General features: G+C 39.5%; 54 protein-coding genes (2 of these 54 only partly in view). 23 read left to right on the plus strand and 31 right to left on the minus strand.

What is annotated here, in order from left to right:
* Together ACHWSC_RS02980 and ACHWSC_RS02985 are read left to right on the plus strand one after the other, a co-directional pair.
* A protein-coding gene (locus ACHWSC_RS02980) for an efflux transporter outer membrane subunit (protein WP_394675744.1) crosses the window boundary here: on the plus strand, positions 1-28 show its 3' end. 1,439 nt of this gene lie to the left of the window's left edge; 28 of the gene's 1,467 nt are visible here — the last part of the coding sequence; its start codon lies off the left edge, out of view; it ends in the stop codon at positions 26-28.
* Positions 29-53: 25 nt separating this feature from the next.
* On the plus strand, positions 54-266 hold the full coding sequence (locus tag ACHWSC_RS02985) for a DUF6965 family protein (protein WP_120332699.1): 213 nt from the start codon (positions 54-56) through the stop codon (positions 264-266).
* A gap of 29 nt (positions 267-295) precedes the next feature.
* Here the strand turns inward: ACHWSC_RS02985 and ACHWSC_RS02990 are convergent, their stop codons facing one another.
* The 7 genes from ACHWSC_RS02990 to dinB all read right to left on the minus strand — a co-directional run bounded on the left by ACHWSC_RS02990 (position 296) and on the right by dinB (position 8,242).
* Complete coding sequence (locus ACHWSC_RS02990; RefSeq protein ID WP_088162127.1) at positions 296-673, minus strand: response regulator; 378 nt, start codon at positions 671-673, stop codon at positions 296-298.
* Between the two features lie 251 nt (positions 674-924).
* A complete protein-coding gene (locus ACHWSC_RS02995; RefSeq protein WP_046674525.1) occupies positions 925-1,128 on the minus strand; it encodes a YwbE family protein in 204 nt (67 codons plus the stop codon).
* Between the two features lie 270 nt (positions 1,129-1,398).
* The gene (rseP, locus tag ACHWSC_RS03000; protein WP_394675745.1) at positions 1,399-2,724 is read right to left on the minus strand and encodes an RIP metalloprotease RseP; all 1,326 of its coding nucleotides are present in this window, start codon (positions 2,722-2,724) and stop codon (positions 1,399-1,401) included.
* A gap of 16 nt (positions 2,725-2,740) precedes the next feature.
* Entirely contained in the window at positions 2,741-3,898 is a 1,158-nt protein-coding gene (locus ACHWSC_RS03005) for a 1-deoxy-D-xylulose-5-phosphate reductoisomerase (RefSeq protein ID WP_120332696.1), read from the minus strand.
* A 15-nt stretch (positions 3,899-3,913) separates the two neighbouring features.
* Positions 3,914-4,720 (minus strand): beta-carotene 15,15'-monooxygenase, encoded by an 807-nt coding sequence (locus ACHWSC_RS03010; RefSeq protein ID WP_120332695.1) that lies wholly within the window; start codon positions 4,718-4,720, stop codon positions 3,914-3,916.
* A gap of 153 nt (positions 4,721-4,873) precedes the next feature.
* Positions 4,874-7,000, minus strand: a complete 2,127-nt coding sequence (locus ACHWSC_RS03015; protein ID WP_333625461.1) for a DPP IV N-terminal domain-containing protein — start codon at positions 6,998-7,000, stop codon at positions 4,874-4,876.
* A 144-nt stretch (positions 7,001-7,144) separates the two neighbouring features.
* Positions 7,145-8,242 (minus strand): DNA polymerase IV, encoded by a 1,098-nt coding sequence (gene dinB / locus ACHWSC_RS03020; RefSeq protein ID WP_394675746.1) that lies wholly within the window; start codon positions 8,240-8,242, stop codon positions 7,145-7,147.
* Between the two features lie 238 nt (positions 8,243-8,480).
* Between dinB and ACHWSC_RS03025 the strand changes: the two genes are divergently transcribed.
* Positions 8,481-8,888 carry a hypothetical protein gene (locus tag ACHWSC_RS03025; RefSeq protein WP_120332692.1) on the plus strand — a complete coding sequence of 136 codons (408 nt, stop codon included), beginning with the start codon at positions 8,481-8,483 and terminating at the stop codon, positions 8,886-8,888.
* Between the two features lie 44 nt (positions 8,889-8,932).
* Here the strand turns inward: ACHWSC_RS03025 and ACHWSC_RS03030 are convergent, their stop codons facing one another.
* The 4 genes from ACHWSC_RS03030 to ACHWSC_RS03045 are packed head-to-tail and all read right to left on the minus strand — an operon-like array spanning position 8,933 to position 12,454.
* On the minus strand, positions 8,933-9,889 hold the full coding sequence (locus tag ACHWSC_RS03030; RefSeq protein WP_394675747.1) for an exonuclease: 957 nt from the start codon (positions 9,887-9,889) through the stop codon (positions 8,933-8,935).
* Between the two features lies 1 nt (position 9,890).
* Positions 9,891-10,466, minus strand: coding sequence for a dephospho-CoA kinase (coaE, locus tag ACHWSC_RS03035; RefSeq protein WP_201667840.1), 576 nt, complete (start codon positions 10,464-10,466; stop codon positions 9,891-9,893).
* A 10-nt stretch (positions 10,467-10,476) separates the two neighbouring features.
* Positions 10,477-11,427, minus strand: a complete 951-nt coding sequence (locus ACHWSC_RS03040; RefSeq protein ID WP_120332691.1) for a hypothetical protein — start codon at positions 11,425-11,427, stop codon at positions 10,477-10,479.
* A gap of 49 nt (positions 11,428-11,476) precedes the next feature.
* Entirely contained in the window at positions 11,477-12,454 is a 978-nt protein-coding gene (locus ACHWSC_RS03045) for a BtrH N-terminal domain-containing protein (RefSeq protein ID WP_120332690.1), read from the minus strand.
* Positions 12,455-12,771: 317 nt separating this feature from the next.
* Between ACHWSC_RS03045 and ACHWSC_RS03050 the strand changes: the two genes are divergently transcribed.
* A complete protein-coding gene (locus ACHWSC_RS03050) occupies positions 12,772-13,407 on the plus strand; it encodes a hypothetical protein (RefSeq protein ID WP_120332689.1) in 636 nt (211 codons plus the stop codon).
* A gap of 112 nt (positions 13,408-13,519) precedes the next feature.
* On the opposite strand, the gene yajC is transcribed toward ACHWSC_RS03050, so the two are convergent.
* Genes yajC through ACHWSC_RS03070 form a run of 4 tightly spaced genes read right to left on the minus strand, consistent with a single transcriptional unit; the run spans position 13,520 to position 16,440 of the window.
* Positions 13,520-13,837, minus strand: coding sequence for a preprotein translocase subunit YajC (gene yajC, locus ACHWSC_RS03055; protein ID WP_120332688.1), 318 nt, complete (start codon positions 13,835-13,837; stop codon positions 13,520-13,522).
* Positions 13,838-13,863: 26 nt separating this feature from the next.
* Positions 13,864-14,325, minus strand: a complete 462-nt coding sequence (locus tag ACHWSC_RS03060) for a DUF1573 domain-containing protein (RefSeq protein WP_120332687.1) — start codon at positions 14,323-14,325, stop codon at positions 13,864-13,866.
* Between the two features lie 27 nt (positions 14,326-14,352).
* Positions 14,353-15,300: a transcription antitermination factor NusB gene (gene nusB / locus ACHWSC_RS03065; protein ID WP_394675748.1), complete on the minus strand. Its 948-nt coding sequence runs from the start codon at positions 15,298-15,300 to the stop codon at positions 14,353-14,355.
* 60 nt (positions 15,301-15,360) lie between these two features.
* Positions 15,361-16,440 (minus strand): Glu/Leu/Phe/Val dehydrogenase, encoded by a 1,080-nt coding sequence (locus ACHWSC_RS03070; RefSeq protein WP_088162143.1) that lies wholly within the window; start codon positions 16,438-16,440, stop codon positions 15,361-15,363.
* Positions 16,441-16,621: 181 nt separating this feature from the next.
* Here ACHWSC_RS03070 and ACHWSC_RS03075 point away from each other — a divergent pair, with 181 nt between their 5' ends.
* Both ACHWSC_RS03075 and ACHWSC_RS03080 read left to right on the plus strand, forming a co-directional pair.
* The gene (locus ACHWSC_RS03075) at positions 16,622-18,403 is read left to right on the plus strand and encodes an ABC transporter ATP-binding protein (protein ID WP_120332686.1); all 1,782 of its coding nucleotides are present in this window, start codon (positions 16,622-16,624) and stop codon (positions 18,401-18,403) included.
* Between the two features lie 94 nt (positions 18,404-18,497).
* Positions 18,498-18,842: a hypothetical protein gene (locus ACHWSC_RS03080; RefSeq protein WP_088162145.1), complete on the plus strand. Its 345-nt coding sequence runs from the start codon at positions 18,498-18,500 to the stop codon at positions 18,840-18,842.
* A 96-nt stretch (positions 18,843-18,938) separates the two neighbouring features.
* Here ACHWSC_RS03080 and ACHWSC_RS03085 read toward each other — a convergent pair whose 3' ends face one another.
* The 6 genes from ACHWSC_RS03085 to ACHWSC_RS03110 form a co-directional block, all read right to left on the minus strand.
* Positions 18,939-20,180 (minus strand): MFS transporter, encoded by a 1,242-nt coding sequence (locus ACHWSC_RS03085; RefSeq protein WP_120332685.1) that lies wholly within the window; start codon positions 20,178-20,180, stop codon positions 18,939-18,941.
* 139 nt (positions 20,181-20,319) lie between these two features.
* Positions 20,320-21,414, minus strand: coding sequence for a dipeptidase (locus ACHWSC_RS03090; protein WP_240199752.1), 1,095 nt, complete (start codon positions 21,412-21,414; stop codon positions 20,320-20,322).
* A 1-nt stretch (position 21,415) separates the two neighbouring features.
* Positions 21,416-22,522 (minus strand): D-TA family PLP-dependent enzyme, encoded by a 1,107-nt coding sequence (locus tag ACHWSC_RS03095; protein WP_394675749.1) that lies wholly within the window; start codon positions 22,520-22,522, stop codon positions 21,416-21,418.
* Positions 22,523-22,532: 10 nt separating this feature from the next.
* Positions 22,533-22,997 (minus strand): RidA family protein, encoded by a 465-nt coding sequence (locus ACHWSC_RS03100; protein ID WP_075993294.1) that lies wholly within the window; start codon positions 22,995-22,997, stop codon positions 22,533-22,535.
* A 30-nt stretch (positions 22,998-23,027) separates the two neighbouring features.
* Complete coding sequence (locus ACHWSC_RS03105) at positions 23,028-24,356, minus strand: gluconate:H+ symporter (RefSeq protein ID WP_394675750.1); 1,329 nt, start codon at positions 24,354-24,356, stop codon at positions 23,028-23,030.
* A 234-nt stretch (positions 24,357-24,590) separates the two neighbouring features.
* Positions 24,591-26,048: an aminoacyl-histidine dipeptidase gene (locus ACHWSC_RS03110; RefSeq protein WP_394675751.1), complete on the minus strand. Its 1,458-nt coding sequence runs from the start codon at positions 26,046-26,048 to the stop codon at positions 24,591-24,593.
* A 128-nt stretch (positions 26,049-26,176) separates the two neighbouring features.
* Here ACHWSC_RS03110 and ACHWSC_RS03115 point away from each other — a divergent pair, with 128 nt between their 5' ends.
* Complete coding sequence (locus tag ACHWSC_RS03115; protein ID WP_394675752.1) at positions 26,177-27,661, plus strand: glycoside hydrolase family 130 protein; 1,485 nt, start codon at positions 26,177-26,179, stop codon at positions 27,659-27,661.
* Here the strand turns inward: ACHWSC_RS03115 and ACHWSC_RS03120 are convergent.
* A complete protein-coding gene (locus tag ACHWSC_RS03120) occupies positions 27,633-29,846 on the minus strand; it encodes a glycosyltransferase family 4 protein (protein ID WP_394675753.1) in 2,214 nt (737 codons plus the stop codon). The genes ACHWSC_RS03115 and ACHWSC_RS03120 overlap by 29 nt on opposite strands.
* Before the next feature lie 360 nt (positions 29,847-30,206).
* On the opposite strand from ACHWSC_RS03120, the gene ACHWSC_RS03125 reads away from it, so the two are divergent.
* Positions 30,207-30,797, plus strand: a complete 591-nt coding sequence (locus tag ACHWSC_RS03125; protein WP_088162152.1) for a sugar O-acetyltransferase — start codon at positions 30,207-30,209, stop codon at positions 30,795-30,797.
* 70 nt (positions 30,798-30,867) lie between these two features.
* Here the strand turns inward: ACHWSC_RS03125 and ACHWSC_RS03130 are convergent, their stop codons facing one another.
* The 3 genes from ACHWSC_RS03130 to ACHWSC_RS03140 all read right to left on the minus strand — a co-directional run bounded on the left by ACHWSC_RS03130 (position 30,868) and on the right by ACHWSC_RS03140 (position 36,392).
* Entirely contained in the window at positions 30,868-31,284 is a 417-nt protein-coding gene (locus ACHWSC_RS03130; protein ID WP_394675754.1) for a GNAT family N-acetyltransferase, read from the minus strand.
* The gene (locus ACHWSC_RS03135) at positions 31,281-32,789 is read right to left on the minus strand and encodes an NAD(P)H-hydrate dehydratase (protein ID WP_394675755.1); all 1,509 of its coding nucleotides are present in this window, start codon (positions 32,787-32,789) and stop codon (positions 31,281-31,283) included. Before ACHWSC_RS03135 ends, ACHWSC_RS03130 begins: the two co-directional genes overlap by 4 nt.
* Positions 32,790-32,969: 180 nt before the next feature.
* On the minus strand, positions 32,970-36,392 hold the full coding sequence (locus tag ACHWSC_RS03140; protein ID WP_394675756.1) for a glycosyltransferase: 3,423 nt from the start codon (positions 36,390-36,392) through the stop codon (positions 32,970-32,972).
* A 165-nt stretch (positions 36,393-36,557) separates the two neighbouring features.
* Between ACHWSC_RS03140 and ACHWSC_RS03145 the strand changes: the two genes are divergently transcribed.
* The 4 genes from ACHWSC_RS03145 to ACHWSC_RS03160 all read left to right on the plus strand — a co-directional run bounded on the left by ACHWSC_RS03145 (position 36,558) and on the right by ACHWSC_RS03160 (position 41,486).
* A complete protein-coding gene (locus ACHWSC_RS03145) occupies positions 36,558-37,397 on the plus strand; it encodes a DUF4846 domain-containing protein (protein WP_394675757.1) in 840 nt (279 codons plus the stop codon).
* A gap of 255 nt (positions 37,398-37,652) precedes the next feature.
* On the plus strand, positions 37,653-38,855 hold the full coding sequence (hmpA, locus tag ACHWSC_RS03150) for an NO-inducible flavohemoprotein (RefSeq protein ID WP_394675758.1): 1,203 nt from the start codon (positions 37,653-37,655) through the stop codon (positions 38,853-38,855).
* Between the two features lie 97 nt (positions 38,856-38,952).
* Positions 38,953-39,432: an RrF2 family transcriptional regulator gene (locus tag ACHWSC_RS03155; RefSeq protein WP_394675759.1), complete on the plus strand. Its 480-nt coding sequence runs from the start codon at positions 38,953-38,955 to the stop codon at positions 39,430-39,432.
* Positions 39,433-40,865: 1,433 nt separating this feature from the next.
* Entirely contained in the window at positions 40,866-41,486 is a 621-nt protein-coding gene (locus tag ACHWSC_RS03160) for a hypothetical protein (RefSeq protein WP_394675760.1), read from the plus strand.
* A gap of 160 nt (positions 41,487-41,646) precedes the next feature.
* Here ACHWSC_RS03160 and ACHWSC_RS03165 read toward each other — a convergent pair whose 3' ends face one another.
* Positions 41,647-42,126 carry a cell division protein gene (locus ACHWSC_RS03165; RefSeq protein ID WP_394675761.1) on the minus strand — a complete coding sequence of 160 codons (480 nt, stop codon included), beginning with the start codon at positions 42,124-42,126 and terminating at the stop codon, positions 41,647-41,649.
* Positions 42,127-42,241: 115 nt separating this feature from the next.
* Here ACHWSC_RS03165 and ACHWSC_RS03170 point away from each other — a divergent pair, with 115 nt between their 5' ends.
* Positions 42,242-42,742, plus strand: a complete 501-nt coding sequence (locus ACHWSC_RS03170) for a GNAT family N-acetyltransferase (RefSeq protein WP_394675762.1) — start codon at positions 42,242-42,244, stop codon at positions 42,740-42,742.
* A 57-nt stretch (positions 42,743-42,799) separates the two neighbouring features.
* Positions 42,800-43,600: a metallophosphoesterase gene (locus ACHWSC_RS03175; RefSeq protein ID WP_394675763.1), complete on the plus strand. Its 801-nt coding sequence runs from the start codon at positions 42,800-42,802 to the stop codon at positions 43,598-43,600.
* A gap of 31 nt (positions 43,601-43,631) precedes the next feature.
* Here the strand turns inward: ACHWSC_RS03175 and ACHWSC_RS03180 are convergent, their stop codons facing one another.
* Entirely contained in the window at positions 43,632-44,213 is a 582-nt protein-coding gene (locus tag ACHWSC_RS03180) for a TetR/AcrR family transcriptional regulator (RefSeq protein ID WP_394675764.1), read from the minus strand.
* Between the two features lie 61 nt (positions 44,214-44,274).
* On the opposite strand from ACHWSC_RS03180, the gene ACHWSC_RS03185 reads away from it, so the two are divergent.
* A complete protein-coding gene (locus ACHWSC_RS03185; protein ID WP_088162164.1) occupies positions 44,275-44,460 on the plus strand; it encodes a hypothetical protein in 186 nt (61 codons plus the stop codon).
* Positions 44,461-45,288: 828 nt separating this feature from the next.
* Here the strand turns inward: ACHWSC_RS03185 and ACHWSC_RS03190 are convergent.
* On the minus strand, positions 45,289-45,714 hold the full coding sequence (locus tag ACHWSC_RS03190) for a cold-shock protein (protein WP_075993311.1): 426 nt from the start codon (positions 45,712-45,714) through the stop codon (positions 45,289-45,291).
* A 371-nt stretch (positions 45,715-46,085) separates the two neighbouring features.
* On the opposite strand from ACHWSC_RS03190, the gene ACHWSC_RS03195 reads away from it, so the two are divergent.
* Positions 46,086-46,367, plus strand: a complete 282-nt coding sequence (locus ACHWSC_RS03195) for a GNAT family N-acetyltransferase (protein ID WP_394675765.1) — start codon at positions 46,086-46,088, stop codon at positions 46,365-46,367.
* 53 nt (positions 46,368-46,420) lie between these two features.
* Here the strand turns inward: ACHWSC_RS03195 and leuS are convergent, their stop codons facing one another.
* A complete protein-coding gene (leuS, locus tag ACHWSC_RS03200) occupies positions 46,421-49,204 on the minus strand; it encodes a leucine--tRNA ligase (RefSeq protein ID WP_394675766.1) in 2,784 nt (927 codons plus the stop codon).
* A gap of 218 nt (positions 49,205-49,422) precedes the next feature.
* Here leuS and ACHWSC_RS03205 point away from each other — a divergent pair, with 218 nt between their 5' ends.
* The 5 genes from ACHWSC_RS03205 to ACHWSC_RS03225 are packed head-to-tail and all read left to right on the plus strand — an operon-like array spanning position 49,423 to position 53,122.
* Positions 49,423-50,301, plus strand: a complete 879-nt coding sequence (locus ACHWSC_RS03205; RefSeq protein ID WP_046674489.1) for an ABC transporter permease — start codon at positions 49,423-49,425, stop codon at positions 50,299-50,301.
* Positions 50,302-50,303: 2 nt separating this feature from the next.
* Positions 50,304-50,543, plus strand: coding sequence for a DUF3098 domain-containing protein (locus ACHWSC_RS03210; RefSeq protein WP_075993313.1), 240 nt, complete (start codon positions 50,304-50,306; stop codon positions 50,541-50,543).
* Positions 50,544-50,565: 22 nt separating this feature from the next.
* Positions 50,566-51,360: an undecaprenyl-diphosphate phosphatase gene (locus tag ACHWSC_RS03215; protein WP_075993314.1), complete on the plus strand. Its 795-nt coding sequence runs from the start codon at positions 50,566-50,568 to the stop codon at positions 51,358-51,360.
* 9 nt (positions 51,361-51,369) lie between these two features.
* The gene (truB, locus tag ACHWSC_RS03220) at positions 51,370-52,092 is read left to right on the plus strand and encodes a tRNA pseudouridine(55) synthase TruB (RefSeq protein ID WP_394675767.1); all 723 of its coding nucleotides are present in this window, start codon (positions 51,370-51,372) and stop codon (positions 52,090-52,092) included.
* Positions 52,093-52,147: 55 nt separating this feature from the next.
* The gene (locus ACHWSC_RS03225) at positions 52,148-53,122 is read left to right on the plus strand and encodes a bifunctional riboflavin kinase/FAD synthetase (RefSeq protein ID WP_046674485.1); all 975 of its coding nucleotides are present in this window, start codon (positions 52,148-52,150) and stop codon (positions 53,120-53,122) included.
* An 89-nt stretch (positions 53,123-53,211) separates the two neighbouring features.
* Here the strand turns inward: ACHWSC_RS03225 and aroQ are convergent, their stop codons facing one another.
* Both aroQ and ACHWSC_RS03235 read right to left on the minus strand, forming a co-directional pair.
* Entirely contained in the window at positions 53,212-53,631 is a 420-nt protein-coding gene (gene aroQ, locus ACHWSC_RS03230) for a type II 3-dehydroquinate dehydratase (protein WP_120332948.1), read from the minus strand.
* 276 nt (positions 53,632-53,907) lie between these two features.
* Positions 53,908-55,581 carry a gliding motility protein RemB gene (locus ACHWSC_RS03235; protein ID WP_394675768.1) on the minus strand — a complete coding sequence of 558 codons (1,674 nt, stop codon included), beginning with the start codon at positions 55,579-55,581 and terminating at the stop codon, positions 53,908-53,910.
* A 195-nt stretch (positions 55,582-55,776) separates the two neighbouring features.
* Between ACHWSC_RS03235 and ACHWSC_RS03240 the strand changes: the two genes are divergently transcribed.
* A complete protein-coding gene (locus ACHWSC_RS03240) occupies positions 55,777-57,192 on the plus strand; it encodes a glycoside hydrolase family 125 protein (protein ID WP_088162169.1) in 1,416 nt (471 codons plus the stop codon).
* A gap of 53 nt (positions 57,193-57,245) precedes the next feature.
* Positions 57,246-57,671, plus strand: the 5' portion of a protein-coding gene (gene murI / locus ACHWSC_RS03245) for a glutamate racemase (protein ID WP_394675769.1). The gene runs 399 nt beyond the window's last position; only the first 426 of its 825 coding nucleotides appear in the window; it begins with the start codon at positions 57,246-57,248; the stop codon falls past the right edge of the window.

The raw sequence follows: 57,671 nt of genomic DNA on the forward strand, positions 1-57,671 counted from the left end.
CCGGGCACTCGGAGGAGGTTGGAGATAAGGATTTAAAACGTTATTTTTGTAGTATGACTCCAGAAGAATTACAACAATATTTTCAATCCAAAGACTTGCCTGAATCGTTAGAAATACAGCAAGATATGCAGGTCTTCGACGTACAACGTTTCTTGAGCACAAGTTTTATCCATGTTGGATTATGGAAAAAAGATCTAAGCAAATGTCCATCCTGGATTAGACTTCTTAAATTCAAGGATGCTTTAGAAAATAAAGAAGAGGCCTAACATCTGTTAGACCTCTTCTTTATTTATAGCTATATGCTAGGAGCAAGTTGTTTCATTAATAGTGGCATCTGTTCTTTCGAAAAGATCTCTTCTGCCCCAGCGTCCCGCAATTCCATCCGTTCATTTTCATCACTACTTGATGTCAGCCCAAATATTCGAATAGAGGGAAACCTCTCCCGTATGATTTTTGCCGTTTCTATCCCGTTTAATACAGGCATATGCAGATCTAATATACATATTTCAGGAAGTTCGTGCTCGTTTTCATCGAGGTAGTCGATTAAATCCCTACCATTGGAAGCACAATAAACCAAATCCAATAAATGAGATTGAGCCATAGCTCGCATCAACACATGATGAATCAGCGCATCATCTGCGTAGACAACCGTACATTTATTTTTGGTATCCATTTGAAAAAGCTATCATTTTAATAATTATAAAAACAATATTATATAAATATGTAATAAAATAAAAAATACAGAAAAAAGTTAGCAATAATTATGTTATTATACAAATTTTATTTCAAAATGTTCACTATTAACAATCCAACAAGCTTTTAGTTTGATTTATACAATAAGAACATCATAGGTAGTAAATCTCTCCGTGTCAATACCGTTAGAAAAGATTAAGTAAAGAGAAATAAAGATCGGTAGCCTATACCTTAAAAATCATCTTCAATAATTTCAGCCACTCTTCCTACTTGGCCATCCGTCAACCTGACTTTAATTCCCCTCGAATGATATGAGGATGATGTCAGCAAGTCTTTCACAATGCCTTCTGTTAAATTTCCTGTACGTTGGTCCTTTTTTAAGATTATATTCACCAACATACCTGGCTTTACATCTGCTCTATTTCTTCCATCCATGGTCAAACTTAGAAAAATTGTTTTTTAAATGCAATATAAATAAACAATTTATTGTTAGAAAAACCTTCGTCTTGTATTTTGGAACAGGTACAGTGAAAGCAAATGAAAGCCAATAGCGTAGATGAATGTTATAAACCGAACTTCAAGCTATTCAATTCAATACCTACCTACCATAAAAAATGGTCGGAATTTCTTCCGACCATGATTGGCTTTAAGCCTTATTTTATGGTATGTAGGCCATCAGCATATTGGCTGTTTGACCAATTGAATTTATTTAAATAGCTTAAAAATATCGTTTCCGAAAATAAAGACCATTAAAGCCAATAAAATAAAGAAACCGACCATTTGTGCTTTCTCCAGGAATTTTTCGCTCAATGGCTTACCTTGTATCATTTCAACCAACAAAAACAATACGTGACCGCCATCCAAAGCTGGAATAGGCAATAGGTTCATAAATGCCAATGCCATAGACAACATCCCTACTAAGGACCAAAAACGGATCCAGTCCACTTCTGTACCGAACAAGGTCGCAATTCCAATTGGGCCAGATAATGCTTTATCGGCACGTACTTCGCCTTTGAAAATCTTGCCAAATCCTTTGGCGTTATCGGTAATCACGGTAAATGCTTTTTTAGCGCCGATTGGAAATGCCTCCATCAAGCTATATTGCGTTGTAAAAGATTTGATGGAATAATCACGATTAATGCCTATTCCCAGCATGGCATCCGCAGGAACATTCCCTTGCAATGAAACTTCAGTTCCTTTGCGTAAAACTTTAATCGCTACAGCTTTATTGATATTCGCTTTTATTTGTGCTTTAAACTCGTCGAAGAAAGGAACCTGTACCCCATTCACCGCAATAATGCTATCGCCTTTCACAAAACCCATTTTACTTGCTGCCGATCCAGGTGATACTTCAGCAACACTTGTTGTTTTAACACGTGGCTCGATGAACTTCTCACCTTTCTTATCTGAAAGCGTGTTCAATAAATCGGCCGGAACTTTGATATCTTCTGTTTTACCAGCGCGATCAACCGCAAGCGTCACTCCGCCCATCAATACTTTAGAACTGATCAACTCCGAGTAATTTTCGATACGGTGACCGTCTATTGAAATCACTTTATCACCAGCTTTCAAACCGATAGATTCACCAATGGATCCCGGAACAATACCGTTTACCAGCTGATCCATTTTGATATCTGTATTGCCCATTTTAAAAGTCAGCATCCAAAAGACAACAACGCCGACCACAATATTGACAATAATCCCCCCAAGCATAACGATTAAACGTTGCCAAGCTGGTTTTGATCTAAATTCCCAAGGTTGTGGCTCACCCTTTAATTGTTCAGTATCCATCGATTCATCGATCATACCCGCGATCTTGACATAACCTCCTAAAGGCAACCAGCCAATACCATATTCACATCCTTTATAATTGAATTTAAATAATTTCACTCCCCAGGCATCAAAGAACAGATAAAATTTTTCCACCTTGATACCAAATGCACGTGCTGCTAAGAAATGTCCTAACTCATGTAGAACAATTAAAATTGACAAGCCTAAAATCACTTGTCCGACCATAATTAAAACACCCATGTATGCTTTTTAAAATTTAATCTTTGATTATTTCCTTCGTTATTAATCTTGCGACACGATCCGTCTCCAGATAATCATCCAGCGTCGGTGTCGTAATGAATTCTACTTTATCTAATGTTTGTTCAATAATATCGCTCATCTCCAAAAAACCAACTTGATCTTTCAGGAAGGCATCCACAACAACTTCATTGGCTGCATTTAATACACAGCTTCTATTTCCGCCGGCACGAAGGCTCTCATAGGCAAGTGCCAAATTCCGAAAAGTTTCCATGTCTGCTTTTTCAAAACTGAGCGTTGGATAGTCCATGAAATTAAATCGCTCAAAACTGTTTTCAAAACGTGCCGGATAGGTCAGTGCATATTGGATCGGCAATTTCATATCAGGAACCCCCATTTGGGCCTTCATGGAACCATCCTGAAACTGAACCAGCGAATGTACAATAGATTGGGGATGTACAATCACATCGACCTGATCTATTGACAGATTGAAGAGCCATTTTGCTTCAATCACTTCCAGCCCTTTATTCATCAAGGATGCTGAGTCAATCGTAATTTTGGCACCCATCGACCAATTGGGATGTTTCAAGGCTTCAGCCTTAGTCACTGCGAGAAGATCTGCTCTCTTTTTACCACGAAAGGGTCCTCCGGAAGCTGTGATATATATTTTCTCGATTGGATTATGCTCCTCTCCAGCCAAACACTGGAAAATCGCCGAATGCTCCGAATCTACAGGAAGCATGCGTACACCATATTCTTTCACTAAAGCCATAATCAGCTCGCCGGCGACAACCAGCGTCTCCTTATTGGCCAGCGCAATATCTTTTTTCGATTGAATTGCTTTAACAGTGGGTTTTAATCCCGCAGATCCAACGATCGCATTCAAAACAACATCTACTTCTTCGTACTGCACCACTTCAACCAGTCCAGCTTCCCCAAAAAGAACAGCGATATCATGTCCTTTTAAAGCATCCTGCACATAACTATACTGAAGGGAATCTGTTACGACAACCGCTTTGGGCTTAAACTCCAAGGCCTGTTTAACCAACAATGTGGCATTGCTACCACAGGTCAGAACGATTGCTTCAAATTTAGTAGGAAAGGCTCTAATCACATCCAAGGCTTGTGTACCTATACTTCCCGTTGCCCCTAAAATGGCAATTCCTTTTTTACTCAAAACCTTTGCTATTAATTAAAATATATTATTTAAAATCTTGGGATCCTCTCCCCCATGGTAATCTGCCATCATGGATCGGTAAGCGACCGAAACAACAATACAAGCCAAAGGTACCACCAAGAAAGAACTCACGAGGTTCAAAATAATAAAAATTATGTAATATTCTAAATAATTAAAATACATCTGCAATAACTGCAAAGAAGCAAACACGGCAAAGATTAATAATAATTTGAACACATTGCCTTTTGTCAGCGCAAAACTGAACCGTAAAGACTTAAAGGTCCCTGCATGTTTGTCAATAATAAAAAACGGATAAAATGCGATGCGAATGATCAATATAAAAGTCAATATCGCTGCTGCGGAAACAACAGTGGACGTAAATTTATTGAGAAGCTCAGTGCGATTAGTCCCATTTTCAAGCAGATAGAGAAATGGAAACGAAACAGCCCCTACAATCATTAGCAATGCAAAAGAAAGCACCATAATAGTTAACATTGCCCCGAAAAAATGGGCAAGCTCCTTAGAACTAGGAATGCATTGGGTCAATTTCTTATCATGATTTCCATCAATCAGACTTAAAATATACTTAAATAAAGTCATATTCAATCCGAAATACATCACCATGAAAAAAAATGCCATAAAACCACTCAACACCACATTGAAATCACTGATGGTGGTCGCGAGATAATTAGAGAGTCCGGAGGTCACGAACAGTAAAAAACAAAGCCCTGCCACTGAAAAATAATGTCTTTTCAGCAACTCCCATGACTTATTAAAAACCTCATTAACAGCAAAAGTACTTTCCTTTAGGAATTGAATCATTTTTTCTTTGAATAAACTTCTACAAAGATGCCATATTTTTTAATTTTCAACAATTTACACTCCCATAAAAATCATTTTTTTTATAATATTTAACATAAAAAAAATCCCCTATCCGAATGGACAGGGGATTCTATAGGGTATATCGAACTATCCCTATTTAAATTCTTTGGGAAGCGGCTTCTCCAATAAGTATTGGTAGTAGAAACGCGCACGCTCATTAGAATCATATTTACTTTTCGAACGGTCAAATCCATGACGGCTTCCCGGATAGATCATCAACTCAAAAGGAACACTTCGATCTGTCAATTTATCAACAAGTTGGATTGTATTCTGTAAATGAACATTATCATCCATATCGCCATGCATAATACGCAAAACGCCTTTATAGTTATTTGCATAGGTTAACACAGAACCAGCTTTATAGCCTTCGGGATTGTCTTGAGGCGTATCCATCCATCTTTCAGTATAATGGCTATCGTACAGATCCCATGAGGTTACGGGTGCACCGGCAATACCAAAATCAAATACATCTGCGGCCTTCGTCATCGCTAAACAAGTCATATAACCTCCGTAGCTGTGCCCGGTGATAAGCACTTTGTTTTTAGCTACCCAAGGTTGCGATTTTAACCATTTAACAATCGTTGAATAATCAATAATCTCCCAGTGACCAAGATTGCGGTGCATATAAGCAACACCTTGTTTACCAAAATGACCAGATGCCCGGTGATCTGCAGAGACTTGAATAATTCCTTCATTAGCCCAATATTGATTATTCGTTCCTTTCCAGGTATCTTTTACCGTTCCAGCATCAGGACCACCATAGATACTGAAAACAACAGGGTAAACTTTTGATTTATCGAAATTTGTCGGATAAGTAATTGTCAATGGAAGATCGAACAAACCATCATCTGATTTAAGATGTAAGTATTCGGTTTTACCGTAGGTATAGGAAGCAAAATCAGCAGCTTTACTATCGGCTAACTGACGGACGACTTTACCTTGGTTATCCAACAAAGCAAACCGATCGGGTGTACTCACATTGGAATATTTGGTAATAAAATACTTGCCATCAGGCGATACATTGACATCGTGTGAGTATTCTCCGAAAGTCAGACGTTTTAAGTTTTTACCCGAATAATCCACGCGGTACAAATCAAAACGTGCCGAGTTTTCTTTACGTGCGGTAAAATAGATCACCTTATTTTTTTCATCAATCCGTTTTAATTCGGTTACCTGCCATTCGCCGGAAGTAATTGGATTGACCAATGTTCCATCCAATTTATAGAGGTAGTAATGCGCCCAGCCCGTCTTATCCGATTTTAAGATATAATATTTGTTGTCCGCAAGATAGGTGATACGCTCATCGTGATCCAAATTGATCCATGAAGCCTGACGCTCGTCGTAGATTTCTTTTTTCGAACCAGAATTCGGATCCACTTGATAAAACTTCAAATTGTTCTGATCCCTGTTCATCCACTGCACCATCACATTTTTGCTATCAAAGGCCCAATAAGGCTGCCCAAAATACTGATCATCTTTTTCGTTGAAATCAGCCCAGGTAACGTTCCCCCCATCGAGATGAACGATACCCACCTTCACTTCCGGATTTGGGTCTCCAGCTTTGGGGTATCTTGTCTCCTCCAGGTAACCATGCTGGCCTTTGGACGAATAAATCGGAAACATAGGAACCTTGGTATCATCGAAACGCATAAAGGCGATTTTGCGGCTGTCCGGAGACCACCAAAAGGCTTTGTATTTTGTTGGACGCCCAAGAATTTCCTCGTAATATACCCAAGATGACCAACCATTGTAAATAACGTCGGTACCATCATTTGTATATTGCATTTCCTTTCCCGAAGTCACGTCCACGCTATATAAATTGCTTTTGCGGGTAAAGGCAACATATTTACCATCCGGCGATAAGGTCGGATTCTGTTCCGCAACATCAGGAGAGTTGGTCAACTTCTTGGCTACACCATCTGTACTTTTCAGGAAGATATCATTGTTTTCGACATAGACAACCGTCCCTTCTTTAGGAGGAACTGTATAAATGCTTCTGTGACCTGATTTAATGTTAACCTGATATAAACGACCATCATTTACATCATTTTCCAGATAAGCTGTCCCGTCTGCCCAGCCAGGATACTGATTCGTGCGAACTGTCAACGATGGCTTTTGCCCCCAGGACTGTGCAAAATCCAATTTCTTTTGTGCAAAACCAACCTCATGCACTAAAAAAACGATAGACGCACCTAAGAGTACTCTTGAAACCGTATTCATTAATTTTTGGATATGTTTATTAATTATTTTGGCTAAGATAAAGAATTGTGACAAATAACGACGATTTTGCCTGTAACAAGCTTAATTCAGATTGCGCGTACCATATGGCTTAGCAAAGACTTGATTAAGCCGGATGATTCCTTGCTAAGGACGATGTTCGAAAAGTGTTAGCTGTATACCTTCCTTTGGAAAATCAGCTTCTTCCACAAAATTTGATATCGAAACACCCAACAACCTCACTTTGTTCACCAGCTCAACCTTGCTCAACAAACTATGGGCAGTGGCGTAAATTTTGTCTTCCGAATCAAAACTATTTTCTAAGGTTATACTCCGTGTCAACTGAACAAAATCGGCATATTTAATTTTTATGGTTAAGGTTCTTCCAGAGATTTCCTTTTTCCCGATGCGTGTCCACAGCTGTTTGCAGAGCCGCTGCAAAATGGTATTTAATTCTTCGAATGCTTCTACATCCTCGCCAAACGTATCCTCAATCCCGACCGATTTACTGCTGCGATTGGGAACAACAGGACGGTCGTCGATCCCGCGTACGATACGGTAAAAAAAGTGCCCAGTCTTTCCAAACCAACGTACGAGGTCCTCTTCACGCTGTTTTTTTAAATCAAGTCCAGTAAAAAGCCCCAGTTCATGCATTTTTTTTGCAGTCACCTTACCTACGCCAAAAAACTTATCCACGGGCAATGACTCCATGAACTTGACAATTTTCGAAGGACCTATAAATGTTAAGCCGTTGGGCTTGTCCATATCCGAAGCAATCTTTGCAACAAATTTATTGACGGAAACACCAGCGGAGACGGTCAGATTCAACTCTTCTTGGATAGCTTCTTTAATGGCTTTGGCGATATCAATAGCCGAACCAATACCCTGTTTGTCTATGGTAACATCCAAAAAAGCTTCATCCAGGGATAGCGGCTCGATTAAATCCGTATAACGGAGAAAAATCTCCCGAATTTGGTATGAAACCTGACGATAAACATCAAAGCGAGGATAGGTAAAGATAATATGGGGGCACAACTGAAGAGCCTTTCGGGAGCTCATAGCAGATTTGACGCCAAACTTTCGCGCTTCGTAACTGGCCGTTGCAACTACTCCCCTCCCATCCGGGGAACCACCTACTGCAATCGCTTTTCCCCGATATTCGGGAAAATCACGCTGATCTACAGAGGCATAAAATGCATCCATATCCAAATGAATAATCTTGCGATGTACCTGTTCGGGATCCATGATCCAAATTTACAAAAATTAGCATTATAGACTAAGAAAACCGAAAAATAACTAATAGAATTAGCAATACAGCACAAAACGACAATCACTAGGCTAGCCAACCGTTAATCTAGGTGTAATGCATTCGTCATTATGCTGTTAATTATTTATCTTTAGGTGAAACTATCCGCTGGACAAAAAAATCATCGTTATGGCGCATAGTCCTAGTCACTGCATTAAATGGTTTTAATTAGCACACATGATGGAAAATTTACCCGAACAAAAACCGAAAAAATCCGGATTTAAGAAGTTCTTACTCCTGCTGATCCTTTTCCTCCTTGTGGGGGGCGGCTCCTACGTTTACTGGAAGTATTACTATGTATTCGGTGAAGGTGTAAAATCTGGCTATCTTAATTATGCTGTAAAAAAGGGCAATATTTTCAAGACCTATGAAGGCAAGCTCATCCAGGAGGGATTTGGAAGTATCAAAACGGGTGGTATCGCCAGCAATCAATTTGAATTTTCTATTGAGGATGATTCTATATTCCGTCAATTGGAGCTAAATAGTGGAAAATACTTCGATCTGCGCTACAAAGAATATCATGGTGTGCTTCCCTGGCGCGGAAACACGGTTTATATCGTTGACAAAATTGTCAATATGAAATAGCGAACTCCGCTAGGTTTACCAGCGGAGTTATCGACACAACCAACTTATGCAGAAAGCACATCACGCACGATCAATTTTTCGTTGAAATAACGTTTTAAAATGCTTCCGTCACCGTGTAGTGTCCAAACTTCTTTGGGATTTACCATCTTAATGTACTGAAGAATGTCATTCCAGTCCACATGATCAGAAATATACAGCTCGATATCATTCTGTGCCTGTAAACGTTTCCAGCCTGAGGCAAATGCACGTAATACTTTGGTCGCCCTAAAATAACTATTGAAGGTCATCGGCGGTACCAAGTAAACCTTGTTCTGTTCGCCCTGTTTCATTTCTTTTCTGTTGTAGGGCTCATAGTCTAATTTCTTCAGCCCGTGTTGATCATAAAGGCGATGGTAGGGCAATATTCCACTGTGCACAAGCACTTTTCGATCTGGACAGTACCTGTTGATCAAATCAGTAATCCGCTGCGCCTTGCCCAACACATAAGTACCTAATAAGATATTACTGGCATGTCCATCAAGTTTTTTTATCTCCTCCGCCGGATCGGGATGTATAATATCCGGATTTGCAAAGGTGCTTTCCGTAATGAGGACATCGGCCTGCTGCACTTCGATCGGCTCACAGGTATCATCAGCTTGTAATTTGTAATCGCCGGTGTATAAGTAACGTACCCCCCGATATTCCATTAGAATCTGTGCTGAACCCAGTATATGACCTGCTGGTAAAAATGTGATCTCGACCGCCCCTATTTTAAAGGGACTATTAAACAATTTGACCTGATAAGAATCTTTGCGATTTTGTTTATACCGATAAGTCATAAACACTGAAGTCGCATGTGTGGCATACACATAGTCGTGTCCTGAACTGGCATGATCGCCATGGGCATGAGATACGACATTGTGCATAACGGGATTGCTGGCATCAATAAAAAAATCACCATAACGGCAGTAATAGCCTTCTGGCTTTCTGACTAAGAAGTCAGCCAATAGTGTAGACATCATATTATTTTAGAAACTTTTGATGCAAAGTCCACACCTGCGGTAATAGCGGAGTGGTTCCATCATTAATGATGACGAAGTCTGCCAATTTTAATTTTTCTTCGTCAGATAGTTGCTTATTAATTCGCTCCATGACCTGTTCCTCAGTAACAGCATCACGTTCCATGACACGTTTAACGCGTATGGGTAAAGGCGCAGTAACCAGTATGGTATAATCAAGATCCTTGTAGGACCCACTTTCAAAAAGCAAAGCAGCCTCTTTGAGTGAATAACGGGACTTTTGCTGTTCAGCCCAGTCCTTTGCCGCCTGAATGACGATGGGGTGTACAATGCCGTTCACAAGTTCGAGCTTCGCCTTGTCGGAGAATATTTGTTCAGCCAAAAAAGCCCGATCCAGTTTCCCATCCTTATAGGTCTCTTCGCCGAACTCCGCAATTAAGCGAGCTTTGATTCGCAAATCGGTATTCATCAATTCCTTCGCCTCATCATCAGCATTATAAACAGGTACAGCCATGGCTTTAAAAAGCTGACAGATAAATGTTTTACCGGATCCAATTCCACCTGTTATTCCAATCTTCATGAAAATATTGTTATTTACGTACAAAAAAGTCCACGTTTTGAGGCACAACGCTAATTACCTTACAATAGTCCGGTACCTTGGTCAGCAAAATAGGCAGATATTGCACCTCGTTTTTCTCCCAATCGGACAAATCCACCACCGCTTCAAAATCTCGCGATGTATAGTTATTATAATCTTTGACAGACATCAGCACCGTGACGACAACTTTGCTCGGACTAAGCCTGACCGAGCTATAACGTTGGCCATTCTCCACTTTTACGGGCAACTCGATTATTTTCTCTGTCAATTCACCTACAGGCATGAGCACCTCGACCGAAGTCGGATAAACATTGATATTCGCTTTTTGGTTACGTGCCAAGTTGGCCACGGTTCGAACATCGGTTTCGACTTCCTTTCCACGAACGGTATCCGTTTCCCAATACTCGATAGCCGAAACATCCTCGTAAGGTCCGGTTATTGTCACATAAGCTGGTGTAACTTTGGTGTCAGCTATAAAACCGTAGCCACGTTTAAATCCGATATTTGCAAGGGGTTTTACAGGCACCTTACGCTGGGTCTGTTTGGAAAAATCAAAAAACAAGGTATCTGGGCTAACTGACACCACGCGTTGTTCATGTGGAAACTGTCGGTTGATAAAGCCCAATTGGTTGGAAAAAACAATCCAGTCTTTGGTTTTTAAAGAACTTAGGTCCACCTGAACCTTTGGGGTTTCCAATGCAGCTTTGGAAAACAGGAATTGCCATCCCGTCATCTCCAGCTTTACTTTTACCGTATCGGATTGCTGGGGGTGAAATGCACGTTTCTCGGGAAGATTGACATATTCAATCGCCGCCTTGACGGAAACAGTATATTGATTGGAGATCGAAAACAATAACCAAGCTAACAACGAAATTCCAACACAACGCACGAAGACATTAATCTTACGCCGTTGGGTCTTATTTATTCGAACTGCATTCGCCATGATACAAACTTAATCAATTTGCGTAAAAATCTGTGTTCTTATCTGCATTTCATCTTAAAGACAGCAATATTTCCATTGCATTTTTCTCTTTTGTGGCAAGGGTTTTGAGAATTTCTGATGCCTGTTGCACGTCATCGAAACTGACTGTCTCCGCAATTTGATTAAACAATTCCGACAAGGATGTCCACAATAATGCAATCTGCGCAAACTCATGATGAACCTCAGCGATCTGCTCTATTCCGAGCAGATCATAACTTTCCTTTATAAAGTCGCGGTATAGATTTCGAAACAAGGCCCCTCCAGTACCTGCGTTTTCCATCAAATTTGCAGCCATTTTAAACTCACTTTCAATCGCATGACTGGTCTTGTACCATTTGGTCAATTCCTCAGCAGTTTTCAAAATTCCTTTATATGAAATGTTGCTGATGGGCGGTGCAAGATATTCCTTTGCATTATTGACCATTGCAGCAATCAGCACTTCTTTCAAGTCCAAATCCCCGCCACTACCTGCTATCGTGTAATACAGATTTTTAGACGCCATAGGCCCCTTCTCTGCCCTAGCTAGCGCCAAACTCGCAAGGGATGTACGCACGCTACCACCCTGCTGCCTTGTATCCACTAAATAGGCATTATCATGGTCATAACCATAAATAGCTACATAATGCCCCGCAAAATGAAAGGGTTTTGTAAAATATTCCAGGTGATAGGCATCGAGTTTTAAGCCTACTGGTTGCCCCCCATCCAAGAGCTGTTGTACAGCCTGCCAAGCTTTTACTTTTGAAGAAGTTTCATGAACGCTGAGGTTTAGACCGAGATTTTTGCAGATATGCTGCGTCAGGAGATCTGGTTTTATTCGTCCGCCCAAAAATGGAAAGTCCATGGTTTTCATTTTCCAATAGATAAAACTGAGCCCTTCCCCCAATCCAAAAAGCATCGGCTCTGAAAGTTCAATGCCTATATGGGCCAGTAACGTACCTGTTGCCGTTGTTTCACAATGCTGCCCATCAAATGGTCTAAGATTTTCCATATCGTTTTTTTTTCATAAAGTTAATCCCTCAATCGACAGCCCGATGTCAACAGTGGATCAAATCCGAAAAGCAAATGAAAAACAGTTGAGAATAACATCGCAAAAACGATTGTATCTGGCAACTATTATGTTTTATGTTAACTGGGGTTTTACTGGGGTATTACAGGGGGTTAACAGGGGTATAACAGGGGTCAATCCCCTACTAACCCCTTGTTAATCCCCTGTAAAAATAGTGTTACTACTAAAGTAATTAAGAAAATAGTAGTAAATTGATAATAAGCTCAATACAAGAATTATAAACTAAAAGAGGAATAGCTATGGCAATTTTACAAAACGGTCCGAATGGACCTATTATTGGTAAATTTGGATCGGTGAGTGCCTACATGTTGAAGGATCAAAATGTAGTGCGCGGTCCAAAACGAAAACGCAGCTCCCCACCAAGTGCGGCGGAGCTCTTAAACAGAAAAAAACAGCAAGTAGCCGGTAAGTTTGCCGGCCATAATAAGCGACTTCTTGAATTTGGTTACCAGTTTTTAGCGGAAAAAGGAAGTCGCGTAGGTGCATTCCAATTGGCACAACGGCATATTTTTAAGGAGGCCATCGAAATAGACGCAGAGAATAACCCTTTTGTTAATCCAGAACGACTGCTTCTATTTTCTGGTTCGCTAACCCCATTATCCAACTGCCAAGTCAGTATCAACAATGATGTAATCGACCTAAGCTGGGAAGCAGATGATCACTATAGTGATAGCGTATATAAAATCAACCTGGTATTATTGGACCCGTTTAATGAATCCCATTTAAGAACTTCTATCGCACCTGTAAGTGATGGATCTTGTTCCGTTCAATTTGACCGGTTAAAGCGAAAAACCACTGATTTCCATGTCTATGTCGGAATATGGGACACCTTAGATGGCGGTTTTTCGAATTCCATCTATTGTGGAGTAATCTAAAGCATTGTTATGCTAACAATTTATATGAACGCTCTTGCCTGGGCTTTCTATTAACAGCATAAAAAAGCCAGTTTTCTACGAAAACTGGCTTTCATTTCTTTCAGGAAAAAGCTTAAGAAGCGCTCTTCTCCGTATTGTTAGCAGCTTTAGAAGCATCTAAAGCAATTGCTGATTTGTCAAAACGGATTTTTACACCCGAACCTACATCGACTAAGAAAGTCGTGTCTGATACTTCTACAATACGGCCATGAATACCAGCTGTAGTAACAACCTTAGAGTTCACACCAAGTTCTTCAATATATTTTTTGTGATCTTTTTGCTTCTTCATTTGCGGTCTGATCATGAAGAAATAAAATACCACGATAATCAAAACCATTGGTAAAAAACTCATCAAATTGCCTCCCGCTGCTTGTAATAATACTGTGTTCATCTTCTATTATATCGTTTAATAATGTGTTATTTTGCTAATACTTCACCTTTTAGCTGCACCGTTGTTAAGCCATTAGAAGCATTCGATTGAATCGTAATGATCTTCTGCTGTTTACCAACCTGTCCTTCACTATTGAAAGTTACATGGATCTCAGATTTTCCACCTGGCAAAATAGGGCTTTTCGAAAACTCAGGTTGTGTACAACCACATGAAGCAGTTACTTTCGAGATAATAACAGGTGCATCACCCGAATTTTTCAACACAAAGGTATGTTTTACCTGTGCGCCTTCCTTCACCTGACCGAAATCAAATGCAGACTCTTCAAATTCTACTTTTCCCAATTGTGCTGCTGCCTTAGAAAGGCTATCCGCAGCTGCTGTTTCAGTCGCTGTCGTGGTTCCTTCTTCTTTTCCTTTTTGTGCATTTCCACAAGAAAATAAAAGTACTGCCGACAAAGCTAAAACCGAATATTTGCCAAAGTTTTTCATTCGTATAAATTATTTATGCGTTTGGTTTTAATCTCTTAAACCACGACCTGCCTTCTGGATTCTTCCTTGTTGATTCAGATCGTTCAGTATTTTATCCAAGATACCATTGATAAATGTATTACTTTTCAATGTACTGAATACCTTAGAAATTTCAATATACTCATTTATTGTCACTTTCACTGGAATAGATGGAAAATTAACCAATTCACATATAGCCATACGCATCAATAATGTATCCATTAAGGCAATACGATCTGATTCCCAATTCTTCGTTTTCTCAGAGATAAGCTGTTGATACTCATTTGTATTGCGGATAGTTTTACCCAACAATGCAATGACATAGTCGCTATCATCATTCCAGTTTTGCGTAATCTCTGCAAGTTTATTTTTACGTGGATCTTCAGAACTAAAATTCTTAAAAGTCTTCGCAATCAAAGCTTGCAATACTTCTTTATCTACCGGCCAGTTGATGAATTTTTCTTCAAAAACCTGCTCTATAACCGGCGATTTCAAGATGATCTTTTTAAAGATATGCTTGATGATATCTTTTTCCGTACCGATCGAACGATCTTCTTGTTGCAAGTACTCCAAATAAGCTTCAGAATCCTTTAACTGCAAAAATACAGTACGTACGATCTCCGGGTCAAAGCTCCAGGAAATCTTATACTTTTTGACACCTTCTCCATATTGTGGATTTTGTCTCAATGACTCAATAAAAGTGTTTGTACTTAACTTGGTCGTTAAAGACAAGTCTTTTTCAGTTGGTAAAAACTTATTGGCCCTACCCTCTGCATCTATTAAGACATAATCAGATACTTCATCTAAAAGATTCAGTGTCCACATATACATCTCATAAACTTCATCCACATTTTTTAATAGTGCTTTTTCAAATGTTTTGATGTCTTTATCTTCCGAAAGACTGTACGCATAAAGCGTTTGCACTACTTTTACCCTCAGGTGTCTCCTGTTTAACATAGTAATTTTAAAGAACGATTTTTTATAAAATAATAAATAAGAACGATTTTGGGATGAAGACTATCTCTTGATTTTTTTAATATCTTGGATACGCTTCTCCGCGATGCGATTGGCCGCTTCAAAAGTAGAGATATTCTCTTCTTTTGATTTTTTTAACACGTCTCTAGTCGCATTATAAATATTTTTGATCACAAATTCAGTGTGATCTACACCATAATTTTGAATTTCTGAATAACAGCCGATTAATGCACCAGCGTTGATCAAATAGTCAGGGGCATATAATATACCTCTTTCATGAAGGATAGAACTTGTAACAAGTTCATCTTTCAATTGATTATTGGCAGAACCAGCAATAATTTTGCATTGCATTTTCTGTGCGGATTCTGGATTTACGGTACCGCCTAATGCACAGGGAGAATATACATCAAATTCGTGATCGAATACTTCACCGTAAGGTATTGGTTCAGCTTTGTACTTAGCCGCTACTTTTAGCATTTTTTCTTCCGTAATATCGCTTACATATACACGCGCATTCTCTTCACGCAACATCGCAATTAAACGCTCACCAACACCACCTACTCCATGTACAATTACTTTTTTACCAGCAACATTTTCCGATCCGTATAATTCCTTTAAGCAGGCTTTTATACCGAAATAAACACCCTGAGCAGCGAAGATCGAAGGATCACCAACGCCACTGCCATGAATTGCTTTTGGTAAACCAGCAACATGGTCAGTTTCGGTATAAATATGTTCTAAATCGCGTTGTGTGGTACCTACATCCAAAGAAGCAATGAAATTACCATTCAATCCTTCAATAAACTGGCCCAAACGGCGCAATAAAACCTCAGATTTGTCCAAACGGCTATTCCCAATAATAACAGCACTACCACCGCCTAAATTCAATCCAGTGATGGCTGATTTATACGTAATGGCCTTGGATAAACGTAAAGCATCCTCAATAGCTTCTTCTGTACTTTCGTATGGTAACATACGAACCCCTCCTATCGCAGGCCCTAAGGTTGTGTCATGGATCGCAACGATAGCTTTCAAGCCCACTAATTCATCATTACAGAAAAATAAGTTTTGATGGCCAGACTGGCTCATCAATTCAAAAATAGAATTTTGAGATGTTGACATAAAATGTACTACTCTAATTTGTTTTAATTTTTTAAGGTACTTGATGCAAAAGTAGGAAAATTATTCGTTGTGCATAACAACTTTTTTTATCCAAGACTTAACATTTGATTTCCGAATGACAGTAAATTCACTCAAATCGTAAAGCATTTTGATGAATTAGTCCTACTTTTGTATTCGTAATATGAAGGATCTCGCCTACTTAAACAAGTACTTTTATAAATACCGCTGGAAACTGATTCCAGGGGTTATTTTTGTTATCATCTCCAACTATTTCGGGGTATTGCCTGCAAAGGTAATCCGCGAAGCATTTGATTTGGTACAGGAAAACATCTATCTATACCGTCTATTTGATGGTTTCGACAGACAGGAACTCATCTACCAAGTATTTGGCACCAGTCTCCTGTTTTTTGGTTTCGTCGTTCTCCTACTTTCGCTGTTGCGGGGCATATTTTTATTCTTTATGCGTCAGACGATCATTTTAACGTCGCGTTATATTGAATACGACCTCAAAAATGAGATCTATAATCATTACCAAGATTTAAACTTCGGTTTCTTTCGGAAGAACAATACCGGAGATCTCATGAGCCGAGCCACCGAAGATGTCAATCAGGTACGTAACTACCTCGGACCCGCCATCATGTATGCGATCAATACCGTAGTTTTATCGATCATGGTCATCTATGCGATGTATAGCGTCAATGGACGGTTGGCGACCTATGCATTGGCGCCAATACCGGTCCTATCGGTTATTATTTTATTTGTCAATAAGATTATTAACAAGCGTAGCTTAAAAATACAGAAACAACTGGCGAACCTTTCTTCTTTTGTGCAGGAAACTTTTGCAGGTATCCGCGTCATCAAGACTTATACCCGAGAACAAAATAAAATGCAGGAATTTGAGAAGGAAAGTACCATTTACCGTAATACGGCTCTTGATCTCGTCAAAGTGCAGGCTGTTTTCTTTCCGCTTATTCTATTGCTTATTGGGCTCAGCACGGTAATCACCATTTATATTGGTGGAATTGAAGTTGCCAAAGGAACAGTCACTGCCGGAAATATTGCTGAGTTTATCATCTATGTCAACCAGTTGACTTTCCCTGCCATGTCTTTGGCTTGGGTTACCTCATTGGTACAACGTGCTGCAGCCTCACAAAAACGCATCAACGAATTTCTCCATACTGAATCTCCAATTGTTAACGGAACAGCCACCCAAGAACTAGCGGGTGAAATCCGGGTTGATGGGATCTCCTTTACCTATCCAGAAACAGGTATTCAGGCGATTAAAAATATATCGTTCCAAATTCCGGTCGGCAAAACACTTGCTATTATCGGAAAAACAGGATCCGGAAAATCGACGCTGGCCAACTTACTCCTTCGGATGTATGATATCGACAAAGGAAGTATTCATTATGATAGTCTTGAAATTAAAAACCTTGATTTCAAAAGTTTACGCCAACAAGTTGGATTTGTCCCACAAGATGTTTTCCTATTTTCAGATACCATTGCCAATAATATAGGCTTTGGTTTAGACCACTTTACACAGGAACAAGTGGAACAGGCCGCCAAAGATGCCGCTGTATACGACAATATTATAGCTTTTGAAGATGGATTTGAAACCGCCGTTGGGGAACGTGGTATCACCCTCTCCGGTGGACAAAAACAACGGGTTTCCATCGCACGCGCTTTAATTAAGGAACCCAAAGTATTGATTTTTGATGACTGTCTTTCAGCCGTGGATACAAAAACAGAAGAAACAATTCTCCGTTCCCTAAGCCGCATCATGAAAGGCAAGACCTGTATTTTTATTGCCCATCGCATCTCGACAATCAAGAATGCAGACCATATATTGGTGATGGATCAAGGAGAAATTGTAGAACAGGGTACACATGCCGAATTGATGGAGAAAAGAGGTGAATATTTTGAACTCCATGAAAAGCAATTACTGGAAAGTGTCGAAGGATAATTAAAATATCCCTGAATTCAGCTAAAGGATGTAAGGGATATCTCTCCTAAATTTGACTTAAATATTTAAGTCAAACATTTTACATTAAAGGATCATGGAGAGAACCCCTATTCAGAAGGCAACGTCAAGTGACGGAAAAACAATTGCTATTATTTCTTACTTAACCATCATCGGTCTTGTTGCTGCCATCATTATGAACAACAAGGAAAAGACTGCTTTAGCGCAATTCCATATCCGACAAAGTATAGGAATTTCAGTAACAGGAATGGCTTTGGGACTGTTACGTTTTGTTCCAGGTATTGGCGGAATTGCCATTAGTATTGTTGGATTGCTCCTACTTATTGCTCTTATATTAGGATTAATATCCGCATTTTCCGGAGAGCGGAAACCACTCCCCTTCATCGGTGAAAAATACCAGGAATGGTTCAATATGATCTAATCGACATTTTCAAGACATGGAGCACCTTCCCATCAAAGATGCTCCATGTTATCGTTTTTTATGAACGTTCTGCCTTTAATTGAACATAGCGCATTTTTAGCTGGCTTTCATATCCGACACCGCTTTCTCCTCTTTAAAAAACAGGGCAAATAGCACAAGACAAAAACCAGAAATACCTGCTGGAATAAACCAAAGATATTCCCAAAATTGAGCAACATAAGCTGTTTTTAGGTAATCTGAAACAGCACCGGCAACCCAAAATCCGATCAGCATACCTACACCATACATCGCGATGGTAATAAGCCCCTGTGCAGAAGCTTTGTATTTTTCACCAGCAATTCGATCGGTATAGATCTGACCCACTACGAACATAAAATCATAGCAGATGCCATGCAATAAAATTCCGAATAGCAATAAGAATGACCGTTCCTGTCCGTCGCCGTAGGCAAAAAATAAATAACGGAGTGCCCAGGCCGCAATGCCCAGTAAAATCATCTTTTTATACCCCAAGCGTCTAAAGAAAAATGGAATCAACAACAGGCAGATGGCTTCGGAAAATTGCCCCAATGCCATTTTTGCTGTGGGGTTCGGTATTCCGGCGTTGACCAAAAATGGGTTCGCATTTTGATAATAGAACGAAATGGGAATACAGATGACAATTGCTGTTACAAAAAAAATAAGAAAACTCCGCTGTTTTAAAAGCTTCAATGCATCCAAACCAATTGCCTTTCCAAAATCAAACTTTTCATCTCTAAGCTTCACCTGTGGTGGTGTTTTTGGCAATGCTAGACTGAAGACCGCCAATAATAACGAACAAACCGCGCCCATAATAAAGGTATTATGCAGGGCACCTGTCTGTATCGATTCGGGAGCATCCCAACGGAACAAATAACTGATCACGAGTCCCGAACAGATCCAACCGATCGTTCCCCACACGCGTACCCCCGGAAAATACTTCTTCGCGTCTTCAATATGCCGGAATGCGATCCCATTGGATAAGGATAGCGAAGACATGTAAGCCATAAAATAGACAAATACATAGGGATAAAAATGTGTCGCATCCGGTGCTTGCGACATCCCGTAAAGTAGTGCAGCTCCAATGAGATGTAATGCTGAAAGTACCCGCTCGGCATTAAAATACCTGTCGGCGACAAAACCGACAAAAAAAGGAGCAAATACAGCACCAAGGGATTGTGTCGCAAAAATATTTGCGACCTCCATACCCGAGGCATTGAGCGATTTAATGAGGTATGTTCCCAAAGTTACAAACCAAGCCCCTTTGATAAAATACTCTAAAAACATCATCAGGGACAATTGCACGCGTAATACTGGTTTCATCTATTAATTGGTGTTGGAGGTGTTTGTTTTGATTCGTTTAATCGGCTTCGCTATTGTTAACTATTTGCTCTTCAAGACATGCTATCATCTGGGTAGGTTATTGACCTATTTGTGCTCAAGTATGTCTCCATTTCTTTTCTTAAGATTCGGGCAATGCATTTCGCATAAAATTAAGCCAGTTCTTGCTGGCAATCTTTTCAAGATCCGTGTTATCATACCCTCTTTTTGACAGGATACCAAATACTTTTTGGATATCAGCAATCGTTTCCAGATCATAAGGACACTGCTCACGGCCAAATGCTCCGTCTAAATCGCTCCCCACGCCAACATGATCGACATTTCCTGCCAATTGACAAATATGATCAATATTGTTGGCCATGATATCCATGGAGCAATTACTTGTTTTAGGGTCGGATACACCGCGGACCCAATTCGGCACCATCATCCAAGCATCGAGCGCTACACCGATCACTGCTTTTTTCTCCACAAGTGTCTTAATCATTTCATCACTGAACTGCCTATTATGGTTCACAAACTTGCGGCAATTATTATGACTGGCCCAAATCGCACCCTGATAACGTTGTACAGCATCCCAAAAAGCATCATCATTTAGGTGTGTCGCGTCCAATATCATCCCCAATCGCTCCATTTCCTGCAACAACCTTATTCCCTGCTCATTAAGCTTGCCGGATGAATCTGTTCCATTGGCATATCTACCTGGCCCGTAATGTGCTGGTCCAATCGCTCTTAAACCATAGTTATAGGCTGTTTCGAGATAGCTGATCTCCACAATGGAATCGGCACCTTCCAGACTCAGCAGATATCCGATTGGCTTATCGGCATGATCACCGCCATCCGTCCAAAGCGCCAAATGCTGGTCCAGATCAGTTTTTGTACAGATCATTTTCATTTGGCCATCTGCTTCCATTGCTTTATACCATGCAAGCTGACCCTGTGTTTGTGCCCATGCCTGTTCCGGTGAGTACCAGCCTGGTAAAGAACTTTCGGGTTTTACGAAACGGGCGATTTGAGTGGCAACAACCAAACCAATATGACCACGACGCAATTCGTCAAAAGTGACTGTTGCCTTAGCCCGATCAGGTTTGTCATCCATCCCCTTTTCCCTACGGTTCAGTTCAGTAATCGGCAATCGAAGATCCCGATTCCATTCCATGGCATTCATACTCAAATCCAAATGTGCATCGACCAAAAATGGCATTTCAAATTCGTACATATCAATAATTTATTTTTTTATTTCGCGCATAAACAGTCCAAATTTGATCTGCCTGCCGTTCATTGACAACTTGAAGCTCGCCATAACAAGCTACTGTCGGACAGATATGTCGTGGCACGGCATACAGCGCATCGCCTAAGTTAAACTGGGCACTATCTGTTACCTCAACGACCAAATGTTCTTCACTCTGCATTTTTATTTCGCCAATACGGGGATCGAAAAACTTGACGCGGGGTTGCGGCGATTCACATGCAACTGATTTATACCCCAGGTCCAAACAAAGGTGCTTGTGATCAACGATAGAAACGACACGCGTCAAAAGTACCGCCGCAAGCATAAAATCCTGTTCTGTGTAATTTTCGGCATAGCCGAAATCCCAAAACACAAACGTTCCGGGACTGCATTCTACATCGCTGCGTTCGGCATGAAAAGGGAAACTTGGCGAACCGCCAATAACTTTAGTCAAAGGTTTAGAAGTAGACACCTGCGCCATAAGGTAGGCGGTCTCGAGTATACCATATGAATGTTGGGATTGCTTTTCGCGAAGTTTATAATCTTTGTCATGAATATGACCGTCATAACCATGCACACCTACCAACTGAATACCTTCCAAAAGATGGATATCCATAACGAGACGCTCAATCCCTTCTAAAGCTACTCCTGTACGGCCCATGCCAATATTAACATCGAGATAAACAGCGCTGCGTAAGCCTTTCGACAGACTCCGCTTTGAAATCTCCTGTGCTGCATCGACATGATCCACAAGACAGGCAAAATGTGTCTCCGGAAAGGCGGTTACAAGATTCAAAAAACGATCTATCTTTGGCCCTACGGGCTGGTATGCCAGCAAAACATCTTTTGCGCCGATAACACCCAATAGTTCAGCTTCTGCAATGGTTGCACACTTAAACTTTGTAATCCCCTTATCCATCATCAGTTGGCATACTTCCCGACACTTGTTCGTTTTGATATGCGGCCGCAATCGATCAGCCCGCCCATGCACAATATGTAAAGCGCGGTCTATGTTCTTGACAATGCGATCAGGATAGACCAGCAAGGCTGGCGAATCGACCTGATCGACATCATGTATATGGCACCAAGTTTCCATATAATTTCGATTAGTATAACTCAAATAATGCTTCGATTTCTACGGGAATATTATCGGGCAAAGAACCAAATCCAACGGCACTACGTGTTCCGATACCATTCTCTTCTCCCCAAACCGCAGCGAATAGTTCACTACAGCCGTTAATTACACCTGGATGATAAAGAAAATCCGAGGTACAGTTGACCATACCCAATACCTTGATCACACGCTTGATTTTGTTCAATGAGCCCAAATTGGTTTTAATGGTCGATAACATGGTTAGGCCAACTTGTCTCGCTGCAAGTTTGCCTTCTTCAGGACTAATATCACTTCCAATGCGACCGATAATTAATGCAGCATCATCTTGTACGGGACCATGACCAGAAAGATACAGATACTTGCCGTCAATGACGTATGGTTTATAGACACCTTTAGGTGCCGGTGCTGGAGGTAATGTCAAACCTAATTTTTCGAATTGTTCGTCTGCGTTGTACATCTTTAACGATTTTAAAGTTTAAAATAATAGCTAATATAAAATTAATTGCAATAGTAAAACAGCTAGGAGTCCAACAATGGAAACAATCGCCTCCATGATCGACCAGGAAAATAACGTATCCTTTACGCTAAGGCCAAAGTACTCTTTAAAAAGCCAAAATCCGGCATCATTGACATGGGAGAACATCAGACTGCCGGCTCCTATCGCCAATACCATAAGGTTAGGGTCCGCTTTTCCCCCTGTAACAATAGGTAACAGAACACCAGCGGCTGTCAAGGCGGCTACTGTGGCCGAGCCGACACAACCTCTGATAACAGCTGTAATTAACCAAGCCAACAGTAAAGGTGAAATGGTGAGCTGTTGCAGGGTATTGGCCAATAACAGACTGACTCCACTGTCCTCCATAACTTGTTTAAAGATTCCCGATCCAGCAATAATCAATAGAATCATGGCAATATCTTTCACCGCAGACTCATAGATTGTCATCACATTGGCCATCGATCGTCCCAATTTCAATCCTAATAAATAGGTTGCTACACCGACCGCAATAACCATAACAACGGTAGGGTTACCGATAAACTTAACTCCCTGCTGCAACGCTATATTGGTTGTATGATAGCAATAAGGAAGCAATGTAAATAAGACAATGAGCAATACCGGCAGCAAGGCAACAGCCAAACTTACTCCCACTGTCGGGCGCGGATACTGCGCTAACTCCGAACGATCTTTCTCGCTAAAAATTGATTCCTGACTTGCCCGTATATTTTTGAGGCTTCTTCCAAAAATTGGCCCACCCAAAATAATAGCAGGTATGGCGATCAAAAGACCATAGATAAGTGTCAGTCCCATATCAGCGTTGAACAGGGCAACTAATGCAACCGGGGAAGGATGCGGCGGAATAAAGCCATGTGTTACAGACAGGGCTGCCAGCATCGGTAATCCGATATATACTGCCGGCAACTTATAGCGGTAGGAAATAGAAAATATCAAGGGAACTAATAAGACAAATCCGATTCCATAAAATAGCGGTATTCCAACGATAAAACCCGTCAACATAAGCCCCCACTGAAGGTATCGCTCTCCCATCAGACGGACCATTTGCTCAGCAATAATCTCGGCGGCCCCACTTTCAGCTACAATTTTCCCCAACATTGCGCCCAAAACAATGATCAAAGTTAGGCTTCCCATAACGCCTGCAACACCTTTTTCAACTGTCTCCACCAACTGTGCCGGTGGAATACCCAAACAAAGTCCACTGAGTAAGGAAACAACTAAAAAAGCAAGAAAGGCATTGATCTTAAAATAAGTTATGCAAAGGATAAGCAAACAAATGCTGATTACAATGAGGATTATAGTCATTATATCACTATTAGGTTTTCCCTCAATTTGAGAGCTTGTATAAAATTTGGTCTATTAAATCATTTTTTCATCCTGAAAGTAAGGTTATTTTTCATTTTTTGCAAGGAAAATGAAAAATTAATGAAAATAAAAAAGGTATGGCTTACACCATACCTTTCTGTTTCCGTGACCTATTTCTTTTTGCTTTCATATCCTATCGTCAAAAAAAACCAGCAATAGGCCCTTGTTGAAAATTTATTTTTTAGGGATCTCTTTGAGAATTTCGAGCACAAAACTCCAAAACTTCTGCACCGAAGAAATGGAGACACGCTCTGCAGGCGAATGAGCACCTAAGATTGTTGGTCCAAAAGAAATCATATCCATTTCGGGATAGTTTGTTCCCAAGATACCGCACTCAAGTCCGGCATGGCAGGCCACGACTTCTGGAGCTTCACCATGTTGTCTCGTATAAATTGATTTGAGCACTTCTAAAATCTCAGAATTCGGATTAGGTGCCCATCCTGGATAATTGCCCGAAAAACCGACGGTAAAACCACCCAGTTCAAATGCAGCTTGTAAAGATTGAGCTAAATCAAATTTAGACGTTTCAACAGAAGATCTGGTTAGACATTTGATGGAAACCTTTTCCCCGCCTACTTCTACTTTAGCAATATTATTGGAGGTTTCTACCAAGTCCTCAAAATCGGCGCTCACACGATAAACACCATTTAAGGCCGCATAAACGCTGTTGATCAGGTTTTCCTGCACGTTTACTGGAACTACTGTTGCATAAGCAGCATCAGTTTGCTTCACGACAATTTCCATAACCGGTTCTGTCGTTGCAAATTCCAGTTTAATATCCTGAGCCAATTGCGTCAAATTCTGAACAAAGTCAGTTGCTTTATCCTTACTGATAACCACCTTTGCAACACTTTCTCTCGGAATTGCATTACGTAGACTTCCGCCCAACAAAGAAGCAATACGCAATCCATAATGTGCATTGGCGCCAAATAGCAAACGGTTCATTATTTTATTGGCATTGGCAAAACCTTTATGAATGTCCATACCAGAATGCCCTCCATGTAGTCCTTTTACTGTAATTTCAAAAGATAACGTATCAAAAGGACAAGGCTCTGCAACGTAGGACTGCGTTGCCGTCACATCAATCCCACCAGCACATCCTATATCAATTTCAGTATCATTCTCTGTATCCAGATTCAACAGGATTTCACCCGAAAGCACACCGCCTTTTAAACCTAAAGCTCCCGTCATGCCTGTCTCTTCATCAATCGTAAACAAAGCTTCAATGGCAGGGTGTTCAATAATGGATGATTCCAAAATCGACATGATTGTCGCAACACCAAGACCATTATCTGCACCCAAAGTGGTGCCTTCTGCTTTTACCCAATCACCATCAACATACATTTTAATACCTTCATTATCGAAGTCAAAAACAGTATCGTTATTTTTTTGGTGCACCATATCCAAATGCGACTGCAATACAATCGTTTTACGGTCCTCCATTCCCGGAGTAGCAGATTTTTTGATGAGCACGTTGCCAATCTCATCAACGCTTGTTTCTAAACCCAAGGATTTACCAAAGTCTACCATAAAGGCAATCACACGCTCTTCTTTTTTAGAAGCTCTCGGGACCGCATTCAATGCAGAGAAATTTTTCCAAATTGCTTTTGGTTCTAAATTATTTTCAATCATATCTAAATTTTTTCCTTGGTCAAAGTTACTCCATTTTTATTAGATATCCGGTGATTATTGGCTTAGAATAAAAACAAAAGCCAATCACTGTTCGTTCTAATACAGGGTATAAACATGAACATATCATTATGCATAGACCAGTACAAGTTGAACGGAAGGATATTTATTTTAAACCTGATAAAAAGAGAGTGCTAGCACGTTTTTTTTCGCTGGGAGATGACCGCACGATAAAAGTTATCAAACGTATCTTATCCCTGAATGAATCGGAACGAAAGGAAGTCTTTGGCCAGGTACTCCGAAGCTATACAAAAAGACACCGTAGTATAGTCCATATTTTTGAACGTAATTTTGACCGCATAAGCCACTTATTGGAAAAGATTCCATTTCCAAAAGAGAAACTGAGCCAAATTGACAAGCTACTGATCGGATCCTATTTCACGATGGAATATTCGATTGAATCGGCGGCATTGTTTAATCCCTCCATTATAGAACATCCGGACCAGACAGAATTATTCAGGGGTGAAAAACGCGTTATTTTGAGTTTCAGGGCAACCGGAGAAGGCCATGTTTCTTCGATCGTTTTTCGATCAGGAACATTGGATGTTGACAACAATATACATATCGATTATGTCGGCAGTTTATTGGATAAACCTATGCAAGTCAAAAATCACCGTTATCACAAGGAGTCATTCTTAAAGAAAATGAATGAGTTGCATGCCGAGCCAACGGAAGTTAAGTCCAAACTGGAAGCCAAGCTAACGGAGACATTTACCTACGAGGAACTCAAACGGTACATCGATGAAGTACGGCGCGATAGTGACGAAAACCTGGAAAATGTGACATTTCTACAACAGGCGCTCTGGCTCGCTTCGTCGCATTATGAAATGACTTTCTCCCTGGATACTTCCATTTCAGAACGTGTGATATTTCCGATTGCCGATACCGAAAAAAGAGGAATTGAAGATGCGCGTTTCGTTCAGTTCAAAAACGAAAGAGGTGAGAGCACGTACTATGCAACATACACCGCTTACGATGGATTCAGCATCCTCCCGAAATTACTCACCACAAAAGATTTTTACCATTTTAAAGTAAAACCTATTTATGGTGAAATTGCCAACAAGGGGGCGGCACTATTTCCACGTAAAATAAATGGACGTTATGCCATGCTCTGCCGCATTGATGGTGAGAACAACTACATCGCCTACTCCAATAATATCAATATATGGCAGGAAACGGCAATACGGATTCAACAGCCAGAATATCCGTATGAATTTGTTCAGATCGGTAATTGCGGGTCGCCGATAGAAACGCAATACGGCTGGCTGATTTTAACCCATGCCGTTGGACCAATGCGTGAATATGTCCTAGGCGCAGCTCTTTTGGACTTGGACAACCCGCATGTGGAAATTGGACGCCTACATAGCCCATTGATGACGCCCAATGACGAAGAGCGAGAAGGCTATGTACCAAACGTCATTTATTCCTGCGGAGCGATAGTACACAACGAACACCTCATTTTACCTTATGCGATGTCCGATTATGCATCAACCTATGCGACCATCAAGCTCGAAGATTTATTGCTCGCTATCTTGAATCCTGATCGTTATCAATAAAAGCACGGTAAACTACGATATAAGCCAAATAGAAACAAAGGGTACTCTCCGCCCCTTGGTTTCTATTGATGCCATAGGATTCGAGGCCATCACAGCAACCTTTAGTTTCCTCATCATACAAACCGAGCCGAAGATCATTCTCTCCTAAAAACCAGCGGAAAGAAGCAATCATACGGGTAAAATAGGCCTTTTTATTGGTCAATCGAAAAGCTTCACGATACATAAATACCATTGCCGTGACATCAAGTGGCTGCTGACCAAACTTGCTGATATGCTTCCCTTGCTTGGCCCACTCCTGATTTCCGACCAATGAAAGCGCACCATTCTGGACAGTCATACTTTCGAGAAACTTTAAAGTCGATAATCCCAACTGTTTTATTGTTTCATCGTTCAAAAAAGGATAGGCCGTCAATAGCGCATAGGGCAAAATTGCGTTATCATAACTCAATACCGCTTCAAACCATTGCCAGTTTTCATCTGAGCTTGCCTCGTATTCCCGTACCAGCTTGCCGATAAGGGCCCGCATTAACTCTATCATCACCTCGTCATTGGATTGATGATGCAAATATTCCGCAATTCCCAGTACAGTATAAGCTATCGCCCGGTTGGAACGCAACTGACCAAAATTTGGAACGGCCCTAAAAAACAGTTCATGCCCCAATTGATAATAGCTTGTCAATTTTGTCTCCCGAAGAAGTACGCCCAATGCCCATATCGTCCGTCCAAAGGAGTCCTCCGAACCGACCTCATCGAGGAAACTATGTTGGAAATTCATAAAATTGTGAAAAAGCCCATCTTCGCGCTGATGATAATAGATATAACTCAAGTAGGTCGAGATGCGACGATCAAGCCTTTTGTCAGCAAAATCTTGCTGCGCCAATAAAGTAACTAAAAGTGCTCTTGCATTATCGTCCAGACAATAGCCCTCTTTGTAGTTCGGTAGCGAATAAGTTGCATGCTGTAAGATACCGACCTGATTGGTCAGTCTGTCGATATGCTTCCAGCTGAATTTGGGCATTTCCTCTTTACTAAATCCGACATTTTCTTTGAGTCTATCGTAGGTAGGAATAATTTTATCTAAAATTCGTGTGTACCGGAGGCCTATATTTTTCCAGGTCATCTCTTTACCAAATATACGGGCATTGTCTCTTAGTGTTGTGCGATAGTCCAAATTTAAAAACAGATTTTTGAGCACCTCGGCCATCTTAGCTGAATTTTTAAATTCGACGAGCACTCCCCTTCCATCAGCGAGCAATTCTTTGGCGTGCCAATAAGGAGTGGACACCACCGCAGCTCCGGCACCGATGGCGTAAGACAATGTTCCACTTGTAATTTGCGCCTCATTAATATAAGGTGTAACATAAACATCGCAGGCACATAGATACTCCACAAGATCGGCTTGACTAACAAAGGAATTAATAAATTGCACATGTTCCTGCAACTGATAGGTTTCCACAAGACTACCCAGGTATTCCCGATATTCCTCGCCGGAATGTGCCAATACATTGGGATGCGTTTTACCGACAACGAGGTACAACAGATCCGGTTCATCTTTGACGACCTCAGGGAGGGATTCAATCACCATTTCAATTCCTTTGTTTCGCCCCAAAAAACCGAAGGTCAATAAGACTTTCTTCCCGGAAAATCCTTTTTTAAGCTTGGCAAGCTCATGATCTAAAGTAAACTCCGGCACACCGTGGTGTATCAGCCTAACTTTAGAAGTATTGACCCGATAAATCGATTTGAGTAATGTAATTGCATAATTGCTCATGACGATTACAATGGAAGCACGTTTTACAATTTCAATAAGAATGGCCTTTTCATCAACATTTGGTTTTTCAAGAATGGTGTGAAAATTAACGAGTAGCGGAATGTGTAATGCATTAATCAATGATAAGATATATATGCCGCTATTGCCGCCAAAAATGCCATATTCATGTTCGAGTATGACGCAATCGTACCCGTTTTCATTAATATAATTTGCGGCTTCAATATAGGACAATTGACGATGCTGATCTATTTTAAACACGACCTCACTGGGATAAACATAGTCCCGATCCGCGACCGCAAAAACATGTTGCGTCAGTTCCTGATTATGCAGTGCTACAGCATGCAACAAATCTGATGTAAAAGTGGCAATCCCACATTCTTTGGGCAAGTAGGTACTTATATAAGCAATCTTCATTGGAATAATATTTTTTGAATATAGCCCGGACAAAGGCAATAGCATCGTGTGCTCCACTATCTAAATGCGTTTCGAACGAAAATTGTTTGTCACAACTGTATGAATTAAATCGGAGAAAGGTTTTTGATACTTTGTGCAGATCAGTACGTTGCTATAAAACCTGGCGCTGAAAAGCTGTCCATTTGTTGGAAACAGGGCAATTTGATGGAAAACAGGGTATCCATTAGTTATGCTTAATAGAAAGCAGGGGCTTGATTATCTGAAATAAGAGCGCTCAATAATCTAGATTCACAACGCGTAGATTATTATTGCATTTAAACATCAATTTATCTAAGTTTGTTACAGAAAAACGGGCATTGAATGAAATCAGCAAAGGAAAAAATGATTGCCGGACTTCCCTATATCGATTCGGAGGGGCAATTATTTAAGGAAAGACAATACGCAAAAGAAGAACTGAAGCGATTTAACGATTCGGAGCCTAAACAACTGAAATTCAGAAAACAGATCATTCAAAAACTGTTTAAAGCGACGGGAACTCGATTCTTTCTCGAACCTCCTTTTCGTTGCGATTATGGTTATAATATTGCTATTGGTGAGAACTTTTACAGCAACTATAATTGTACGATTTTAGACGGCGCGCCGGTTACCATAGGTGACAATGTATTATTTGGGCCCAATGTAAGTCTCTTTACAGCTGGTCATCCCCTACATTTTGAAGCAAGAAATCAAGGTTGGGAATTTGCGTTGCCGATCGTTATCGAAGATAATGTATGGATCGGTGGACATGTTGTCGTCAACCCCGGCGTGCGAATCGGAAAAAATTCGGTCATTGGTTCTGGATCGGTCGTCACAAAAGATATACCAGCGGATGTCGTAGCTGCAGGCAATCCTTGCCGGGTGATACGTAACATTACCGAAGCGGATCGGATCAACTATACTGAAAATCTGTAGGGATAACACAGGTCACAAGGGATAACATGGGGCACATTTATAAGAAAACGATCTATCTTCCCACTTACAGTTAACTTACAGAATCATTTGTGAAAGATAATGAATAGGTGACGGTGGCTTCATGTTGTTTTAGAAGAACAAATCCATTACTTGTCCAAAAATGTTGCTGATCGCCGGCCACATTTGCAAGAAGATATTGACCAGCAAATGTATGGATAAATAGTTCCGCATGCTTCAATAATGCTGTGCCTACACCTTTCAGCCTTACATGTGGAGCAACAGCGAGGAAATGGATTGTATAAGTATCACCTGAACTAATCAGGCTCAGCACGCCTACCACGTCGTTTCCATCGTAAGCCGCAAAATGCGTCGCTTCAAAATCGCCCTCCAACATCACCTCGGCCAACTTACCTTCCGGAGCGAAAACCTCTTTTCGAAGTTTCCAGGTCCGGGCGGCAAAAACTTGTTCAATGTACCAATCTATCATAATCCTTTTTCTAAAGACATAAATGCGTCGGAAAGATGATTAATGGTATCCGAAGGTAATAAGGAATAGGTGCCGATCGTCTTCACTGCAATATCTGCCGCGCGCCCATGGATATATACCCCCATAATTAAAGCGTCTTTAGAAGAATAGCCCTGTCCAAGCAAGGAAGTAATAATCCCTGTCAGTATATCACCACTGCCTCCTGTTGCCATCCCAACATTGCCCGTACTATTGAAGTACACCATCCCATCAGGCATAACCATAGCACTATTAGCCCCTTTTATTAGCACGTAAAACTGATGTTTACGCGCAAAAACTTTCACTTTCTCAATCTTTTCGGAATCATCTTGCCAAGCACCCAATATCCGGCTAAGTTCTTTGGGATGGGGAGTCAATATACTATGGGCTGGAACAAAAGCCCAAAGATCCGATTCGCGGGCAAGAATATTTAAAGCATCAGCATCTAATACCAAAGGAGTATCATTAACACGGGTTATAAATACCTTTAGCGCATCAATTGTATGCAGCGCTGTTCCCATGCCGATTCCGATACCCACAGACTGATGGCCATCGATTACCGGGAATTGGCTAATAAAATCTTGTTCAGGATCAGTCAACACCATCGCTTCGGGCACAGCGGTCTGTAAGATGGTATTACCACCGTCAGGTACATAAGCGGAAGCTAAACCGCAGCCCGCTCGAAGAGCCGCTTTTAACGCAAGCTGAACGGCCCCCATTTTACCTTTACTTCCGCCAATAATAAGGGTATGACCAAATGTTCCCTTATGATCAAATTTCCTTCGTTGTCGATAAAAGGACCTGACAAGCGGCTCGTCGACATAAAAAAGATTGGTTTCTGCCGCTTCAATTGCTCGTTGGCTAAGATCGATATCCAATACCTTGAAGTCTTTTACATACCATTGGTTTTCGGGCAGCAGCAAGGCCATCTTGGGAAACTGAAAGGTATAAACCAAATCTGCCTTTACAATTGGAACATCTGCAGCAGTCTTTTTATCTGCCAGTAGTCCAGAAGGCATATCGACGGAATAGATCCTTGCACCACATCCATTTATACTAGAAATTATACCGTTCCACTCAGCTGTTAATACACGCTTTAATCCATAACCAAACAAGCAATCCAGTACGATTGCATCGGAAGGGATATCAATCTGGTCTTCCGCTGCAATTTTTTGAATCATATGATTGGGCAAACGCTTTTGATTGGCAAGATTATCAGCGGAGTAATCCGCTACATCCATTAAATAAACCTTGACTTGAGCCTGCTGTTGATCCAACAGACGAGCCAGCACCAAGCCATCGCCGCCGTTGTTTCCTTTACCGCAGAAGATGAAAAAGGTACTGTGCTCCAATCGGGGATGAAGCTTTTTAATTTCCTCAAAAACAACTGTTGCAGCTCGTTCCATCAGGTCTAGACTACTGATTTTTTGATCCTTTAGGGTTTCACTATCAATCCTGTTTATCTGCTGAGCGGAAAGTATCTTCATTTGGTCGCTATTTTTATTGAAAGTAGCTATTCTCAAGGTCAATTAAAAATCTCGGTATAATTTTTTGGCGGGCTGGCGATAGTGATCCTCGTGTAGGATCCGATGAAGGAACTACATCAGATCGCTATCGTTCAGCTCATGCACGTGTCTGCTTTTTATTCACTTGTTGTTACCGGCTTCTTATTCACTTATTGTTACCTCTTTCACTCCGCCTGTACGTTTCAAGGTACCCCAGGTATTCAATTCACCTTTAATGGCTTTTCTGACAGACTTGAATAAAACGAAGTACATCAGTTGACGCCAGAAAAAACGCTGCGGAAACAAATAAATTAAATTGCTAAGTTTCTCGCCTTCCATTTTAAAGGCAATACCTGCAAAGAACATATCCACGAATACAAAAAGGAAGTAATAAAACATCACTTGACCAAAACCGTTATGCAGTGAAAATAATCCTGCAATTCCCGTCCAGCTGATACCATTTACCTCGCTTAAGGAGAAAAGACCACTCACTAGAGAGAATAACATAAAAATATCGGCCAAAGGAGCAAATAAAGGAAGTATAATCTGAAAAATCAGAATATTAGGCATTCCGACCATACCAAAATAGCCATATTTGGGATTCAACAAGGTCTGTTTATTTTTCCAAAAACTCTGCAACACACCAAAACTCCAACGGAAACGTTGCTTGAAGAGCATTTTGACCGTATCCGGTGCTTCCGTATACGCGATTGCTTCAGATGAATCTCGCACGGTATAACCCGCTCTTAATATACGCATGGTTAAATCACAATCTTCCGCTAACGTATCCGTAGTAAATCCGCCCACTTCCAAAATAACAGATCTACGAAAGGCCCCAATTGCTCCTGGTACGACTGATATCATATTGAGCAAATCGAACGCTCTCCGATCCATATTCTGTGAGGTGATATATTCGATCGATTGCCAATGTGTCAATATATTATGCACATTTCCCACTTTAACACTACCCGCAACAGCGGCGACCTGAGGTTTATTGAAATATTTCATCAACTGTTTTAATGCATCTGTTTTCAGTTGTGTATCGGCATCGATACAAAGCACAAACTGTGCTTCGGATTGTTGGATACCATAGTTAAGCGCAGAAGCCTTGCCCCCATTTGGTTTTGTAAATAACCTTACTTTAGGATGATCGCCATACACCTTACTGACAATCTCAAAAGTCTTGTCTTTTGATCCATCATCAACAAAAATCAATTCATAATTGGGGTAATCCAAATTCAATAGGCTTTTTATCGTTGCCAACACTGTTATTTCCTCATTATAGGCAGGAATGATCACACTTACTTTTTCCCGAGGTTCCACAACCAATTGAGATCGCTCTTTTTTACTTTTTTGTTTTTGTCGGATTGCCAGATAAGCAATCATTGTTGTTCTAAAAATTGCCAATACAATTGCAACGGAAAAAACCAAGTTAAGGAAGATGTTACCGTAAAACAATGTTCCTAAGAACAAGCGGTTGGAAGATCCACTAAATCCCGAATCGGAAGCATTTTCCACAGGAGGCATCAGTTCATCACGTTTTTTCCCCATTAAATCTCCAATCGTCGCAAATTTATAACCATGAGATTTAAAATAGTGAATAATACGCGGCAAGGCCGCTATAGTCGCTTCTCGATTGCCTCCGGCATCATGTAATAGAATAATGTTTCCATTATCGCGTTGTTTTATGACTTCATTATAGATTTCATCTGCCGTACGACCAGGTAACCAGTCGTTGGGATCAATATACTCGCCGATATTGATGTAGTTCTCTTTCCGGCTCTGAGCAACAGGCAGAATTTCGGCAACAGTCTGTGGCTCGGCATCGGCATTAAAAGGGGCCCGGAAAAGAATTGTACTATGACCGGTTATGCATTCAATGATCTTTCGGGTGGCATTCAGTTCAAACTTAACGCGATTCGGGCCTATTGTAGACATATCAGGATGAAAAAAGGTATGGTTACCGAGTTCATGTCCTTCTTGATATTCTCTCCGAACCAGATCCATATTTTTCTCAGCCATAACACCAACAAGAAAGAAAGCTCCGGGAACATGTTCCTTTTTTAATATATCCAATACTTGTGGTGTATACGTAGGATCGGGACCGTCGTCAAAGGTCAGGACCACAGTATTATCTCTTTCTCCAAAGCGTTTGATGACATAATTACTTGGCGTCTTTACATACTCCTGATTCTGAACCATAAGCGTTGATGGGTCGTAAGTGAATTTCACTTCCCCCGGAGCGGGACTATTGACCAAGTCCAAAATTTCCCCATCCCCAATATATTGAATACCCCCGACATTGATCTGGCTTATCTTTCCAAAGTCAAAAGGTTCTTTTTTCAGATTTTCTCGGTCCAATGATCTTGAAATAAATGACCATAAACGGGAGTCTTCACTTCCTAAACGCCAAAGTGCAATACCAGCTAGCCCCCAGTCATCTGCTTTGCGGATAAGATTAAAATAGGTTGCAGCGTCTGTAAAATAGACATCATGATACATCCCTGTCCCATCTTTATAGCTAAAGTTGAGATTTGCAGATTCGGGATCAAAAGTAATCTTAGCATTGTAATTATGCGCCAAAATAACAGCATTATCATATGTCAATGTCTTGCCGACACTGCCTTTTGGCCAATCATATCCATAACAGGCCAAAGCCAGAATCACCTTGTCTGCATCGATCTTATTGCAAAGTTCATCGAGATTTTTTTCGACCCATGCCTGATGTGAAATGGCGCCGGCATTACTTTCAATGGAATGCTGATCATAAGCCATAAGTATGATGTAATCGTTGTACTTTTGTAAGGCAATGGGATCGTAATCATCATTTTCAGGTGAAATATCCTGCGTGACAAGTAGGCCTTCTGTATGAAATACCGTATAGATGTGGGCCATAAAATCATTAAGCGCCTTGTGGTCATCCAACTGTAAATTCTCAAAGTCAATATTTATGCCAGCAAAGCCATTGCGCTTCACTTTAAGAAGGATATCGTCTATAAAACGCTGTTGTTTATCCGGATTAAGTAAAATAGCCTTTACAGTCTGCCCGTCAAAATCGTTACCACTGAAATTGGAAATCTGTGCGATAGCTTTGCGCTTATATTGATGAATGACCTTAAGCGCAGCAGTATCTGCTTTATCCACTACTGTATCTTGATTAGGCACAGTAAAAAAGGATTCCATAGCAACCATATCCAAATGACCAATATTGCGGCGTAGATCCGATAAAGACTGCTCACGAACTTCATTAGACCAAGAACTGACATAAAACCCCATATTGATTCTATCTTTGGTACCAATATGTTTCAAATGCTTCAGCTCCCGGTCACGTTTAATCTTCTCCAATTCGGATTTTACAATGGTAAACTCCTTAAATTGTTTGGATTTTTTTAATCTGGCGGTGGACTTTTCAGTCAATGCTGTGTTGGTATTAATTGTTGGAAAAGGAGGAATCTGAATCTTTCCCAATGTATAAACCACACAGATAACACCAATGATCAAACCTATCACCAATGCTCTGCTCATCCATGAAAAAGCGTACCAGCGCTTTTTGCTTGACGTCTGAAAAATCTGTTTTCCTGACATAATCGTATTCTTATTAACTTCGGCTAAGCTACATCAGAAAATGATCCAAAAAGTTGATGAATAGCTTAAAAATTTCTTAATTTTTTCAAATGATTCACACTTCGAATTATATCTAAATTTAAGTATATTCGATGAAACGCAATACACTAGCTCAGAAACTTTTATATGAGATCAATATATGTACTCATTCCACTCCTCTCGTGTCAGGTTTTCAGTGGATGTGGGCAGCCAAATGTTGCTGCACCCAATAACAAAACTTTGAATCCGGCAACTACTGAGTCAATAGCACCTGACGGGAACCAGTTTATCAACCCCGATGGGATGACGATCAAATCGCGCATTTTGTTACCAGAAGGCTTTAAAAGGCCTACCTACCGGGTCGAAGAATTTGGAAATTTTCTCGAAAATCTTCCATTATACCCCATCGACCAGGAGGTACATTATTATAACGGAAAAATTAAACCTAGAAATAACATCTACAATAGTGTTGTGAAGCTAGACATAGGAAAGCGCGATTTACACCAATGCGCCGATGCTGTAATGCGGCTCAGGGCAGATTACTTATACCAACAAAAGCGGTATAAGGATATCAAATTCAACTTCCTTTCCGACAGCAAACCCCGCGCATATACAAACTATGCAAAAGGAGACTACTCCTACCCAACCTATTGGAAATACCTGGAATATGTGTTTGCCTATGCCAATACAGCTTCGCTACACGATGAGCTGTCCAGCGTAAAAACGACTCAGGAAGTTAAGATTGGAGATACTTTTATCCAGAAAGGATCACCCATTGGCCATGCAATCATTGTAGTTGATCTAGCCAAGGACAGTACTGGAAAAATAATCGTGCTGCTCGCGCAAAGTTACATGCCAGCCCAAGAAATACAAATTTTAAACAATTGGAACAACAGCACGCTTAGTCCTTGGTACGATATAGACCAGGATATTATAAAAACCCCTGAATGGACATTTTATCCTAAAAACCTCAAAACCTGGGAATAGCCAGCGCTAAAAACTTGAGAATAGCCAGAGCTGATCATAATAATACTTTTTCAATCGATCAGGTGATGACCAAACAACAGGTAAAAAATAATAAAAGATATTTTTGTCTTTTATTATAAATTTCTATTTTTGTACCCGATAGTCACTTGCAAATGAACCCTATCAAGGTTTACAAAATTCCTCGTAGCCGAGGTGGATTTTTTTGTTTTTTATTCCGATCAAATAAAAGATAAAAAGGTATTTAAATATTTTATTATGATTACTGAAGCACAAAAAGAGTTAATCAAAGGCACTGTACCGATTTTAAAAGAACATGGTGTAGCGCTGACTAGTTATTTTTATAAACGTATGTTTGCCCACAATCCTGAGCTTAAACATATCTTCAATATGGGAAACCAACAAAATGCGCGACAACAAACGGCGTTGGCTACAGCTGTGTTAGCCTATGCGGAGCATATCGAGAATCCCGCAGTCCTTCTTTCTGCAGTGAAACATATTGGACAAAAACACAGTAGCCTCAATATTCGTCCGGAGCATTATCAGATTGTTGGCAGGCATCTATTGGCCTCCATTCAAGAAGTATTGGGGGAAGCTGCAACAGAAGAACTGATTGAAGCCTGGAAAGTTGCCTATTTTCAATTAGCAGATCTGATGATCGGAGTCGAAAAGGATATGTATGATCAAATGATCCAGAACGAGGGCGGATGGACGGGCTGGAAGCCATTCACCATTGTAAAAGTGGTATCTGAGACCGCCGAGATTCAGTCTATTTATCTCAAGCCAACAGATCAAGGAAAACTTCCAAAACATGAGGCAGGCCAGTATGTAAGTGTACGTGTATTTCTTCCCGAATTACACCTGTATCAACCAAGACAATATAGTCTTTCCGATGCGAGCAATGGAGAGTACCTTCGGATTTCGGTAAAAAGAGAAGCTACGGAAGGAAAACCTGAGGGTATGGTGAGTAATTATATACATCAATACTTTGAAGTTGGAAAACAACTGGAGCTCACAGCACCTACAGGTTCCTTTCAACTTATAGAAAGTGAAAAACCAAATGTATTTATTAGTGGTGGAGTTGGTCAGACCCCATTAATTGCCATGTTAGAGCATTTAGCTGACAAGAAAGAAGATAAACCAATAACTTGGATCCACGGTTGCCGTAACCCTGATTTACATGCGTTTAAAGAAAGATTAAAAACATTGGAAAATCAGCATCAAAACATAACTAGTTTTTCTTTCTATGACGAAGCTCAGGATGCGGATGCCGACGTCCTTGTGGGTTGGGTTGATCTCGCTAAAATAGATGCTTCGCATCTTCCACAGGAGGCAAACTATTACCTCTGTGGCCCATCAGGATTTATCAAAAAGCACTTCCAATATTTAACGAATCAGGGTGTCAACGCTGAGAACATTCATTTCGAAGAATTTGGTCCAGCATCTTTGCAACTAAATTAATTGCACTACCCCACTTCATCAAATAGTCATCCCTAATTTTTAATCATTGGCGGATGGCTATTTTTGATTTTGTACATTTGCAAAAAGCAAAAAGGTTATGGGTATTTTTTCTAAAACATGTGAATATGGACTACGGGCAGTTTTTTTTATCGCACAAAGCTCCCAAGAAAATAAACGCGTGAGCATAAAAGAAATAGCAGAGAGTATCCATTCTCCGGAAGCTTTTCTAGGCAAGATATTACAGAATCTAAGCCGTGCAGGTATCATTCGATCCATGAAGGGACCTGGTGGTGGATTTTACCTCGATAGGGAAGACATGTCCACTCCACTATCCGAAGTCGTCAAAGCGATCGACGGTGAAAGTCTATTTGTCGGCTGCGGCATGGGGCTTGAATTCTGCTCCGAACAATATCCCTGTCCCTTGCATCACGAGTTCAAAAGCATACGCAACAACCTCTCGGAAATGCTTCAAAAAACAACGGTCGGCCAATTCAATGATGACCTGATTAAAGGGAAAATCCTGTTAACGAAAAGCCATATCGACCCTGATAAAACCACGGGTAATTCCTTGGATTAACAGGCTAAATCTTCCGCTTTTTCCTTCATTTTTTCTATTGAGTACCGTTTTGAAAATAATTCGGAAGATGTAAAATTCGCATTTTTTCGTACAAAACTACACATTCACATAATCCACATAACACAGCTGATTAAAAGCAATATAAAAATTATAAAACATTAAAACATATCGCATTTAAGCGTCCTGCTATTCCATTATTCAAATCATTGAAATTACGCGAAATAGAATGACCCAAGACCATTTCTAAACTTGTTATAACGCCGCCACCAAACTCGATATAACTCCCTGAAAGTAACCCTCACTTTTTATTTAATCCGCTCCATAAAACAAGGAAATAGGCTTTTTGTCAGCCTATACCAAGGCAACAATGCTCCTTTTTTGACGTCTTTCCTTTGGGTTAAACCCAAAAAAAACGGATCATTTTCTGACTATAACACCATTTTCATGCAATTTTTCAGCTTTTAATATAAAACTAAAAAAAAATAAAATTAATATTTAAACAACAACATATTACAGATTTTATATAAACAAATAAAAGACATGTAAAACTGTTTAAAAAGCTTGGTTTTTATAGCAGAAAGGGTATGGATAAAATTTTATCCATACCCTTTCTGCTAATCATGGATAGCGCCAAAGTGGGCATTCCCTCCAGTGCCGGATACAAAAAAAACAGGAGACCATAATCTTTAAATTCTTCATGTGTATTGTACAGTTCGAGGTCACAGTTCCCGCCATTAACGATGATTACCTACGAAAAGAGCATCCATGTAGTAGAGCGAGCACATAGACGTTACTATATTTTTTTAGCGCTTCTCCCAACATCATGCGAAACGTTTCGCCCCTCAAGCAAGTCCATTTGTAAAGACCACTTCATTACGAGTAAGCAAACACACGATTTAACACCCTTTTGAATCGATCTAAGACAATATCCCTACATAATCATTGCTTTGCCCACAATTTACACAAAGTCGCTTAAAACGAATAATAACAACCTTTCAGCAAAACTATAGGATGATATAAAAAACTTGTCCGCTACATAGACACACAACTCCCACCTGAATCGATCTGTGGCGACCGAGACCAACCATCCAAATCACCCGACTTAATTCTAGCCCTCTTTTAATCGATTTAAGACATCTTCTCCGAGTAAAGCACCTTACGGTCACTCAAGAAAAAGAGATGCAAAAACGAGCTTAAAACAACCTTCACAGCATCGGACCAGCACTGAAATGTGATGAGTTAGACAACCCTTTCGGTATACCCAACAGCGTCAAAAAACAACAAGATAAATCAATAAGAATATTTAATACAACTAAATAAACAGAATAACCTTAAGTAAAACATTACAACTAAAACTACCCAAATCCATTAAAATCAAATTCACACAGAACAAAACAAACGCTTTTATTATATTTAAGTTTTCCCAACAAACCATGAGTAACACCCCCTCTGTATTGAGATCATTTTTAAAAACCGAACTTATAAAGATCAGGAAAACCCGCAATGTGATCATTGGTATCTTCCTCGCGATATTCGTTTTTTGTTACGGATTTTTTCTGGTGGCTTTTTTTCAGAAATGGTCGGACAGTGAAGACAGGCTGTCGTTTTTTTACAAATCACTCCCTACCCTATCCTTTCTTTTCGTTTATCTAGGCTTTGCGTTCGGCCTGTTGTGTTGGATGGCTTATATTAAAAACCAAAAATTCATCCATGCACTGCGGCAACTAAACGACTATGATCTTTACATCTACCAACAATATAGCAGACGACTGGTCCGCATCTTTTCAGCTATTGCCCCTTATCTTTTTTGTGAAAATGAAATTTTATTTTTCCCATTTATTGGAAACAAACAGATCCCAATTAGTCAAATCCATCGCATTGAAACAAAAATCATCAGAAGCTACCGAGGGCCCAACAGCTATCGCGTCTATTTCTATAATGAATTCAACAAAATCTATCAGACAACCATGAATCAGAAAGGAGCTTTTGATTTCTTACAGGAGCAGCTTCGGAAGGAAAATCCAGCGATAGTTGTTGTCGCTAGAAACCATTAAACACATACGAGTTTTCAGATAATTCAGCGAAAAAGCGGAGCATCCCCATATCATCGTTCATTGAACTGCTAAATGTGATACAGTTGAAAAATTAACCCCTATGCTTCTCGCGAAAACCAACAGTCGACACCTACAACCTATCGCTTATTCCCGAAGGAAACTAGACTGGAAGATACAACAGGTATTTACCCGACTCAGCAACTTCTTTGATCACCTGGTTTCTTTCTTCAAGAAAGCGCAACATGTATCGGGTTAAAAATAGCCATTCTACAAGCCTTCCCAGAACTCCGAGAGGAGCCTTAAAATTAAACACATCGCGCATTAATACTTTACCATGTTCCAGTTCCTTGAAAATATGCTGGTGATCCATCGAATGAAACACCCCCTGAGTCATTCGATCTTCGAAAAAATGAGGTTTTTCCATCGCTGTTATCTGTACAGTTAATGTTTGCTTTACTCCAAGATGCCTTGCACGCCAGCGCACATGCTGACCTGCCTCGATTAACCCTGTCGTGACCCCATCAATTGCCTTCTCCCCAGTTTTCTTTGTCGAATACATATGCAGATCAATACTACGTGCCAAGTCAAAAACAACCGATAAAGGAGCTTCTATAATTGTATCTAAAACAAGCTGCGGCATAATACTCTTTTAATATATTTCACACGAATTTCGTAAAATTCAGTAATTTCTTTAGGATAGGGCTCGAGAATTTTCTAAATTGATTTACCTTCAGAACGGCAACTAGACAATAATCATGATAACACTACTTCAATTCGAAAAATCAGATTTCCCGCTTTTTAAGTCATGGATTCGATCAGCAGAGGAACTATTACAGTTCGCAGGACCGTATTTTTCGTTTCCGCTTACCGATTACCAACTTGAAAAATACATTCAAGACCCAAAGCGAAACGCCTTTAAAATAATCGACACAGCAACCAAAGAAATTATCGGCCACTGCGAATTAAGCTTCGAACGGGACATTCCAAGACTTTGCCGCATCCTAATTGCAAAAAGTTCCGAACGAAATAAAGGTTATGGCAGAAGCACGGTAAATGAACTACTCAAGCTGCTTTTTACTGAAGGCAATTATGAAATAGCCGATTTAAACGTTTATGACTGGAATCACAATGCAATCCGATGTTATGAAGCCGTAGGTTTTCGAATTAACGAAAATATTATTTCGGAAGTAACAATTGGCAACGAAACCTGGAAAAGCCTCAATATGAAGATTAGTAAATCTGACTGGAAAAGTTAATTTAGCGCTATGAAAAATAAGCGAAAATTAAAGCATATAACAATTTATTTATTCATAATGGGTGCATTGCTCGGTTTTTACAGCTGGAAAATCGAGCCACATTGGGTAAAATATGAGCAGATCAATCTAACTGTAAAACATTTACCACAAGCATTGCAAGGAAAGTCATTGATCCAAATCTCGGACATCCATATTGGCAACTACGTGGATAAAGATTTTATAAAAAGAACCTTTCAGGAAATCGCGGCATTAAAGCCCGATATCATGGTATACACCGGCGACTTTGTACGTCTTGTCCATAATAAAATTCCCTTAGAAGAACTCGATGAAGTCATGCAAGATGCCCCAAAAGGCAAACTTCAAACATTGGCAATTCTAGGAAATCATGACTATGGAAAGAATTTTCAGGACAGTGCAGCGGCAGATTCAATCGTTAGCCTACTCAATGGGTATTCAATAAAAGTATTGAGAAATGAAAGCGTAATAACCCAAGGATTAAGAATATTCGGTATAGATGACTTTTGGGGAACGAACTTTGACCTTGTAAAGGCCATGAAAGAATATGATCAATCTCAAGCCAGTTTAGTTTTATGTCACAATCCGGATGCCGCAGACCTCGACGGCTGGAATGCATACAATGGCTGGATACTGGCAGGACACACGCATGCTGGCCAAGTAAGAATTCCTTTTTGGGGCTCCCCGATTATTCCCGTCAAAAACAAAAACTACGATCAAGGAATCAAGAAAATAAGCGGAGACAGAACATTGTATATCAACCGCGGACTGGGCCACAGCATCCCCATCAGATTCAACGCTCGACCCGAGGTTACCATTTTCACGTTAAGGAAAGAACAATAATTCAAGGATCGATCCAATTTGCCCCGTTCCTTTAAATAAGATATGGATAAAAGGCCGTGTGAATCGTCTGTTTATAATCTTCCAGTGGATTTCCATTTCGGTGTGCACCCAAAACAGCATAGCTTGAGCTCCAAAAATCTGAAATGATAAAAAGTTGGCGCACGAACCCCTGTAAATTTACCAAAGGTATATCAGAACGAAACATGCCTAACTCAGCGTAATACAAAAATAGAGAGACCAGCTGCTCTTCACGCTGTGCCACCAAATTCCTGTAAGCCTCTGCAATACTGGGGATCCATTTGCAAATTTCGACAAAATTCTCAAAAATAAACCTGTATTTCGATATTAGCGTATAAGAGCCATCAATAAAACTATCCAGCACCTGGCGAAATGTGCCTGCATCATCTTCAGGTTTCGAAATCATCTTTTCATACTCGTTTTGCAATAATTGGAAAAGTTGAAAAATAATATCCTCGGTATGTTTAAAATGATAATGAAGATTACCGGCACTTATATTTAGTTCCTGAGCAATTTGACGCGTTGTTACCGTACGTATACCATCACGATTGTAAAGCTTCAACGCACCCACAATAATTTTTTCTTTGGTATTCATGATGCAAAATTAGAACAATTGTTCTAATTTTGCATCATGAACTAAAAATAAGATCATATACATGGAAAAATCAACGGGAAATTGGCTAAAAAGGCAATACATCGAATTAAAACAAACTTTAATCCCAGCTCATCCAAACGACAGTTCTTGGAAGAAATTCGGTAAACAGACTGCTTTCTTTATGTTTTTAACTTTAATGGCATGTGGTGCTATAGCAATGTTAATCGCCATCTCCTTCGCTCATTAAGTAGGGAGCTGTTTGACGGCTTATTTATCTTCTACTGGTTTTGTTGGTTCTTTATTCGATTTACTCGGGCTAATCATTTCCCTATCCCCTTCCTAAACGACTGGCTGACTGATTTCGTTTTTGTACCGATCATTATTCATTGTTCATCTATCGTGGGTAGTTATGTATTCAACAATGGCAGAGCCCATGGTTATCCGCTTTACCAAATCTGGATAATTTCATTCTTCACCTCCTTACTTTTTGAATGGATCATGCCTCAATGTACCACTTATAATACCGGAGATATTGCTGACGTCGCAGCTTACTTTGCTGGAGGGTTATTTTATTTCTGTTTCCATCAATCCTTCTATATCAAAAAAAATCATCAACTTATCCAAGAGAGAAACAATAAGCAGAAATTTACCTTATAAATTCTTAGAAGACAACTTAGAATCAACAGCATTTAAAGCAAAATATCACAAAACGACAAGGGTAACTCCATAAGGACCGCATAAAAAGTATACAAATCACGTAAAAAGTATACAGATCACATCAAAATTAGATCAGCGACATATTCAAAATAAAGGGGAATTCTAAAAATTGAACTTTTTCTGTAAAGGTAATCGTGAAATTATACCGGTAGGAAAAAACTCTTTTCGCTCTCAAGAGCGATTAATGAAAGCGATTTAAACGCTGAAACTGCGGGAAGCCTCTCTTTATAAAGAATACCATTAGCGGGAAAGCAGGCATTCGGATAAATGTAAAAAAACCTTTGTTTGACTCCAAATACCCTGACATCAAACAAAAGGCCTTATAATCATCAATACTCGATTAAGAGTACTTTTTCAGCTAATACTCGATCAAGACTTCAGTGACTTGAGCACCTTGTTTAGCACTTTTAAATTTAAACTTCACTTTCTGATTCAGGTTCAATTTCTGTCCAGCAAGACGGTCATTGAAATAAATAGATTGCTGAGTTTCGTTGTCTCTAATGAACCCATAGTTGGAGTCGTTATTGTAATGGACAACTTTTCCGAAGGAATACTCGTCATGATGATTTGAGGCCATGCTTGGACTCTCCCCTTCTTTCAATTTTATCGCAGGTCTGTCTGAAATATTCCCATGTTCATCAACATAAGCAAACAATTCTTCCAAAGATTTCCCCTTGTCGTTGTTTGTTTTGTTGAATTCTTTTTTCTCAATTTTTTGTTGTTTTTTGAGTAGTTTCTTTTTTTCTCGTTCTTTTTTGTTAAATGTAATTTGGCTTTTGCTCATTCAATATGGATTAAAATAAATGTTCCCGAGGAGGTTACGGACCTTTAGAGCTTCGTTGAAAAGATAAAAATGCGATGTGTTCTAAGGAGATAATTGCAAAGGTACAAAAAATTCTTTAAAAAAGGGATATTGAGCGATCCTGTACCAAGTGATCTTAACCTGGAACCGATTCGTTTCTTCGACTTTAAACACGAATATCCAGTTCATAAATTTTTGTCTAAACCTAGTCGCGTACAATGAGCCCTGATAACAGTCAGTTACCTAAAGCCCATCGATCTTTCGATCTTTTTAAACAAGATTTATTTCGGTCACAAAATTGAAAAATTCCATAAAACAAAAAGATCATTTGGACGTTATTTTTAAAAAAAACTATGGAAATAAGAAACATCGAAAAGGACGAAAGAGGCAATTTTATTGCAGAAGTTGAAAATAATGAAGCCGGAATTTTAGAGTATACCTGGCAAAACGATCATGAGTTTTCCATTGATCATACTGAAGTGTACGATGAGTATCAGGGAATGAGTGTGGGAAAAAAACTGGTATTGGAGGCTGTTGACTATGCCCGAAAGAATGACGCCAAAATTATCCCAAATTGTCCCTATGCGAAAGCTATCTTCGATAAAACAATAGCTTTTCAAGATGTATTGGCATAAAAAAGCCGTTTTATCCTGTCGATAAAACGGCTTTTTATACTGTATTGAGTGGGTTAAATCACGATATTGATTATTTTTCCTTTGACAAAAATAATCTTTTTGATCACCTTCCCATCTAAATGCCGTTGTACATCAGCATGTGTTCTAATCGTATCTTCTACTGCTTTTTGATCTAAATCAAGCGCTAATGATAGATTGAATTTCATCTTGCCATTGAAAGATACCGGATAAGCAAATTCAGATTCAACCAAATACTCTGCTTTGAACACAGGATATGAAGCGTAAGAAAGTGTACCAGCGTCGTTACCCAACAGCGCCCACAACTCTTCCGTAATATGTGGTGCATAAGGCTGAAGAATAATGACGAGCTGTTCCAATATCTGTCGTTTATTGCATTTCAACTCGGTCAATTCATTGACACAGATCATAAAGGCTGAAACAGAAGTATTGAATGAGAAACGTTCAATATCATCTTCCACCTTTTTGATAATTTTATGTAAGGCTTTAAACTCTGCTTTGGATGGATCTTCATTGGAAACACTGAAATTACCCTCAGCATCGTGGAACAGTCGCCATATTTTACGTAAGAACTTATAAACCCCTTCAATACCATTTGTATTCCAAGGCTTAGCCTGCTCCAAAGGCCCTAAAAACATTTCGTATAGACGCAATGTATCTGCTCCATAGGATTCGATAATATCATCAGGATTGACCACATTGAATTTGGATTTAGACATTTTCTCCACCTCACTACCGCAGATATACTTCCCATTTTCCAATACAAATTCAGCATTTGCAAAATCCGGCCTGAAGTTTTTGAATTTTTCCAAGTCCAGTACATCATTATGAACAATATTCACGTCTACGTGTAAAGGAATAGTTTTGTATTCATTTTTTAATCCATAAGACACAAATTGATTTGTACCTCTCCCTTCGTCATCAAGTACACGATACACAAAATTAGAGCGCCCTTGAATCATACCTTGATTAATCAATTTGCGGAATGGCTCTTCCTCATTTTGGTAACCCAAATCTTTCAAGAACTTGTTCCAAAAACGCGAATACAACAAGTGTCCAGTAGCATGCTCAGAACCACCGATATATAAATCTACGGCTTTCCAATAATCCACAGCCTCTTTGGATGCAAAATTACCTTCATTTTTTGGATCCATATATCTAAACCAATACCATGAGGAGCCTGCCCATCCCGGCATCGTACTCAATTCATACTCATATTGATCTTCATACTTCCAATCTTTGGCTCTTCCCAATGGAGGTTCACCCGATTCCGTTGGTAAATATTTATCAACTTCGGGCAATAAGAGCGGTAATTCTTCTTCTTTAATTAAATAAGGTAATCCATTTTTAAAGTAGACAGGCACGGGTTCTCCCCAATAACGCTGACGCCCAAAAATAGCATCACGCATGCGGAAGTTTATTTTCGCTTTACCTAGTTTTAATTCTTCCAATTTAGCAATCAAAGCAGGAAGCGCCTCTTGGTAAGTCATACCATTGATAAAATCGGAATTGATGTATTTTCCGTCTTTATTTGGATCAGCTTCTTCTTCAATATTTTGGGTATCCGAAATAGGAATAATAGGAAGAGTGAAATGTTTAGCAAACACATAGTCACGTTGATCGCCACTAGGAACCGCCATTACAGCACCTGTTCCATAACCAGCAAGTACATAATCCGCAATCCAAATCTGTACATCCTGTCCAGAAATTGGATGTTTAGCGTAAGAACCAGTAAAAGCACCAGAGACTGTTTTTGTATCGGCCATACGATCCAATTCAGATTTTTTCGAAGTTTTCTCGATATAGGCGTCTACTTCTGTTTGCTGCTCAGGGGTAGTCAATGCTGCAACCAATTCATGTTCTGGAGCCAAAACGACAAAAGAAACACCATATATGGTATCTACACGCGTCGTAAACACTTCAATTGCTGTATTTAATTGTGGTACGGGAAATTTCACCGAGGCACCGACCGATTTTCCGATCCAATTACGTTGCATTTCAACCAAAGGTTCTGGCCAATCAATTGTATCCAAACCTTTCAATAAACGATCCGCATAAGCAGTAATGCGCATAGACCACTGCATCATCTTCTTTTGCTCCACAGGATAACCACCGCGCTCAGAGACACCGTTGATTACCTCGTCATTCGCTAATACTGTACCTAAAGCAGCACACCAGTTTACTGTACTTTCACGCAAATAAGCAATCCGATATTTCAACAATTCCCGTTGTTGTTTTTCTTCATCAAAAGATTTCCATTCGTCGGCGCTGAACTCCAAGACGTCTTCATCTGAAACTGCTGAAATGCCAGTTGAACCACTTGCAACAAATCTCGCGATTAACGTTCCGATCGGTTCAGCTTTATCTGATTCCTTATTATACCAAGAATCAAACAATCTCATAAAAATCCATTGTGTCCATTTGTAATATGACGGATCAGAAGTACGTACTTCTCTACTCCAATCATAAGAGAACCCAATGTTATCCATTTGCTCACGATATCGATTGATATTTACCTCAGTCGTCACTGCAGGATGCTGACCAGTTTGAATGGCATATTGCTCTGCAGGAAGTCCAAAAGAATCATATCCCATCGGATGCAATACATTGAAACCTTTCAAACGTTTATATCTTGAAAAGATGTCCGAAGCAATATATCCCAGCGGGTGACCAACGTGCAGCCCTGCTCCGGAAGGATAAGGAAACATATCCAATACATAGTATTTTGGCTTTTGATGCGTATCGGAGGTTTTATACGTTTGATGATCCGCCCAAAACTTTTGCCACTTTTTCTCTAATGATTTGTGATTATACTCCATTTTTATTCGTAAGGAATTTTTATGACTTGCGAAATTACGATTTTAATACTGAAATGTGATAAAAGTTTTGTAGTTTGAACAATAAATTATAGTATTGAAAAGTTAATTAAACATAGGAAGAAAACAGCCTTCGAATTGATTTTTATCAAAGTAATTACAAGATTAATTCGAAATCTTCCACTCAAATAGTTACTTTCGCAAATAAATTTTTGCTTATTATGTCAGAATACGAATTAAGCACACAAAAAAGAAAAACAAAATCTGTATATGTATCTACGGTTATCAGTATCGCTCTCGTGCTGTTGGTAACAGGTATGTTGGGATTACTCTTGGTGCACGCTAAAAATCTTTCGAAATACGTTAAGGAAAATATCGTCTTAAATGTCATCGTAAATGATGGCACAAGTGAAGGTGATGTCCTTTCTCTACAAAAAGACCTGGAAAAAGATCCATACGTGCTTCGCACCGAATATATTAGTAAGGAATTGGCTGCAAAAAACTTGAAAGAAGATCTTGGTGAAGATTTCGTACAATATTTGGGGCATAACCCACTTCTACCTTCTTTGGATGTTTACATGAAAGAGAATTATGCCAATACAGATAGCATTAAAACTTTTATTGAAAAGATCTCCAAAAACAATAAAATTAAAGAAGTTGTATACCAGGAGTCATTAATTGACATGGTCAACAAAAACGTACGCATCATCGGAATGATTGTTCTTGCTTTTGCGGTTATCCTATTGATTATCGCCGTAGCTTTAATCAACAATACGATACGTCTTGCGATCTATTCACAACGTTTCTTAATCAAAAGTATGCAATTGATTGGGGCTACTAAAAACTTTATTCGTAAACCATTTATAACGTATGGCATCATTCATGGTTTACTGGGATCTTTGATCGCGATTTTACTCCTCATTTTAACGCTGAAATTTGCACAACAGCAAATACCAGAACTGGTCTTTTTACGCAACTGGTTCGAATTTGCGGTGATCTTTTTAGGGGTAATTCTGATTGGAATTCTCATTTCGGGACTTAGCACCTATTTCGCAGTAACAAAATATTTAAAGGCACAATCTAACGATTTATACAGATAAAAATGGCTCAAATAAAGAAATCTACTGAATCAGTCAACAAAGGTTCATTTGTATTCTCCAAAGTAAATTACCAACTGTTCATAGCGAGTTTAGCTATTGTAATCATAGGCTTTACATTGATGTCTGGTGAAACTGATATCTATAGTTTTACCAAGATTACCTTGGCCCCTATTGTTGTTGTTCTTGGGTTTGCGATAGGATTTGCGGCAATACTATATCGTCCCAAAAACAAATCAAATTAAAGCATAATCTTATCTTAAACAGATGTCTATTATTGAAGCTATCATCCTTGCTATCATTGAAGGATTAACGGAGTTTTTGCCTGTATCTTCGACAGGTCATATGATCATTGCTACTGCCTTAATGGGTATTCAACCATCGGCATTTGTCAAATTATTTACGATTGTCATCCAGTTAGGAACGATATTATCCGTTTTGGTACTATACTACAAACGTTTTTTCAAAACGCTATCATTTTACTACAAACTGGTCATTGCAGCTATTCCTGCCTCTATATTGGGTTTGCTATTCAATGATTATATTGATGCATTATTAGAGAGTCCTTTAATGGTCGCAGTGATGTTGGTGGTCGGCGGTGTAGTTCTACTTTTCGTTGACAAGTGGTTCAACAAACCAACTGTTGAAGACTCGGACAAGGTTTCCTACAAACAAGCTTTTATGATCGGGGTATACCAATGTCTTGCATTAATCCCGGGTACCTCAAGATCTGCAAGTACAATTATTGGCGGTATGGCTGAGAAACTAACCCGTAAAGCTGCTGCGGAATTTTCCTTTTTTCTTGCTTTGCCTATGATGTTTGGTGCTTCTGCAGTAAAGCTTTTAAAGTTTTTTAAAGAAGGTAACACCTTCACAGGAGAAGAACTTAATTTGCTTATTATTGGAAATCTAATTGGTTTCGTTGTTGCAATTGTAGCCATTAAGTCTTTTATTGGCTTTTTGACCAAATATGGTTTTAAAGCATTTGGTTGGTACCGAATCATCGTTGGTGTTATTATTCTTGCCCTTCTACTTTCGGGCCATAGTTTACAAATTATCTAAAATCTTCGGATGGAAAATATAGAGGTTAGTGAAAATTCAGCAAAGTTCAACTTTGCTGAAGGAGAAATGTTGTTGATCGATAAACCTTTAACATGGACAAGTTTTGATGTTGTTGGTAAAGTTAGAAACTCAATCAAACCGTTAAAATTAAAAGTCGGTCATGCAGGAACTCTAGATCCACTTGCGACCGGCTTGCTCATTGTCTGCACTGGCAAACTAACAAAAAAAATAGACAGCTACCAAGCTGAAGACAAAGAATATACAGGTTCGATCACATTAGGAGCGACAACACCTTCTTACGATCTGGAAACAGAAATTGACCAAACCTTTCCAATCGATCACATCACAGCGGAAATGATCTTCGAAGCAGCAAAATCCTTTGAAGGCGATATTCAGCAATTTCCTCCAGCCCATTCAGCCATAAAAATTAATGGTGAACGCGTCTATGAAAAGGCCCGTCGTGGCGAAGAGGTTGAAATAAAATCCCGCCAGGTACACATCAATAGCTTTCTCATTGAAAAGATCGAGCTTCCTAATGTGTATTTTCGCATATCCTGCTCAAAAGGAACCTACATTAGATCACTGGCCTATGACTTTGGAAAATTCTTACAGAGTGGATCACATCTGAGTTCTTTAAGACGCACCAAAAGTGGAGATTATTCGGTAGAAAATGCCTGGAATCTAGAACAACTTATCGCTGAAATAAAACGTCATAAAGAAATCATTAAATAACTTTACCCTCCCATTTTATTGATTCTTTATCTTATTTTTGCAAAAACTCCTATAAATGAAAATCTACAGAAGTTTAGATGATTTCTCACCAGTTGAAAATGCAGTTGTAACCATCGGTACTTTCGATGGTGTTCATATTGGCCATCAAAAAATATTGGCTCACTTAAAGGAAGCAGCTCATAAAATTAATGGTGAGACAATTTTGCTTACTTTTTTTCCACATCCACGATTGATTATCAATCCAGATGATGATAGTTTACGCCTAATCAACGATATCGAAGAAAAGGTCAGTCAATTAAGCAAAGTGGGAATAGACCACTTAATTATCATTCCTTTTTCCCGTGATTTTTCAAATCAGACTCCGGAAGAATACATTAGTAATGTTCTTGTAGGCAAATTGGGTACAAAAAAGATTGTGATAGGCTATGATCACCATTTTGGAAAAGATCGAAAGGGTACTATGGGCGATTTAGAGCAGTTTGCATCTATATTTGACTACAGTGTTGACGAAATTCCAGAGCAGGATATCAACGATATTGCAGTATCCTCCACACGAGTACGAGAAGCGCTTATAAAGGGCGATATAAGAACGGCTAATCTCTATTTAGGTTATCCGTTCGAACTAACGGGAACTGTTATTAGAGGCGACCAAATTGGGCGTACAATCGGATTTCCAACAGCAAACCTGCAGGTTCACGAACCTCATAAACTCATACCGGCCTATGGCATTTATGCTGTTGAGGTATATATCTATAATCATATCCAAAACATCACTACAGGGGAGTATAAAGAGGAAAGTCCGGTTTCAATTGCGAAAGGTATGGGCTATATAGGGACCAGGCCCACTGTTGATGGGATGAATCGTGCTATTGAAATCAGCCTATTCGATTTCGATCAGGATATTTACGGCAAGACACTACGTGTCAAGTTCCTTCATTTTATCCGACATGATGAACGGTTTGACTCGCTTGAAGAAATGAAAGCTCAGATCAAAGCAGACGAAGTCGAAATCAGAAGTCTTATTGGTTAGAGCAAGTCTGTTAGCTATAAAATAAAAAAGCGGGAATTCCCGCTTTTTTATTTTATAGCTATTTTTTCTCGTCCTTGCAAAAGAAGATATTATTTAATAAAAGCCTCGATACCCAATCTGTAGCTATCCAGGCCAAAACCACAGATCACCCCTTTACAATTCTTTGCCAGGAACGAATGATGGCGAAATTCCTCTCTTTGATGAACATTGCTTATGTGAACTTCAATAACGGGTGTTGTGACTGCCGCAATTGCATCTCCAATAGCAACAGATGTATGCGTATATGCTCCAGCATTCAACACAATTCCATCAAATTCAAAACCAACTTCGTGGATCTTATCGATTAACCCTCCTTCTGAATTGCTTTGAAAATAGTGCAATTGTACCATTTCAAACTGTTGTTTAAGCTCTTCAAAGTAGCTAAGGAAGTCCTGGCTACCATAAATCGATTTCTCCCTTACACCCAACAAATTCAAATTTGGGCCATTCAGTATGAGGATTTTTTTCATTGAAATATAATTATTTTTGTGCTGGTCCATTGGCTAACTGAGTGAAGCCATGCCATTTTATGTTTAAATAGATCGTTTTTAAGCCGTAATAAATCATAAGAAGGGATCGTCAACCATCGGATATTTTATGCTGGCTGTATCAAAGTTGTCTTTCCTATCTTCTCAATTTGTCCTGAGACCTCGTTTTAAAAACAAACTATATTGGTTTTTACAGCGTTTATGGCCAAATCAATATAGTTTGTCTTATTTCTAGTATGGATCAGTTTATAAAAATTTCTATAAATCGTTATAAATTGCTCGGAAACTTGAGCGAAGTCCAAATGACACAACACCAGACTTATTGACTACAGGTGTTTCGTATTGTGCTTTTGCGTAACGTTGGGTATAACCAAGTTCTAAGCGAAGGTTATACTTGGGATTAAGCACATAGGCAGCCTTAGCATCCGCATAATAGATATTGTTCTTTATTCCTTGCGCTATATGGTTTCCATATAGATTTGGTATCGTTCGATAAGATTGAAAAATATCTCCTCCCATATTACTTCCATCAGGTAGATCCAGCCCATTTTGGGTAAACATGCCCTGTACCGAAAAGTCCCATCTATCCCATGCATAATTCACAAGACCAACGAGCTCTCTAAAGTTTGCCCCTTTCGGATGAGCCAATGGTTCGGCATTATTACTGTAGTTTGAATACGATTTAAAGTGTGCGTAAGTATATGGTCTTGCTGTATTATACTCGGCAAGAAAATTTAAATTCTTCACACCAAACATATCATATCCCCTTACGCCAAGTTGTGCTCCCCATTTGTTGTGCGCATATCCGTTACCAGCGAAGAACTCTTTAGCAGTAAATTCACCCAGTAAAAACTGTCCATATGCAGTCAATCTATAAGGTAATTTATATTTGGAGGTCAATCCTAAAAACATTTTATCGGGTGAAGTACGATTATTATTTTCAACAGGCCGGATAAAGATAATAGGGCTAATATAACTAAAATCAAAGCCTCTTTTTCCAGCTTCATCTTGAGCAGCCCAAACGACAGACTGAAAAAAGCCGATCGATAACTTATTTGTCACATTCCAATCCAAATATTGAAAAGCCCCCCATTTTTTTCCGTCTCCTAAACGTGTATTATTCTGACCTTCCATCGGAGTTGTACCCGTCAAATCCTGTCTAGGATGCGTCGGATCGTTCATATACGCCCAGATCGAAGTATATTGAACATTCCCTATGGTCCCGGTCAATTTCAAATGGGCATAGTTTGAAGAAAAATCCGATAAAAGCATCGATCGATAGCCATCCCCGATAAAGTTTTTGTCGTAAGCCAAAGTTGCCTGGATATACTTATGGGCGTCATAAGTCATACTAGCTGTCGCATACATCCAGTCCATTTTATTCTTGGACTGAAATTTTGTATTTCCTTGACCCGGAATAACTTTATGTGCAACAATATAGTCATCCAAATATTTAGGAAAGACAGCTTGACTTTCAAATGCGGAAGTATTAAATGTAAATTTATTTCCTACGTTCAACCCTACTTGAAATCCTCTACCATTCATCCATGTACGGCGCTTGTCGCCCAGCATGTCCTTTCCAATATAAAGATCCGGTAGAAAATCAGCATAGAATGTGTAATCGTCTTTTTCAACCTGCACAAGATGTTCGTTAAAGATCTTGCGCATGAACCAATTAGACGAAGAAACGGGTTTATTAGATTGGATTGAATCAAACTTAGCTAACAATAAAGAGTCTTTTATGACGAATGGTTTAGCAGAAGTATGCATTCTCGTCTCCGTAGAATAAACCGCATCGTTCATTTTTTGATAAAAATGATACGAATAGGGCTGACTCTTAATCTGGGCAAAACCTCCGCAGGAAATACCTACTCCCATGCCTGCCAGCACGATTCGGAGTAAATTATTATTTTTTGTTATATTAAGCCTCATAAAATTATTTCAAAGATTATTTTTTCTAGCAAAATGCATTCCTAAACGCAAATTAACCGAATAAAATTGACTTTATTCATATGTTCAGTCAATTTTATCATGCTAAATCGTATTTGCTGTTCCTTTTATTCAAAAATATTTATATCTTGCATTTCAGTAAATAACCATAAATCATAAAAAACAGCCCTAATAAGCATGAAACGCAGAACATTTATCCAAAACGCAACCCTGTTAACCGCAGGTGCACTTACAAGCAAATTTTCATTCGCTCAGGAACATTCTTTTCCCACTGTACGGACAGGTAAAGAGAAAAGACTTTTCTCGAGCAAGGTAATCGAAGATGCAATTGTAGAATTTCAGAAAAATGTTAAAAATAAGGAACTGGCTTGGTTATTTAACAACTGCTTTCCTAATACCCTAGATACTACCGTATTTCCCTATGTCCAAAACGGAAGAAATTATACCTATGTGATTACAGGGGATATTGATGCCATGTGGCTACGTGACAGCAGTGCGCAGGTATGGCCGTACCTCCCTTTTATGAAAAAGGACAAAAAACTGCAAGATCTTATTGTTGGCTTAATCCAAAAACAGAGTAAATGCATCAATATTGATCCCTATGCCAATGCATTTTATAACGATCCAACAAAAAAAGGCGAATGGTTCAGTGATCACACAAACATGAAACCTGGAATTCATGAACGAAAGTGGGAAATCGATTCATTGTGTTATCCAATTCGATTAGCTTATCATTATTGGAAAGAAACAAATGACAGCAGTCCATTTAATGAAGAATGGTTAGAAGCACAACATAAAATATATCAGACTTTCGTTGAGCAACAACGTAAAGATAGTCTAGGCCCATATAAATTTGAGCGAACCACCTCTAGAGGATCAGACACATTACAGGTAGATGGCTACGGATATCCTGTAAATCCAGTTGGCTTGATTTGCTCTAGTTTTCGACCGTCAGACGATTCTACAATTTTCTCATTTTTGATTCCATCCAATTTATTTGCGATTGTTAGCCTTAGACAGTCTGCCGAAATCTTGAAAAAGGTTAAAAATGAACACGAGCTCGCTGCAAAAATGGAAGCGCTTGCCAATGAGGTCGAAGCAGCAGTCAATAAATATGGTATCATCGACCATCCGACACTGGGCCGGATTTACGCATTTGAAGTAGATGGTTTTTCGAGCCATCTTATGATGGATGATGCAAATATCCCTAGTTTGTTGGCCCTACCTTATTTAGGAGCTGTAGATCTAAATAACGAAGTTTATCAACGTACGCGTAACTTTGTTTTGTCTGATAAAAATCCTTTCTTTTTTAAAGGAACAGCAGCAGAAGGCATTGGTGGACCTCACATAGGAAGAGATATGATCTGGCCGATGTCCATTATTATGCGGGCGCAGACCTCAACAAATGATGAGGAGATTCGTAATTGTATTAAAACCCTGGTCAATACACATGGTGGAACCGGATTTATGCATGAGTCTTTTCATAAAAACGATCCTAAAAAATTCACAAGACATTGGTTTGCTTGGACAAATACATTATTTGGCGAATTAATTTGGAAAATATACAAAGAGAAACCATCTTTGCTTCAATAAATCTGAAACTTATAACACAATGTTATAAGTGAAAGAACTTATAACATTGTGTTATGGATAATTTAACAACCCTCGGTCCTATTGGTATTTTTGATTCCGGTTATGGAGGACTCTCCGTATTCAAGGAAATTCAACAACTTTTACCTCAATACGATTATATCTATTTAGGCGATAACGCCCGTGTTCCATACGGTACAAGATCCTTTGAGACCGTTTACAATTACACCAAACAATGTGTTTTTAAATTATTTGACCTGGGCTGTAATCTCGTTATTCTGGCATGTAATACGGCTTCTGCAAAAGCATTAAGGACTATTCAACAACATGATCTTCCCCCTGGAAAAAAAGTCCTTGGGGTCATCAGACCCACTACAGAAATCGTACACAATTTTACGAAAACTAACAAGATCGGTATTTTAGCCACTACAGGAACGGTAAAATCTGAATCCTATAAAATAGAAATACACAAATTCAATCCA

Source organism: uncultured Sphingobacterium sp., from assembly GCF_964277905.1.
GTDB lineage: Bacteria > Bacteroidota > Bacteroidia > Sphingobacteriales > Sphingobacteriaceae > Sphingobacterium > Sphingobacterium siyangense.

What these genes read in the sequence shown, in the direction of transcription:
- ACHWSC_RS02985 (WP_120332699.1), top strand. Translation starts at nt 54, where the DNA reads ATGACTCCAGAAGAATTACAACAATATTTTCAATCCAAAGACTTGCCT.
- ACHWSC_RS02990 (WP_088162127.1), bottom strand. Translation starts at nt 673, where the DNA reads ATGGATACCAAAAATAAATGTACGGTTGTCTACGCAGATGATGCGCTG.
- ACHWSC_RS02995 (WP_046674525.1), bottom strand. Translation starts at nt 1,128, where the DNA reads ATGGATGGAAGAAATAGAGCAGATGTAAAGCCAGGTATGTTGGTGAAT.
- rseP (WP_394675745.1), bottom strand. Translation starts at nt 2,724, where the DNA reads ATGGGTGTTTTAATTATGGTCGGACAAGTGATTTTAGGCTTGTCAATT.
- ACHWSC_RS03010 (WP_120332695.1), bottom strand. Translation starts at nt 4,720, where the DNA reads ATGATTCAATTCCTAAAGGAAAGTACTTTTGCTGTTAATGAGGTTTTT.
- ACHWSC_RS03015 (WP_333625461.1), bottom strand. Translation starts at nt 7,000, where the DNA reads ATGAATACGGTTTCAAGAGTACTCTTAGGTGCGTCTATCGTTTTTTTA.
- dinB (WP_394675746.1), bottom strand. Translation starts at nt 8,242, where the DNA reads ATGGATCCCGAACAGGTACATCGCAAGATTATTCATTTGGATATGGAT.
- ACHWSC_RS03025 (WP_120332692.1), top strand. Translation starts at nt 8,481, where the DNA reads ATGATGGAAAATTTACCCGAACAAAAACCGAAAAAATCCGGATTTAAG.
- ACHWSC_RS03030 (WP_394675747.1), bottom strand. Translation starts at nt 9,889, where the DNA reads ATGATGTCTACACTATTGGCTGACTTCTTAGTCAGAAAGCCAGAAGGC.
- coaE (WP_201667840.1), bottom strand. Translation starts at nt 10,466, where the DNA reads ATGAAGATTGGAATAACAGGTGGAATTGGATCCGGTAAAACATTTATC.
- ACHWSC_RS03040 (WP_120332691.1), bottom strand. Translation starts at nt 11,427, where the DNA reads ATGGCGAATGCAGTTCGAATAAATAAGACCCAACGGCGTAAGATTAAT.
- ACHWSC_RS03045 (WP_120332690.1), bottom strand. Translation starts at nt 12,454, where the DNA reads ATGGAAAATCTTAGACCATTTGATGGGCAGCATTGTGAAACAACGGCA.
- ACHWSC_RS03050 (WP_120332689.1), top strand. Translation starts at nt 12,772, where the DNA reads ATGGCAATTTTACAAAACGGTCCGAATGGACCTATTATTGGTAAATTT.
- yajC (WP_120332688.1), bottom strand. Translation starts at nt 13,837, where the DNA reads ATGAACACAGTATTATTACAAGCAGCGGGAGGCAATTTGATGAGTTTT.
- ACHWSC_RS03060 (WP_120332687.1), bottom strand. Translation starts at nt 14,325, where the DNA reads ATGAAAAACTTTGGCAAATATTCGGTTTTAGCTTTGTCGGCAGTACTT.
- nusB (WP_394675748.1), bottom strand. Translation starts at nt 15,300, where the DNA reads ATGTTAAACAGGAGACACCTGAGGGTAAAAGTAGTGCAAACGCTTTAT.
- ACHWSC_RS03070 (WP_088162143.1), bottom strand. Translation starts at nt 16,440, where the DNA reads ATGTCAACATCTCAAAATTCTATTTTTGAATTGATGAGCCAGTCTGGC.
- ACHWSC_RS03075 (WP_120332686.1), top strand. Translation starts at nt 16,622, where the DNA reads ATGAAGGATCTCGCCTACTTAAACAAGTACTTTTATAAATACCGCTGG.
- ACHWSC_RS03080 (WP_088162145.1), top strand. Translation starts at nt 18,498, where the DNA reads ATGGAGAGAACCCCTATTCAGAAGGCAACGTCAAGTGACGGAAAAACA.
- ACHWSC_RS03085 (WP_120332685.1), bottom strand. Translation starts at nt 20,180, where the DNA reads ATGAAACCAGTATTACGCGTGCAATTGTCCCTGATGATGTTTTTAGAG.
- ACHWSC_RS03090 (WP_240199752.1), bottom strand. Translation starts at nt 21,414, where the DNA reads ATGTACGAATTTGAAATGCCATTTTTGGTCGATGCACATTTGGATTTG.
- ACHWSC_RS03095 (WP_394675749.1), bottom strand. Translation starts at nt 22,522, where the DNA reads ATGGAAACTTGGTGCCATATACATGATGTCGATCAGGTCGATTCGCCA.
- ACHWSC_RS03100 (WP_075993294.1), bottom strand. Translation starts at nt 22,997, where the DNA reads ATGTACAACGCAGACGAACAATTCGAAAAATTAGGTTTGACATTACCT.
- ACHWSC_RS03105 (WP_394675750.1), bottom strand. Translation starts at nt 24,356, where the DNA reads ATGACTATAATCCTCATTGTAATCAGCATTTGTTTGCTTATCCTTTGC.
- ACHWSC_RS03110 (WP_394675751.1), bottom strand. Translation starts at nt 26,048, where the DNA reads ATGATTGAAAATAATTTAGAACCAAAAGCAATTTGGAAAAATTTCTCT.
- ACHWSC_RS03115 (WP_394675752.1), top strand. Translation starts at nt 26,177, where the DNA reads ATGCATAGACCAGTACAAGTTGAACGGAAGGATATTTATTTTAAACCT.
- ACHWSC_RS03120 (WP_394675753.1), bottom strand. Translation starts at nt 29,846, where the DNA reads ATGAAGATTGCTTATATAAGTACCTACTTGCCCAAAGAATGTGGGATT.
- ACHWSC_RS03125 (WP_088162152.1), top strand. Translation starts at nt 30,207, where the DNA reads ATGAAATCAGCAAAGGAAAAAATGATTGCCGGACTTCCCTATATCGAT.
- ACHWSC_RS03130 (WP_394675754.1), bottom strand. Translation starts at nt 31,284, where the DNA reads ATGATAGATTGGTACATTGAACAAGTTTTTGCCGCCCGGACCTGGAAA.
- ACHWSC_RS03135 (WP_394675755.1), bottom strand. Translation starts at nt 32,789, where the DNA reads ATGAAGATACTTTCCGCTCAGCAGATAAACAGGATTGATAGTGAAACC.
- ACHWSC_RS03140 (WP_394675756.1), bottom strand. Translation starts at nt 36,392, where the DNA reads ATGTCAGGAAAACAGATTTTTCAGACGTCAAGCAAAAAGCGCTGGTAC.
- ACHWSC_RS03145 (WP_394675757.1), top strand. Translation starts at nt 36,558, where the DNA reads ATGAGATCAATATATGTACTCATTCCACTCCTCTCGTGTCAGGTTTTC.
- hmpA (WP_394675758.1), top strand. Translation starts at nt 37,653, where the DNA reads ATGATTACTGAAGCACAAAAAGAGTTAATCAAAGGCACTGTACCGATT.
- ACHWSC_RS03155 (WP_394675759.1), top strand. Translation starts at nt 38,953, where the DNA reads ATGGGTATTTTTTCTAAAACATGTGAATATGGACTACGGGCAGTTTTT.
- ACHWSC_RS03160 (WP_394675760.1), top strand. Translation starts at nt 40,866, where the DNA reads ATGAGTAACACCCCCTCTGTATTGAGATCATTTTTAAAAACCGAACTT.
- ACHWSC_RS03165 (WP_394675761.1), bottom strand. Translation starts at nt 42,126, where the DNA reads ATGCCGCAGCTTGTTTTAGATACAATTATAGAAGCTCCTTTATCGGTT.
- ACHWSC_RS03170 (WP_394675762.1), top strand. Translation starts at nt 42,242, where the DNA reads ATGATAACACTACTTCAATTCGAAAAATCAGATTTCCCGCTTTTTAAG.
- ACHWSC_RS03175 (WP_394675763.1), top strand. Translation starts at nt 42,800, where the DNA reads ATGGGTGCATTGCTCGGTTTTTACAGCTGGAAAATCGAGCCACATTGG.
- ACHWSC_RS03180 (WP_394675764.1), bottom strand. Translation starts at nt 44,213, where the DNA reads ATGAATACCAAAGAAAAAATTATTGTGGGTGCGTTGAAGCTTTACAAT.
- ACHWSC_RS03185 (WP_088162164.1), top strand. Translation starts at nt 44,275, where the DNA reads ATGGAAAAATCAACGGGAAATTGGCTAAAAAGGCAATACATCGAATTA.
- ACHWSC_RS03190 (WP_075993311.1), bottom strand. Translation starts at nt 45,714, where the DNA reads ATGAGCAAAAGCCAAATTACATTTAACAAAAAAGAACGAGAAAAAAAG.
- ACHWSC_RS03195 (WP_394675765.1), top strand. Translation starts at nt 46,086, where the DNA reads ATGGAAATAAGAAACATCGAAAAGGACGAAAGAGGCAATTTTATTGCA.
- leuS (WP_394675766.1), bottom strand. Translation starts at nt 49,204, where the DNA reads ATGGAGTATAATCACAAATCATTAGAGAAAAAGTGGCAAAAGTTTTGG.
- ACHWSC_RS03205 (WP_046674489.1), top strand. Translation starts at nt 49,423, where the DNA reads ATGTCAGAATACGAATTAAGCACACAAAAAAGAAAAACAAAATCTGTA.
- ACHWSC_RS03210 (WP_075993313.1), top strand. Translation starts at nt 50,304, where the DNA reads ATGGCTCAAATAAAGAAATCTACTGAATCAGTCAACAAAGGTTCATTT.
- ACHWSC_RS03215 (WP_075993314.1), top strand. Translation starts at nt 50,566, where the DNA reads ATGTCTATTATTGAAGCTATCATCCTTGCTATCATTGAAGGATTAACG.
- truB (WP_394675767.1), top strand. Translation starts at nt 51,370, where the DNA reads ATGGAAAATATAGAGGTTAGTGAAAATTCAGCAAAGTTCAACTTTGCT.
- ACHWSC_RS03225 (WP_046674485.1), top strand. Translation starts at nt 52,148, where the DNA reads ATGAAAATCTACAGAAGTTTAGATGATTTCTCACCAGTTGAAAATGCA.
- aroQ (WP_120332948.1), bottom strand. Translation starts at nt 53,631, where the DNA reads ATGAAAAAAATCCTCATACTGAATGGCCCAAATTTGAATTTGTTGGGT.
- ACHWSC_RS03235 (WP_394675768.1), bottom strand. Translation starts at nt 55,581, where the DNA reads ATGAGGCTTAATATAACAAAAAATAATAATTTACTCCGAATCGTGCTG.
- ACHWSC_RS03240 (WP_088162169.1), top strand. Translation starts at nt 55,777, where the DNA reads ATGAAACGCAGAACATTTATCCAAAACGCAACCCTGTTAACCGCAGGT.